The 57671-nt window shown below is 41.5% G+C and carries 58 protein-coding genes (2 of these 58 only partly in view); 43 read left to right on the forward strand and 15 right to left on the reverse strand.

Annotated features, from left to right (window positions below; translation table 11 throughout):
• The 3 genes in view from AABM38_RS11550 to AABM38_RS11560 are tightly spaced (at most 22 nt apart) and all read left to right on the forward strand, a layout consistent with a single transcriptional unit that may run on beyond the window.
• Positions 1-1386, forward strand: partial view of an NCS1 family transporter gene (locus AABM38_RS11550; protein ID WP_423410515.1) — the 3' portion only. The gene continues 90 nt to the left of window position 1, outside the view; the window shows 1386 of its 1476 coding nt (coding positions 91-1476); its start codon lies off the left edge, out of view; the stop codon is at positions 1384-1386.
• Positions 1387-1408: 22 nt separating this feature from the next.
• Positions 1409-1624: a hypothetical protein gene (locus tag AABM38_RS11555; RefSeq protein WP_423410516.1), complete on the forward strand. Its 216-nt coding sequence runs from the start codon at positions 1409-1411 to the stop codon at positions 1622-1624.
• A 21-nt stretch (positions 1625-1645) separates the two neighbouring features.
• The gene (locus AABM38_RS11560; RefSeq protein ID WP_335377588.1) at positions 1646-1876 is read left to right on the forward strand and encodes a hypothetical protein; all 231 of its coding nucleotides are present in this window, start codon (positions 1646-1648) and stop codon (positions 1874-1876) included.
• Between the two features lie 133 nt (positions 1877-2009).
• Here AABM38_RS11560 and AABM38_RS11565 read toward each other — a convergent pair whose 3' ends face one another.
• Positions 2010-2504, reverse strand: a complete 495-nt coding sequence (locus AABM38_RS11565) for a hypothetical protein (protein ID WP_423410517.1) — start codon at positions 2502-2504, stop codon at positions 2010-2012.
• Between the two features lie 832 nt (positions 2505-3336).
• Between AABM38_RS11565 and AABM38_RS11570 the strand changes: the two genes are divergently transcribed.
• The 3 genes from AABM38_RS11570 (at position 3337) to AABM38_RS11580 (ending at position 6674) form a co-directional block, all read left to right on the forward strand.
• Positions 3337-3615, forward strand: a complete 279-nt coding sequence (locus tag AABM38_RS11570) for a stage V sporulation protein S (protein WP_423410518.1) — start codon at positions 3337-3339, stop codon at positions 3613-3615.
• A 291-nt stretch (positions 3616-3906) separates the two neighbouring features.
• Positions 3907-4770 carry an aminoglycoside phosphotransferase family protein gene (locus tag AABM38_RS11575; protein ID WP_423410519.1) on the forward strand — a complete coding sequence of 288 codons (864 nt, stop codon included), beginning with the start codon at positions 3907-3909 and terminating at the stop codon, positions 4768-4770.
• A 284-nt stretch (positions 4771-5054) separates the two neighbouring features.
• Complete coding sequence (locus tag AABM38_RS11580; RefSeq protein WP_423410520.1) at positions 5055-6674, forward strand: PucR family transcriptional regulator; 1620 nt, start codon at positions 5055-5057, stop codon at positions 6672-6674.
• 280 nt (positions 6675-6954) lie between these two features.
• Here AABM38_RS11580 and AABM38_RS11585 read toward each other — a convergent pair whose 3' ends face one another.
• Positions 6955-8022 (reverse strand): multicopper oxidase domain-containing protein, encoded by a 1068-nt coding sequence (locus AABM38_RS11585; protein ID WP_423410521.1) that lies wholly within the window; start codon positions 8020-8022, stop codon positions 6955-6957.
• 654 nt (positions 8023-8676) lie between these two features.
• Between AABM38_RS11585 and AABM38_RS11590 the strand changes: the two genes are divergently transcribed.
• From AABM38_RS11590 to AABM38_RS11620, 7 genes are all read left to right on the forward strand, one after another.
• Positions 8677-10143 carry a CoA-acylating methylmalonate-semialdehyde dehydrogenase gene (locus AABM38_RS11590; RefSeq protein ID WP_423410522.1) on the forward strand — a complete coding sequence of 489 codons (1467 nt, stop codon included), beginning with the start codon at positions 8677-8679 and terminating at the stop codon, positions 10141-10143.
• A 58-nt stretch (positions 10144-10201) separates the two neighbouring features.
• Positions 10202-11557: an aspartate aminotransferase family protein gene (locus tag AABM38_RS11595; protein ID WP_423410523.1), complete on the forward strand. Its 1356-nt coding sequence runs from the start codon at positions 10202-10204 to the stop codon at positions 11555-11557.
• Between the two features lie 114 nt (positions 11558-11671).
• Complete coding sequence (gene ald, locus AABM38_RS11600) at positions 11672-12766, forward strand: alanine dehydrogenase (protein ID WP_423410524.1); 1095 nt, start codon at positions 11672-11674, stop codon at positions 12764-12766.
• A gap of 82 nt (positions 12767-12848) precedes the next feature.
• Positions 12849-14105: a M20 family metallo-hydrolase gene (locus AABM38_RS11605; protein ID WP_423410525.1), complete on the forward strand. Its 1257-nt coding sequence runs from the start codon at positions 12849-12851 to the stop codon at positions 14103-14105.
• A gap of 76 nt (positions 14106-14181) precedes the next feature.
• Complete coding sequence (locus tag AABM38_RS11610; RefSeq protein WP_423410526.1) at positions 14182-14403, forward strand: DUF3311 domain-containing protein; 222 nt, start codon at positions 14182-14184, stop codon at positions 14401-14403.
• The gene (locus tag AABM38_RS11615) at positions 14403-15869 is read left to right on the forward strand and encodes a sodium:solute symporter family protein (RefSeq protein WP_423410527.1); all 1467 of its coding nucleotides are present in this window, start codon (positions 14403-14405) and stop codon (positions 15867-15869) included. Before AABM38_RS11610 ends, AABM38_RS11615 begins: the two co-directional genes overlap by 1 nt.
• Positions 15870-15947: 78 nt before the next feature.
• A complete protein-coding gene (locus tag AABM38_RS11620; RefSeq protein ID WP_423410528.1) occupies positions 15948-17600 on the forward strand; it encodes an amidohydrolase in 1653 nt (550 codons plus the stop codon).
• Positions 17601-17790: 190 nt separating this feature from the next.
• On the opposite strand, the gene AABM38_RS11625 is transcribed toward AABM38_RS11620, so the two are convergent.
• The gene (locus tag AABM38_RS11625) at positions 17791-18477 is read right to left on the reverse strand and encodes an EamA family transporter (protein WP_423410529.1); all 687 of its coding nucleotides are present in this window, start codon (positions 18475-18477) and stop codon (positions 17791-17793) included.
• The gene (locus tag AABM38_RS11630) at positions 18441-18659 is read right to left on the reverse strand and encodes an EamA family transporter (protein ID WP_423410530.1); all 219 of its coding nucleotides are present in this window, start codon (positions 18657-18659) and stop codon (positions 18441-18443) included. The genes AABM38_RS11625 and AABM38_RS11630 overlap by 37 nt, the downstream gene beginning before the upstream one ends.
• A 160-nt stretch (positions 18660-18819) precedes the next feature.
• Here AABM38_RS11630 and AABM38_RS11635 point away from each other — a divergent pair, with 160 nt between their 5' ends.
• Positions 18820-19020, forward strand: coding sequence for a hypothetical protein (locus AABM38_RS11635; RefSeq protein ID WP_423410531.1), 201 nt, complete (start codon positions 18820-18822; stop codon positions 19018-19020).
• A gap of 68 nt (positions 19021-19088) precedes the next feature.
• A complete protein-coding gene (locus AABM38_RS11640) occupies positions 19089-20192 on the forward strand; it encodes a threonine aldolase family protein (RefSeq protein WP_423410532.1) in 1104 nt (367 codons plus the stop codon).
• Positions 20193-20296: 104 nt separating this feature from the next.
• Here the strand turns inward: AABM38_RS11640 and AABM38_RS11645 are convergent, their stop codons facing one another.
• Complete coding sequence (locus AABM38_RS11645) at positions 20297-21022, reverse strand: hypothetical protein (protein ID WP_423410533.1); 726 nt, start codon at positions 21020-21022, stop codon at positions 20297-20299.
• A 249-nt stretch (positions 21023-21271) separates the two neighbouring features.
• Here AABM38_RS11645 and AABM38_RS11650 point away from each other — a divergent pair, with 249 nt between their 5' ends.
• Both AABM38_RS11650 and AABM38_RS11655 read left to right on the forward strand, forming a co-directional pair.
• Positions 21272-21601, forward strand: a complete 330-nt coding sequence (locus tag AABM38_RS11650) for a hypothetical protein (RefSeq protein WP_423410534.1) — start codon at positions 21272-21274, stop codon at positions 21599-21601.
• Positions 21602-22024: 423 nt separating this feature from the next.
• Positions 22025-22645 carry a Crp/Fnr family transcriptional regulator gene (locus tag AABM38_RS11655; protein ID WP_423410535.1) on the forward strand — a complete coding sequence of 207 codons (621 nt, stop codon included), beginning with the start codon at positions 22025-22027 and terminating at the stop codon, positions 22643-22645.
• A 21-nt stretch (positions 22646-22666) separates the two neighbouring features.
• On the opposite strand, the gene AABM38_RS11660 is transcribed toward AABM38_RS11655, so the two are convergent.
• On the reverse strand, positions 22667-23290 hold the full coding sequence (locus AABM38_RS11660) for a Crp/Fnr family transcriptional regulator (protein ID WP_335377565.1): 624 nt from the start codon (positions 23288-23290) through the stop codon (positions 22667-22669).
• Positions 23291-23511: 221 nt separating this feature from the next.
• Here AABM38_RS11660 and AABM38_RS11665 point away from each other — a divergent pair, with 221 nt between their 5' ends.
• The 15 genes from AABM38_RS11665 to AABM38_RS11735 all read left to right on the forward strand — a co-directional run bounded on the left by AABM38_RS11665 (position 23512) and on the right by AABM38_RS11735 (position 37306).
• Positions 23512-24993 carry a 4-hydroxyphenylacetate 3-hydroxylase family protein gene (locus AABM38_RS11665; RefSeq protein WP_423410536.1) on the forward strand — a complete coding sequence of 494 codons (1482 nt, stop codon included), beginning with the start codon at positions 23512-23514 and terminating at the stop codon, positions 24991-24993.
• A 27-nt stretch (positions 24994-25020) separates the two neighbouring features.
• Entirely contained in the window at positions 25021-25557 is a 537-nt protein-coding gene (locus tag AABM38_RS11670) for an FAD synthetase (protein WP_423410537.1), read from the forward strand.
• A gap of 92 nt (positions 25558-25649) precedes the next feature.
• Entirely contained in the window at positions 25650-26207 is a 558-nt protein-coding gene (locus AABM38_RS11675; RefSeq protein WP_423410538.1) for an NADPH-dependent FMN reductase, read from the forward strand.
• A 159-nt stretch (positions 26208-26366) separates the two neighbouring features.
• Entirely contained in the window at positions 26367-26906 is a 540-nt protein-coding gene (locus tag AABM38_RS11680) for a 3-hydroxyanthranilate 3,4-dioxygenase (protein ID WP_423410539.1), read from the forward strand.
• On the forward strand, positions 26891-27901 hold the full coding sequence (locus tag AABM38_RS11685) for an amidohydrolase family protein (protein WP_423410540.1): 1011 nt from the start codon (positions 26891-26893) through the stop codon (positions 27899-27901). Before AABM38_RS11680 ends, AABM38_RS11685 begins: the two co-directional genes overlap by 16 nt.
• A 4-nt stretch (positions 27902-27905) precedes the next feature.
• Complete coding sequence (locus AABM38_RS11690) at positions 27906-28385, forward strand: RidA family protein (RefSeq protein ID WP_423410541.1); 480 nt, start codon at positions 27906-27908, stop codon at positions 28383-28385.
• Complete coding sequence (locus tag AABM38_RS11695) at positions 28382-29842, forward strand: aldehyde dehydrogenase (RefSeq protein ID WP_423410542.1); 1461 nt, start codon at positions 28382-28384, stop codon at positions 29840-29842. The genes AABM38_RS11690 and AABM38_RS11695 overlap by 4 nt, the downstream gene beginning before the upstream one ends.
• Positions 29843-30245: 403 nt before the next feature.
• Entirely contained in the window at positions 30246-31025 is a 780-nt protein-coding gene (locus tag AABM38_RS11700; protein ID WP_423410543.1) for a 2-keto-4-pentenoate hydratase, read from the forward strand.
• A 12-nt stretch (positions 31026-31037) separates the two neighbouring features.
• The gene (locus AABM38_RS11705) at positions 31038-31925 is read left to right on the forward strand and encodes an acetaldehyde dehydrogenase (acetylating) (RefSeq protein WP_423410544.1); all 888 of its coding nucleotides are present in this window, start codon (positions 31038-31040) and stop codon (positions 31923-31925) included.
• A 243-nt stretch (positions 31926-32168) separates the two neighbouring features.
• Complete coding sequence (gene dmpG, locus AABM38_RS11710) at positions 32169-33197, forward strand: 4-hydroxy-2-oxovalerate aldolase (RefSeq protein WP_423410545.1); 1029 nt, start codon at positions 32169-32171, stop codon at positions 33195-33197.
• 3 nt (positions 33198-33200) lie between these two features.
• Positions 33201-33998 (forward strand): 2-keto-4-pentenoate hydratase, encoded by a 798-nt coding sequence (locus tag AABM38_RS11715; protein WP_423410546.1) that lies wholly within the window; start codon positions 33201-33203, stop codon positions 33996-33998.
• Positions 33999-34190: 192 nt separating this feature from the next.
• Positions 34191-35204, forward strand: coding sequence for a TRAP transporter substrate-binding protein (locus AABM38_RS11720; protein WP_423410547.1), 1014 nt, complete (start codon positions 34191-34193; stop codon positions 35202-35204).
• Positions 35205-35218: 14 nt separating this feature from the next.
• Complete coding sequence (locus tag AABM38_RS11725; RefSeq protein WP_423410548.1) at positions 35219-35737, forward strand: TRAP transporter small permease; 519 nt, start codon at positions 35219-35221, stop codon at positions 35735-35737.
• Complete coding sequence (locus tag AABM38_RS11730; RefSeq protein WP_423410718.1) at positions 35737-37014, forward strand: TRAP transporter large permease; 1278 nt, start codon at positions 35737-35739, stop codon at positions 37012-37014. Before AABM38_RS11725 ends, AABM38_RS11730 begins: the two co-directional genes overlap by 1 nt.
• Positions 37015-37117: 103 nt before the next feature.
• Positions 37118-37306, forward strand: a complete 189-nt coding sequence (locus AABM38_RS11735) for a 2-hydroxymuconate tautomerase family protein (RefSeq protein WP_423410549.1) — start codon at positions 37118-37120, stop codon at positions 37304-37306.
• A 509-nt stretch (positions 37307-37815) separates the two neighbouring features.
• Here AABM38_RS11735 and yfkAB read toward each other — a convergent pair.
• The gene (yfkAB, locus tag AABM38_RS11740; protein ID WP_423410550.1) at positions 37816-38943 is read right to left on the reverse strand and encodes a radical SAM/CxCxxxxC motif protein YfkAB; all 1128 of its coding nucleotides are present in this window, start codon (positions 38941-38943) and stop codon (positions 37816-37818) included.
• 294 nt (positions 38944-39237) lie between these two features.
• Here yfkAB and AABM38_RS11745 point away from each other — a divergent pair, with 294 nt between their 5' ends.
• Positions 39238-40128, forward strand: coding sequence for an acyl-ACP desaturase (locus tag AABM38_RS11745; protein WP_423410551.1), 891 nt, complete (start codon positions 39238-39240; stop codon positions 40126-40128).
• A gap of 254 nt (positions 40129-40382) precedes the next feature.
• Here AABM38_RS11745 and AABM38_RS11750 read toward each other — a convergent pair whose 3' ends face one another.
• Together AABM38_RS11750 and AABM38_RS11755 are read right to left on the reverse strand one after the other, a co-directional pair.
• Positions 40383-40874, reverse strand: a complete 492-nt coding sequence (locus tag AABM38_RS11750; RefSeq protein ID WP_423410552.1) for a DnaJ domain-containing protein — start codon at positions 40872-40874, stop codon at positions 40383-40385.
• Between the two features lie 324 nt (positions 40875-41198).
• A complete protein-coding gene (locus tag AABM38_RS11755) occupies positions 41199-41600 on the reverse strand; it encodes a hypothetical protein (protein ID WP_423410553.1) in 402 nt (133 codons plus the stop codon).
• 123 nt (positions 41601-41723) lie between these two features.
• Here AABM38_RS11755 and AABM38_RS11760 point away from each other — a divergent pair, with 123 nt between their 5' ends.
• The 6 genes from AABM38_RS11760 to AABM38_RS11785 all read left to right on the forward strand — a co-directional run bounded on the left by AABM38_RS11760 (position 41724) and on the right by AABM38_RS11785 (position 46495).
• Positions 41724-42248 carry a DinB family protein gene (locus AABM38_RS11760; RefSeq protein ID WP_423410554.1) on the forward strand — a complete coding sequence of 175 codons (525 nt, stop codon included), beginning with the start codon at positions 41724-41726 and terminating at the stop codon, positions 42246-42248.
• A gap of 137 nt (positions 42249-42385) precedes the next feature.
• Positions 42386-42613, forward strand: coding sequence for a hypothetical protein (locus AABM38_RS11765; protein WP_423410555.1), 228 nt, complete (start codon positions 42386-42388; stop codon positions 42611-42613).
• A gap of 196 nt (positions 42614-42809) precedes the next feature.
• Positions 42810-43805, forward strand: a complete 996-nt coding sequence (locus AABM38_RS11770; RefSeq protein WP_423410556.1) for an ABC transporter permease subunit — start codon at positions 42810-42812, stop codon at positions 43803-43805.
• 67 nt (positions 43806-43872) lie between these two features.
• Positions 43873-45435, forward strand: coding sequence for an ABC transporter permease (locus AABM38_RS11775; protein ID WP_423410557.1), 1563 nt, complete (start codon positions 43873-43875; stop codon positions 45433-45435).
• 173 nt (positions 45436-45608) lie between these two features.
• Positions 45609-45779 (forward strand): hypothetical protein, encoded by a 171-nt coding sequence (locus tag AABM38_RS11780; RefSeq protein ID WP_423410558.1) that lies wholly within the window; start codon positions 45609-45611, stop codon positions 45777-45779.
• Between the two features lie 41 nt (positions 45780-45820).
• Positions 45821-46495: an HAD family hydrolase gene (locus AABM38_RS11785; RefSeq protein ID WP_423410719.1), complete on the forward strand. Its 675-nt coding sequence runs from the start codon at positions 45821-45823 to the stop codon at positions 46493-46495.
• A 57-nt stretch (positions 46496-46552) separates the two neighbouring features.
• On the opposite strand, the gene AABM38_RS11790 is transcribed toward AABM38_RS11785, so the two are convergent.
• Together AABM38_RS11790 and AABM38_RS11795 are read right to left on the reverse strand one after the other, a co-directional pair.
• Positions 46553-47488, reverse strand: a complete 936-nt coding sequence (locus AABM38_RS11790) for an acetamidase/formamidase family protein (protein ID WP_423410559.1) — start codon at positions 47486-47488, stop codon at positions 46553-46555.
• Positions 47489-47596: 108 nt separating this feature from the next.
• On the reverse strand, positions 47597-48442 hold the full coding sequence (locus AABM38_RS11795; RefSeq protein WP_423410560.1) for an STAS domain-containing protein: 846 nt from the start codon (positions 48440-48442) through the stop codon (positions 47597-47599).
• Positions 48443-48783: 341 nt separating this feature from the next.
• Here AABM38_RS11795 and AABM38_RS11800 point away from each other — a divergent pair, with 341 nt between their 5' ends.
• A complete protein-coding gene (locus tag AABM38_RS11800; protein WP_423410561.1) occupies positions 48784-49215 on the forward strand; it encodes a hypothetical protein in 432 nt (143 codons plus the stop codon).
• Positions 49216-49321: 106 nt separating this feature from the next.
• On the opposite strand, the gene AABM38_RS11805 is transcribed toward AABM38_RS11800, so the two are convergent.
• The 4 genes from AABM38_RS11805 to AABM38_RS11820 form a co-directional block, all read right to left on the reverse strand.
• On the reverse strand, positions 49322-49540 hold the full coding sequence (locus AABM38_RS11805; RefSeq protein WP_423410562.1) for a hypothetical protein: 219 nt from the start codon (positions 49538-49540) through the stop codon (positions 49322-49324).
• Between the two features lie 253 nt (positions 49541-49793).
• Positions 49794-51257 (reverse strand): M20 family peptidase, encoded by a 1464-nt coding sequence (locus tag AABM38_RS11810; RefSeq protein WP_423410563.1) that lies wholly within the window; start codon positions 51255-51257, stop codon positions 49794-49796.
• Between the two features lie 63 nt (positions 51258-51320).
• Positions 51321-52592, reverse strand: coding sequence for an MFS transporter (locus AABM38_RS11815; protein WP_423410564.1), 1272 nt, complete (start codon positions 52590-52592; stop codon positions 51321-51323).
• A 106-nt stretch (positions 52593-52698) separates the two neighbouring features.
• Positions 52699-54006, reverse strand: a complete 1308-nt coding sequence (locus tag AABM38_RS11820) for an alkaline phosphatase family protein (protein ID WP_423410565.1) — start codon at positions 54004-54006, stop codon at positions 52699-52701.
• Between the two features lie 252 nt (positions 54007-54258).
• Between AABM38_RS11820 and AABM38_RS11825 the strand changes: the two genes are divergently transcribed.
• From AABM38_RS11825 to AABM38_RS11835, 3 genes are all read left to right on the forward strand, one after another.
• The gene (locus tag AABM38_RS11825) at positions 54259-56493 is read left to right on the forward strand and encodes an FUSC family protein (protein ID WP_423410566.1); all 2235 of its coding nucleotides are present in this window, start codon (positions 54259-54261) and stop codon (positions 56491-56493) included.
• Between the two features lie 99 nt (positions 56494-56592).
• The gene (locus tag AABM38_RS11830; RefSeq protein WP_423410567.1) at positions 56593-57135 is read left to right on the forward strand and encodes an HD domain-containing protein; all 543 of its coding nucleotides are present in this window, start codon (positions 56593-56595) and stop codon (positions 57133-57135) included.
• A gap of 49 nt (positions 57136-57184) precedes the next feature.
• A protein-coding gene (locus AABM38_RS11835; protein WP_423410568.1) for an AAA family ATPase crosses the window boundary here: on the forward strand, positions 57185-57671 show its 5' portion. 38 nt of this gene lie beyond the right edge of the window; the window shows 487 of its 525 coding nt (coding positions 1-487); its start codon is at positions 57185-57187; its stop codon lies off the right edge, out of view.

Below are 57671 nucleotides of genomic sequence, written 5' to 3' on the forward strand. Positions count from 1 at the left end.
ATCTGGATTGGAATGGCCATCGTTCTTGCTGCTTTTGCTATTGGCGGAGCCGGGATTCAAACCTTGCCGCTGGGATGGGTGATTGTCGCTACAATTATTGGATCGGTAGCGATCGGGATTTTCATGACAATCATTGGCGATATCGGGGTTGAACATGGACTTTCTTTTCCTGTTTATATGAGAGCGCCGTTCGGCACGATGGGAACTCATATACCATCGCTAGTCCGTGGTGTTGCAGCTTCTTGCTGGTTTGGGATTAATACTTATTTTGGAGCAACAGCTATAAATGGAATTTTAAATTTACTATATGGTTATGATAACTGGTTCATCTGTTTCGTTTTATTTGCGGTCGTACAGCTTGTGAATACAGCACTGGGAATCAAAGCGGTTGAAAGGTTTGCAGACCTGGCTGCCCCGATCATCATTATCATTTCCTGCTGGATGTACGTTTCCCTTTCTGATCAAGCAATGTCTCAAGGCAGGGATATATGGGTGTGGGTGGAAAGTCCGGTAACTGGCGGTGCTGCTTTTACAGCGTTCATGGTTGTTGTTATGGCGAACATGGGCTTTTGGGCGACGCTTGCAGCGGATATGCCGTCTTTGTCTCGATACTTTAAGGCTCCTAAAAATGAGCGGAACTGGTTCAAGCGTAACAAAGCGCAAATTGCAGGCAGTGTGATCACGATGCCGATCGTGAATACATTCATGGTGATTATTGGTGCTGTTTCATACGTGGCAGTATTGAATTACGACCCGATTGTTGGACTTCAGCAGGCTGCGAGCGGATTCATCCTAGGAATTCTTTTATTGATGATTGTACTGGCACAATGGTCAACAAATACATCGGCGAACGTCATTCCGGCAGCTACTATTTTCTCAAATGTCGGCGGTCCTAAGGTGCCATTCTGGGTTGGAGTAGTTATGGCCGGTGTTGTCGGTATCCTTGTCCAGCCATGGAGTTTGTTTGGTATTATCATTCCAGCCTTGCTTGTCATTGGCGGAATTTTATCAGCAATCGTTGGAATTTTGTTCACAGATTATTATGTACTGCGTAAAAGACGCGTGAATGTCCAGGAGCTGTATGAAGAGTATGGACAATTCAGGGGAATGAATGGTTTTAACATGGCGGGGTTGATTGCCTGGGTGATCGGCGGTCTAGCGGCATACTATTTCCCTTCCTATTCCTTTATCGTAGGCTTCGTCGTTGGTGCAATCATTTATTACGTATTGGCAAAACACTGGTGGTTCGTGAAATACAAGCAGGCTGAAATTGAAGACCCAAGTGATGAAAAGTATCTGGGCATTACGGTCGGGCGTGACTGGATTGTAGAAGAGGGATTGGATTCGGTTGTTGTTCCGGAAGCGACTAATCCAATTAACACATAATTTAGGAGGGAGAGTGTAATTCTTGTCTGAGTATCAGGAGTTTTTACAGGAGAGAGACCGTCTTGATTTTATGGTACAGAAGGGGTATCGAATTAAGAATGTTGTAGAGAATTTAAGCGGGGCGTTCGTGGAATTCGAAAATTCCGAGGGAGAGCATGAAACACTGCAAGTTCTCACTCCGGATGCGCGAAAGTATTTTTCAGTGCTTTTAATGAAGCAGCAAAAAGCTGGTGCTTAAAAAATAGGGGAGGGTTGGACAATGGAATATTTTTTGAAGTGTAGAGATAATGTTTTTCCTTGTGAAGTGACGATTGATGATGATAATGGACGATACATGATTAAGAAAGCCGATTCCAGCGGAGAAGTGTTCAACTCTTCCGCTGAGCTGATTGAATGGATTTTCAGCAATTGGCAGAGCGAGGATTTTTTTGACCCAGACCAATTTGAAGGTATGATGAGGGAGATTCTTAGATTTACCCCCGTCCAATAAAACGGATCACGGGGACGGTTCTCTTGTTTCAATTCAAGTGAAAATCTGTAAAAAACTGAAACGGAAGAACCGTCCCCATGTTTCACCCAATAGCTGATCAACCAGACTAAAGGTTGGTTGGCTGTTTTTTTGTTTATTGATAGGAAACTTCTAAAGATTTTCTTTTTACAAAGTGAAAAAACAAAATTAATGCAATGGCAGCGGCTGGATATACGGGAATGGAATATTGTAACTTCCATCCGGTATAGATTAACGCTTTATTCTTTACACAAATCCATTCGTAAAATAAGGAGAAGCCTGTCCAACTAAGTATATACCAAGCTGTTTTTTTTCCGTATAGTTCGAATTTGTCGTAGATATACAGGAAGATTAAAGATGCGCATGGATACATAAATAAATGAAATAAGGCGCCAGACAGCTCATAAGTTGGATTATCACCAAAATAATACATCTTAAATGGTGTTGCGATTAAGAAGTAATCGATCGTTGATACCAATGCGATGTTATAAATCCATACAAGCATGACAATGACAGGTGAAAAGTATTTTCGAATCGGAAAAAACAGCAATAAAACGATAAATGTTGAAATTAGGAAGAACCATTCATTCCAATCATACGTAACATTCATTTACTGTAACCTCCTCGAAATAAAATGATTCGAAATATCTTCATGAATCCAATCAACAATATCATTCCAGCGAACCATATGGCTGGAGACCACCAAAACTGCCAATTTACGTGAATCAATACACCTAAAAAATGATTGAACCATTCTATACTCGTAAAGATCGTCACAAATACTAACATTAAAATGATTTTTTTAACCCAGGTGTTCGTTTTCAGATAATAATCGAGAAATATAACATGTATCAGGGGGTAGAGAACCGTTCGACTCATAAAATGTGAGAACTCATATGATAATTTCTCAGGTATGTGAAGGGTTTTAAAGTTCATATAACACAGTGCTGAAAAGTTTTGAGCAATGTATGAAGCAAGCATCCAATATGTAATGATCTCGAGAATGTGAAGAGTTTTCTGTTTTTTAAGGAAAATAATAAAGACAGTCGCATTCATAAACAAATAAATTAGAAACACCATTTTACTGAATCTCCTCTGAATAACACGGGTTTGTCTTTCTGCTCACCAATTAACTCCGTGTTTGATAACATTGAATGTTATTGTTCCCAAATGCTTATTCTGTATGTTTTTCTGAGGGAAATAATACATAGAAGTATCCGTTTTTTATCCTAATTCTAGTGGTATCCACGCACTTCAAGAAACATGACGGAGAATAATGGATCAAAAATGAGCAGGAGAAGGTCAAAGGTGTTTTTATTACTATAGAATTTATAAATTCAAATGTTCTGATTGCTTATAATTCGAATATGATGAAAGATACCATACTTATATACTTTATAGTGATCGTCTCAAGCGACTAAATAGCAGGGGGAAAAATTCATATGGATAATCTTTTAAAAGTATCATCAAACTCAAATCCGAATTCTGTCGCAGGTTCAATTGCCGGGGCATTAAGGGAAAGAGGGGGTACAGAAATTCAGGTGATTGGAGCTGGAGCTTTAAATCAAGCGATTAAGGCCATTGCGATAGCAAGAGGCTTTGTAGCTCCTAGTGGTGTGAACCTGGTTTTTGTTCCTGCGTTTACCGATGTGTTAATCAATAATGAAAATAGAACGGCTATCAAACTAATTATAGGTCCAAGGAAAAACTCTAGATTTTAAATGAGACGATTAATTAGCAGCCTAAATGCTTTTTGAAATCATGCCGCAGACAATGCGGCTTTTTCTTATTGTGCGTATTAGGTTCGTGTAAAACTTTATTGTATGAGCAATACATTTCAAGGGTGTTCATTAAATGAGCAGAATAAAAAAATCTAAAAAAATCAAAATGTGTAGTGTTAAAATGAAACTTATAAGAAGAATTGCTTTAATTTGGATATTGTCAAGAAAAGTATTCTTCGAAATTCGATGAGTGTTCAAAGGGAGAGCAGTATATTGAGGAGGGTGATTTTGATGTTAAACCGTGTCATTCAACAATTTGGATTGCAGGCACAATCCATTCATAATGTTGAAGATTCTCATAGTTCAACAGTTTATAGATGTATTTTAAATAATGGTGAAAATATTTTTTTGAAAATCCCTTATACCAAATTGAAGTATCAGCGGGAGTTAGAAGCTTATGGAATTTTAAAAGGAAGAGTTTCCATTCCTGAGTTATTGGATTATTGGTCAGGTGATGAGGAGTGCCCTGGCGCATTTTTATTATCTGAATTAAAAGGAAAGCCGTTAACAACTGAGACTTCACCTACTGTAGCGTTTCAAGTTGGGGTTCTTCAAGCCAAGATGCACACGATTCAACCGCCTGCTGGGCAAGTGTTAACCGGCATTCAAAATGAATTTCCGAACTGGTCTACTTTTATAGAACAGCAATTTTATAGTTTTGCAGAAGATGTAAAGGACGTTTTGGACGAACAATTATACAAACAAGCCATTGGAAAATTTGAAGAAATGAAACAACAACTTCCTCCACCAGATGGACCAAGCTTTGTACATATGGATTTTCGTCCAGGAAATATCATTGTTGATGGTAATAACGTTTCAGGCATGATCGATTTTGAAAGCGTACGGTTTGGTTCAACTGAAATCGATTTTACCAAACTGTATCGAGATTTTTTGCGCTTTGATCCGTCCTTCTATAAAGCCTATCAAGAAGGTTATAACAGTATCAGGCCATTAATTGATCTGGAAATTGTATTGCCTTTTTATCGATTTACAGATGCCTTCAATAGTATTGGCTGGTGCAAACGCCGTGGAATTGAAAAAAATGCTTTATTTCTAGAAGAAAATTTAGCGATTTTACAAAAATCGTTACGATAAATTCGTGGGTATTCGGATGTCAAAAGGGAACCATTTTTTATCTCTACATATGCAATTTTATAAGTTGGGTTGTGAAGTGCTTTACTAAAAGATTCAGGAAGGCAAGTTATTTTAAGTCAAAAGGGTATAAGGGTAGATCATCGAAATTTGATGGTCTTTTTTTCTGTCAAATTTTGTATAAGTGAGATATTTTATTAAATATTTTAAAAATACAGAAAACGACATATTCCTCAGCAAGCTTTCGTTATATTAATAGAAAACTACTCATTAAAGGAGATTTTGCTTTGAATTCTTACCTCACTGTAAATGATCTTTTACAAAGAAAGCACTTTGAAAACATTGAAGTTGTTGCTGGACATGTTGGGCTTAACCGAAGGGTGAAGTGGGTCCATGTTGTCGATGTGACAAAAATCAGAAACCTATTGAATGGGAATGAACTGATTTTGTCGACTGGGCTAGCCTGGAAGGAGGACAAGGACTTATTTCTTTCCGTTGTCGAGCAATTGATCGATTCAAATGCGGCAGGGCTTTGCATTGAAATTGGCACTTACACGACCTTGCTGCCACCTGAAATTATCGAGATTGCAAATGAGCACCATTTCCCAATCATTCTCTTTAAGCAAGAGGTTCCGTTCGTAGAAATCACCCAGGATATTCATACTCTCCTAATCAATCACCAATATCAAATGATTTCAGACTTAGAAGGCTATTCACAAGCACTGAATAAGAAACTTTTAACGATTGAAGATCATAATGAAATCCTCACTTTTATCCAACAATACTTAAGAATTCAGGTTATCACCATATTTAGCAATCATGAAATACAATTCACCCCTAAAGTTACCGAAAAAGAGCAAGGCGAAATTTTGAACATTATCGAAAGCCATGCCTTGGGATCACCATCCCCGCTGCTGGCAAGTATTCCTATTCAGCTGCTTGGTGATAATCATGCCGAGCTGATTATCCTGTCTAGGGATCGAGCTTTAACTGATTTTGACCAGCTAATTTTGGACCGGACGGCAACTGCTCTCGCTCAGTTTTTACTAAGGAAGCATTATGTTGAGGAAAAGCGGCGGGCCGAGGAGACAGAATGGCTGATGAGCTGGCTGGAGGGCGAGTATGGCGAGGAGTCGATTCAAGAATATCTAGCTTATCATTCACCGGCAGTTAAGCCGAAGGGGGCGTTTGTCTGCCTATGTAAGCTTAATCCATATGAGCAGTATTCAAATGTCGATTTAACCTATTTTAAGCTATACTTCAGGACGGTATTTGAACAGCAAGGGTTTACGCTGTTTTCGATTGAAAAAAGAGATTCTCTGATCTTTATTTTTCTGAATAAAAGAAACACGGCAACCTGGAAGCAGCGTATGAAGGAAGGAATCCAGAAGGTCGTGCAAAATGATCTTAAGGTTGGCAAGCAAAAGTCCAAGCCCGTGCTTGGAGTTGGCAAATATGTAGATGAATTAAAGAATATACATCTCAGTTATCAAACAGCCATCGAAACGATCCGTATCCAGAATCGCTGCAGCCAGCATGAGGGCAGTTATTTTTACGATGACTTACATATATTCCGTCTCATTTCCCATTTGAACCGTCATTTGGACTTGAATGAAATCGTGCTAGAATACCTGGAGCCGGTGATCAACTATGACAAAAAGTACAATGGCAAGCTGATGGAGACTTTGAAGACGTATTTGACCTGCAATGGGTCGAAGCAGGAGACAGCGAAGCGGCTGTACGTAGTCCGGCAAACACTTTATCACCGGATCGAAAAGCTTGAGAAACTGCTGGGGAACGACTTTATGAACCATGAAAAGCGACTGGCGATAGAATTTATGCTGCATTCATATGAATATTTGCTTTCTTCTAAACCTGTTAGAGCGGTTGAACAGGAAACGTTGTAAAGGAATGAAAGATCGTCTCTAGGTCTCAACATTGTCATATGAAATTCCTTTGCACCTGGGGAGGGATTGCCTAGATTCTTAATTTCAATCATTCGATCATTTTCGGAAAGAGTACCAGCAGGTCTATGGGAAAAGAGCAAATTTCACTTTTACGAAAGTACACATAAAGACGTATTCCATTGTAAACCCAGCCTATGTATTTCATTAAAAAAACTAAAGCAGTTTCCAAATATTAAGGAAACTGCTTTGATCCTTTCAATTTAACGACTACCTAATTTCATTAGTGTCCAGCTATGGCACTTCCGTCATCGTTCCCATCTTTTGTTACTTTAATCATTCCAACCGCGCCCTTGGTCACATGATTAAATTGGTGAGTGACGATCGGATAGTTGCCTTCTTTTGTTACAGTAAACTCTACAACAGCACCGCCACTCGCTGGTAACATGACTGTTTGCAGGCCTTTCATATGATTGAACGGATTTCCATCGATATAGACGTCATCAAAAATCGTACCAACAACATGGAAACTGCTGACTTCATTTGGACCGACATTATTTACATATAAACGAATCCGGTCACCAACTTTTGCTAAAAGAGGTGTATCTACTAAACTGCCTACCACGCCATTTGTGTTTAATTGTCCTTCTTTCATCGCCTTAGCTGAAAAAACAACATTGCTTGGCACTCCATTCGTAAAATCCTCTAAATCGTTATACTTATACCATTCATTTTGGATAATAACGAATTCACGGTCGATTTCCCCGTCATTCGGATAACCATCATTCGGCTTCACTATGATCGTTCCATGCATTCCATTTGCAATATGTGATAAAACCGGTTTGGTACCACAATGATACATAAAAACTCCTGGTTTACTTGCAGGGTAGGTAAAGAAACCGCTTTCATTTGGCATTACATCAATAAAGTCCTTTGATGGAGCTGCATGTACGGCATGAAAGTCCATGCTATGAGGGATAGCAGGATCCATATTGACTAAGTTGAAATTAATGATATCACCTTCATTCACTACAACTACAGGGCCAGGGGCTTCGCCGTTAAATGTCCAGGCTTTATATATATTTCCTTTTGATATCTCAATATCCGTGATTTGTGCTGTCATTTCAACATTCACTTCATTTTCGCTTACTCGTTCAATTTTTAAAGGGGTCGGTGGCTGATTTACGTTTTCGTGTGGTGCAAATATGTTAGGGGCGGCAGCTGAAACGGTTCCTTTTGAATCATTAGTTTGTTGTGGGTTTTCTGAGGATGTAGTTGTATTACAGGCTAGGAGTAAAAGTACCACGGCAGAAAAAAATGTGTTTCTTAATAGCTTTTTATTATACCTCATTGTCCTTCCTCCTACTTAATATCATTATTCTAAAACGTTTTTTCGTTATCATTTTATCCTGTTGATTATTTGGGCATTGTGATTGAAATCACAAATTTAATGGAGCGAAATGAACGGTTTGTGAACTATTTCGTAAACGCTGAGACCTTTATCACTCTGTTGAAGTTTAGATACTATATATACATTAAATAACGTAATTAAAGTTATACCAAGAAAGCATTTGCGGATTGCTTAAGTGAACAAATTTAAACCGTTTAAAATGAGGTCACTTGGTCTGCAACTCAGGACCATTTTTACCCCAAAGGCCCTAAAAACACCGAGGATGCTCACCGTCCAGCCAGGAAGAATTTGCTTATTGAAAAAGACGACAGTAGGGCTTTTTCCTCCTCTTCAGCGGAAAGCGGACATCTGGTGTGGAAATCAGATTATTAAAAGCATTGAAGTATATGAAAAACACCCAAACCCTAAGTGGAAGCGATAACACACAAAAGAATGGTTCATTTTAGAGCAAATTTTGTTTATTCATTATGTGAAAAATTCTTTGGCAGTTATTTTACATAGTGTCTAATGAAAGCTAGTTGCAAATCAAAGATAATTTTACTATAAGGAAAATTTTTTAAAAATTTAGAAAAAGATAAAGGAGGCTTCGTAGTAATGACAGTAATCAAAAATGATACGGCTGTATTGAAGAACTTTATTAATGGTGAATGGGTGGATGCACAGTGCACTGAAACTTTGGATGTGCCTAACCCGGCAACTGGTGAAGTATTGGCGAAGGTCCCGATTTCTTCAAATGCAGATGTGGAATTAGCTGTAAGTTCTGCACATGAAGCGTTCAAAACATGGAAAAACACTCCGGTGCCGAAAAGGGCGAGAATATTATATAAATATCATCATTTATTGAGTGAAAATCATGAAAAACTGGCGAAGCTGATCGTTCAGGAAAATGGCAAGGCTTACAAGGAAGCGCATGGAGAAGTTCAGCGCGGTATCGAGTGTGTGGAGTTTGCAGCAGGGGCGCCGACGCTAATGATGGGTGAAAGTTTATCGAATATTGCTGAGGACATCGACTCTGAAATGTTCCGCTATCCGCTTGGGGTTGTAGGTGGGATTACACCTTTTAATTTCCCGATGATGGTCCCTTTGTGGATGTTCCCGCTCGCGATTGCTTGTGGAAACACATTCGTGCTGAAACCATCTGAGCGGACACCGCTTTTAGCAAATGAATTGGTTGAGCTGTTTTCAGAAGCAGGTGCTCCGAAAGGCGTGTTGAACATCGTGCATGGTGCCCATGATGTCGTGAATGGATTGCTTGACCATGAGGATGTAAAAGCAATCTCGTTCGTTGGCTCACAGCCTGTTGCGAAATATGTATATGAAAGAGCAGCAGCACAAGGGAAGCGAGTCCAGGCATTATCAGGAGCGAAAAACCACCATATTGTTATGCCGGATGCGGACATGGAAAAGGCTGTTACTCATATCGTCAGTTCGGCTTATGGAAGTGCCGGTCAGCGTTGCATGGCGTGCAGTGCGGTTGTCGTAGTTGGCGACGGAGATCAGTTCGTCCAGGCGTTAAAGCAGAAGGCAGACGAGCTTGTCATCGGAAATGGTTTGGATGACGAGGTTCTCCTCACTCCAGTAATCCGTGACTCTCACCGAGAAAAGGTGCTGGGCTATATCGAAAAGGGAGTGGAAGAAGGGGCGACACTGCTGCTTGATGGGCGGAATGAAATGGATGAATTCAAGGATGGAACCTTCTTAGGACCAACAATTTTTGACCATGTTACCCCAGAAATGACGATCGCAAAGGATGAAATTTTTGCGCCGGTATTAAGCTTGCTGAGAGCGGAGGATTTGGATGAAGCACTTGAATATCTTCGAAAATCCCGTTACGGAAATGGTGCGACCATTTATTCAAAGGATGCAAAAGCCATTAGACAGTTTAGAGAAGAAGCAGATGCAGGAATGCTGGGAGTCAATGTTGGTGTTCCGGCAACAATGGCCTTCTTCCCATTCTCAGGATGGAAGGATTCTTTCTACGGAGACCTGCATGTGAATGGCAAGGACGGGGTGAACTTCTTTACGCGTAAAAAGATGATCACTTCTAGATTTGATTATTAATTGATTGGTTAAACGGGGATGTTTTTTATAAAAGCCTGAAAGTAGGAGGAAGGCAGGAATGACTAAGATTAAACAAGGTGAAGATTTTCTAACGAAGGATCGGGATTATGTCTGGCATTCGATGAAGCCGTACAGTCCGGATAGTACCTTGATCGCTGAAAAAGCAGAAGGGTCGTGGGTGACGGATCATAATGGCAAAAGATATTTGGATGGTATGGCCGGCCTTTGGTGTGTGAATGTCGGATATGGGCGGGAGGAGCTTGCGGAGGCAGCCTATGAACAGCTAAAGCAAATGGCGTATTTCCCGCTCAGCCAGAGCCATATTCCGGCTATTAAGCTGGCGGAAAAATTGAATGAAATGCTTGGTGACGAGTATGTGATCTTCTTTTCCAACAGCGGATCTGAAGCGAATGAAACAGCGTTCAAGCTGGTAAGGCAGTACCACCAGCAAAAAGGAGAGGGCAGCCGATATAAGTTCATCTCGCGCTACCGAGCGTACCATGGAAATTCGATGGGCTCATTGGCGGCAACTGGCCAGGCGCAGCGAAAGTATAAGTATGAGCCGCTGGCACCTGGGTTCCTGCATGTGCCGCCGCCGGATCTGTATCGCGGCAAGGATAGGGTGGATGCTCCGCCAAGTGAGCTGGAATCAGTGAAGGATATTGACCGGGTAATGACCTGGGAGCTGAGTGAGACGATTGCTGGTGTGATCATGGAGCCGATCATTACGGGCGGCGGGATTCTCGTTCCGCCAGACCAGTATATGAAGGGTGTAAAAGAGGTTTGCGAAAAGCATGGCGCCTTGCTGATAGTAGATGAAGTCATTTGCGGATTTGGCCGGACTGGCAAGCCTTTTGGCTTCATGAATTATGGTGTTAAGCCAGATATTATCACGATGGCAAAGGGAATAACGAGCGCTTATCTTCCATTGTCGGCAACTGCGGTTCGTAAGGAAATCTATGAGTCTTTTAAAGGCTCAGAGGAATACGATTATTTCCGCCATGTGAATACATTTGGAGGAAATCCGGCTGCCTGTGCGCTAGCTTTGAAGAATCTTGAAATCATGGAAAATGAGCAGCTGTTTGACCGGTCGAGGGAGCTTGGAGATTACTTGAAACAAAGTTTGGCTTCGCAACTGGCTGACCATCCTTTTGTTGGAGATGTACGCGGAAAAGGATTGCTGGTTGGAATCGAACTGGTCAAGAATAAGAAGTCTAAAGAACCTCTTGAAGTGGACCTTGTAAATAAAGTAATTGGCGGCTGTAAGGGAAAGGGCCTCATCATTGGTAAAAATGGGGCGACCGTTGCTGGGTATAACAATGTGCTGACGTTATCTCCGCCATTGAATATTGAAATGGAGGATCTTCAGTTTATCATCAAAACCCTGACTGATGAGTTGAAGGCGATTCAGTAGAATATTTTTACAACCAACTTTGACACTCGTAATCCTTGGTAGTTTATAGGATTACGAGTGTTTTGCACAATGTCCAAGGAGATTCCAGTATATTACCAGAAAGGTAGATGGACAATGAAAATTGGTGTGCCTAAAGAGATTAAAAACAATGAAAACAGAGTCGCGCTTACACCTGCGGGAGTGATGCAGCTCGTTCAGTATCAGCACCAGGTCTTGGTGGAAAAAGGAGCAGGGCTGAATTCAGGTTTTATCGATGAGCTGTACATGGAAGCTGGCGCGTTGATTGTTGAAAGTGCAGAAGAAGTTTGGAAAAGCGAAATGGTTGTGAAGGTGAAGGAGCCTACACCTGATGAGTATCAATATTTTTTTGATGGACTGATTTTGTTCACGTATTTACACCTGGCAGCTGATCGCGCTTTGACAGAGGCTTTGGTGGAAAAAAATGTCGTGGCGATTGCCTATGAGACCGTACAGCTGCCAAATAGAGCGTTACCATTACTGACACCGATGAGTGAAGTTGCTGGAAGGATGGCAACCCAAATCGGGGCATCATTCCTCGAAAAATCCCGTGGAGGCAAGGGTGTCTTGCTTGGCGGTGTGCCAGGTGTGAACAGAGGTAAGGTTACGATCATTGGCGGAGGTGTCGTCGGCACGAATGCCGCAAAGGTTGCAGTTGGTCTAGGTGCACAAGTGTCTATCCTTGATGTGAGTCCGGATCGCCTGCGTGAGCTTGATGACATTTTTGGCAATAGCATCACGACATTGATGTCGAGTCCCTACACGATCGCAGATACTGTCGCGGAATCGGACCTGGTCATTGGGGCAGTATTGATCCCGGGTGCAAAGGCTCCGAAACTGGTAACAGAAGAAATGGTCTGCCTGATGCAGGAAGGGTCAGTCATTGTCGATGTGGCGATTGATCAGGGAGGGATTTTTGAAACAGCCACGCATGTCACTACTCACGCGAATCCGACATATGTAAAACATGGAGTTGTCCATTATGCGGTCGGGAATATGCCTGGAGCAGTGCCTCGGACTTCAACGATGGCGCTGACGAATGTGACAGTTCCATATATTTTACAGATTGCCGATAAAGGGTACCAGCGGGCATTTGACGAGAATGAAGCCTTACATAGAGGGCTGAATGTTTTAGGTGGAAGAATTGTTTATGAGGAAGTAGCGAAGGCACATCAGATGACGATGATTTAGGAAGTTCTTAAGATTAATTGGACTAAAAGAAAAACTGCCAGAAAAAGAGAATGATTTTCTGTTGTATTAAGGAGGGATTTTGATGACGCTGCAGACATTGACAATCAACAAACAACGCCTTGAACAAAGGATCAATGAATTAGCGGAGATTGGGAAGATCGGTGAAACAGGTGTATGCCGTCTTGCCTTGTCCAAGGAGGACCGCCAGGGTGTTGAAAGGGTAAAGTCGTGGATGGAGGAAGCAGGGCTGACAGCGAGGATCGACGATTTCGGAAATCTGATTGGCCGGTTCGAGCGAGAAAATCCTAACGCACCGATTTTGATGCTTGGATCGCACATAGATTCGCAGCCATATGGCGGACGGTTTGATGGCGCAATTGGTGTTCTTGGTGCTTTGGAAGTCGTGCAAACAATGAAGGAACAAAATATTGTTCCTAAGGTGCCAATTGAGGTCGTTGCTTTTTGCGATGAGGAGGGCTGCCGTTTCAATAAAGGATTGTTCGGAGTCAGGGGCATCCTCGGCAAACTGGAAGAGGGGGAACTGGAACGGGCTGACAAGGATGGAGTCACCAGGAAAGAAGCATTGATTGAGTTTGGGTGTAACCCGGATAAGTTCCAGGAATCGCAATATCCAGAGGGAAGCATTGCAGCGTTCCTCGAAATGCACATTGAACAGGGACCAGTGCTTGAAAAAAATAACTTGCCGATTGGCATAGTCACCGGGATTTCGGGTCCATTATGGCTGACAGTCGAATTAGAGGGATTTGCTGGACATGCCGGTTCCGTACCAATGCCGATGAGGCAGGATGCGTTAGTCGGTGCTGCGAAGGTCATTATTGCCCTCAACGAACTGGCAAGTGAAGATCCAGATGCCCCAACCGTTGGTACTGTAGGGAGCTTGAAGGTCTTCCCGGATTCTCGCAACATCATTCCTGAAAAGGTAAGCTTCACTGTGGATTTGCGAGATATCGATATTGATAGAAGACACAGGCTAGAAGAGCGACTCAGGACGAAAATGGACGAGATTTCGGCCCAGCATGGATTAACATGCAAAATCTCAGAAGATACAAACAGCGAGCCGAGGTACTGCTCCCAAGATATAATGGACGTCATGCGTAGTGAGAGCAAAGAGATGGGATTGGATACAATGGAGCTGATGAGCGGCCCATTCCACGATTCCCTCGCTATGTCATATGTCTGCGAATACGGAATGATCTTCGTCCGCTGCAAAGACGGAATCAGCCACAACCCAGCAGAATACTCAACCATTGACGACATATCCTTGGGTACCGAGCTGCTATACCGAACGACAGTGAAAATGGCAGAAAAAAACAAATAACTTTACCCCTTTAAAGCGATGGGGGTCTGACCCCCGGTGCTTTAGAGCGTTAAAGAGGAGAGGGAGATGAGGAAGGTTGAGCAAGGCGAAGTTTAATACTCTTTATATTTTGTTTAGTGTGATACCGTTTTTGTTGCTTGTGTTTCCTTTGTTTGAAATTGGGAACCGTGCGACTCCGATCGTATTTGGGTTACCGTTTTCGTTTTTCTGGGTTATTCTTTGGATTTTGATTACTTTCATTGCTCTGGTAGTTCTTTATCGTTTCGATCCAGCTAAGGATGAGGAGGAGGATGTCTAATGCCAAGCTGGCAAATCGCTCTCATAATGATGATTATGTACCTGGCCATTGCACTTATTGTTGGAGTTATGGCTGGACGAGGAAGAGATGGCAATTCTCTTGATGAATTTGCTGTTGCAGAAGGGAAAATCAGTTTATTCGTCATGTGGTTCCTTATGGGCGGATCGGTATTCAGTGCATTTTCTTTCCTGGGTGCGCCAGGCTGGGCATACTCAAAGGGAGCTCCTGCATTGTATATCATTACCTATACAGCGTTTGCGATTTTACCATGGTATATCATTGGACCAAAAATCGGGAAAATAGGAAAAAAACATCGTTTGTACACACTTGCTGGATTTTTGAAGGGTAGATTTAATAGCCCTGCAATCGCAGTAATTGTTGGTTTAATTGCTTTGTTTGCTTCGATTCAATATTTAGCTACACAAATGTCTGGAATGGCTATAATATTTAATATCATGACTGAAGGACGAATCCCTTTCTGGTTAGGAGCACTTGTATCATATGGGATTGTGGTTATTTATGTAGCAACTGGCGGCCTGCGGGCTGCTGCCTGGTCAGACGTGTTCCAAGGATTGTTAATGATCATCGTATCATGGGTTGTTGGTTTGGCGATTGTCTATCAGCTGCATGGCGGAACGACAGAAATGTTTGCAAGTATGGCACGTGAAACGCCTGAGCTGCTTCAAATTGGTAAAGAAGGCTCAGCAATGGGAACGGTTGCCTACACTACAACAATTTTAGTATCAGTTATCGGTTTCTTGATGTGGCCTCATTTGTTCTCAAAATCTTATGCTTCCAACTCTCGCACAATTAAAAAGACTGTTCTTGCTTATCCGATTTTCGCATTGTTTTTAATTCCGCTGCTACTAGTTGGGTTTGCTGCTAGAGGAGTTGTTGATGCTGCGGATCTTCAAAGTGCTGACCAAGTCTTGCCTTACTTAATTACCACTGTAATGAACTTGCCTGGGTGGTTATATGGTCTAGTTGGAGCAGGGGCTCTTGCAGCAGCGATGTCAACAGCCGATGCAATCACACATAGTGCATCATTGGAAGTGACGGACGGGGTAATCAAACAAATCTGGAAGAATATTTCCGAGAAAAAGACGTTGTTGATTATGCGGATTGGTGTCTTTGTAATTGGCGCACTGGCTTATTATATTACTGTTTTTGGCGGGCAAGGGTTGATTGCGTTACTTTTAGGGGCATATGGTTCGATTGTGCAATTCGCGCCAGGTGTTTATAGTGCTCTGTTCTGGAGACGTGCAACGACTAAAGGGGTTATTTCTGGATTGGTTGTCGGAACATTTGTGAACTATTACTTCCAGCTTGTGGCGACCTCAACACCTTTTGAAATTCACGCAGGAATTCTTGGGTTGATTTTCAACATTATCATAATGGTAACAGTAAGCTTTATGACAAAGCCACAGACCGAAGAGGACGTCAAACGTTATGTTGATGTAGCTTAATGTAAAAATAAAAAAATCGTCAGGCTGCTCATTTTTAAATGGGTCTGACGATTTTTTCTTACAAGAAAGGGGATTGAAATGAAAGCAGATACCGTCTTCTTAAATGGGGAAGTAATTACAGTCGATAAACAGGACAGGGTTGCGCAGGCTGTTGCTGTAAAAGGAAATCGCATCCTCGCCGTGGGCTCGAACGAAGAAATCCAAAAATATGCCGCGAATGAAACAAAGGTAATCGATCTGCAAGGGAGATCTCTGCTCCCGGGATTAATAGACTCACATATTCATCTGACCATTTATGGAACCAACCTTTTAGGAGTAAGCTGTATTGAGCCGCATGTACAGTCTTTAGATGATCTTTTTGTCGACCTTCGTAAAAAGGCTGCTGAAACTCCACAAGGACAATGGGTCAGGGCCTGGGGTTTTAACGAACAAAAACTAAGAGAAAAGCGTTATCCGACAAGAGCTGAGCTTGATGAAATATCCACAGAGCATCCAATTGTCATCATTCGGACATGTAATCATACTTCTGTTGTAAACAGCAAGGCCCTTGAAATAGCTAAAATTAGCGAAAATACCCCGAATCCAGAAGGGGGAATAATAGAAAGGAATCAAGATGGTACCCTTACAGGTCGCATGATCGAAAACGCGCATATGCAGGTGTTTGAATATGCGAGTTATACGAATGAAGAAATTCGAAAAGGGATTCAGTTAGCCTCAGAGGAATTCATTAAGGCGGGAATCACAAGTATCCATGATGCCGGTGCATATGGAGATGGAGCAGAAACCATCCGGATTATGCAGCAGGCCATCAAAGCGGATGAAGTGAAGGTTCGTGTATACGCGATGATTGGCTCATTAACCAATTCTCACGATTTTGTAAAAAAAATGACCGATGCTGGCCCGATTACCGGGCTTGGTGATGACCGTTTCAAAATTGGTCCAGCAAAGCTTTTTACCGATGGAAGCAGTGTTGGTCCAACAATTGCTACTCGCGAAGGCTATACGCATGACCCTTCGGATAATGGAATTATTTATTACAGCCAAGAAGAGTTAAATAGAATACTAGGATTAGCTCATGAAAAAGGATTCCAGCTGACGGCACATGCACAAGGAGATCGAGCGATCGAAATGCTGCTGAACTGTTATGAAACGGCATTGGCCAAGCATCCCCAGTCTAATCACCGACACCGGATCGAGCACGCTGGGATTTCCTCGCCAGATTTGCAAAAGAGGATGAAAAAGCTGGGAGTAGTAGTAACTCCAAATCCAGTCTTCATGTACGTCAACGGTGATAAGTATCTCGAATACTATGGTGATCGGGTGGATGTGATGTATCCTGCCCGAGATTTTATTGAAAAAGGAATTATAGCGGCATTTGGATCTGATGCACCTGTTACCTTCCTGGATCCGCTTTTGGGTATTCATGCTGCGGTAAACAGGAAGTCCATCGGAGGAAAATCAGTAGGAGAGAACCAGCGCATCGAAATTATGGAAGCGATCCGGGCTTACACCTGGAATGGTGCATATGCAAGCTTTGAGGAAAATATAAAGGGAAGCATAGAGGCAGGAAAGTTAGCTGATTTCGCTGTTCTGGATTCCAGTATATTGACTCAAGATAAAGGTTTAATAAAAGAAATGAAGGTTGAGCTGACGATGATTGATGGGGAAGTTTTATATGATTCTCAGAATCTTTGTGCAGAGGCAGTTTGTGATGTGAAATCAAGAAAATAAGTTAAGAATTATTTCTCGGGAAAGCGCAGGATTTGACTTTATTTTTGCGGTATGTCGTACTTTGGGTAATGATGGCGAATGATGCCGCGAAAAATTATTAATAAAGCTTATGTCTGTTCAATCTGCAAGAGATCAGTAAAAAAGGACAGCAATGTCCTTTTTTGTATGCGAAATTTAGGAACAACAAAATTTAAATAATAAGCAACCCTGTTCCCATCGTAATAAATACAGCCCCAGCAATCGTATACTTCGTTGGTTTCTCTTTTAGAATTACAAAGCTTAAGATCATGGTAAGCACTACACTAAATTTGTCGATCGGATTTACGACACTTACCTTGCCAAGTGCCAATGCGCCGAAATAACATAGCCACGAGAACCCTGTTGCAGCTCCCGACAAAATAAGGAAAATATATGCTTTCTTTGTGATCATCCGGAGATTTTTGAAAGTTCCTTGAAAGAAAACAATACCCCAGGCGAAAAGAAGGATCACTACAGTACGAACAAATGTAGCAACATTTGAATCCACGTCTTCAATCCCAATTTTGGCTAAAATATTTGTAAGCGCCGCAAAAATTGCGGAGAGGATCGCGAGAAAAATATAAGATTTGGTGTTAAAGACCTTCTTCTCCTTATTTTTTTTATCAGTCTTACCTATTAACATAAAGGTTCCAATTGAAATCACGATACCACCCGTTACGACTGTAGCTGTTGCAGGTTCCTTGAGAATCAGAAAGGATAATACAATGGTGAGAACTACACTTGCTTTATCGATTGGTACAACTTTTGAAACATCACCAATTTGTATTGCCTTAAAAAAACATATCCAGGATAAACCTGTCGTCAAGCCTGACAAGACAAGGTAAATGAATGCATGCATCGAAACGGTTTAATGCTGCCGGTTTGTCCAGTTATGATGACCATCAGGAAGGCCATGATCAAGACGACCACTGTCCTGACAGCAGTAGCTAAATTAGAATCGACATTTTCTATTCCAAACTTAGCGAGTATTGCTGTAAAGGATGCAAATAATGCAGCCAACAGTGCTAATATAATGCTCATCTTTTGGTTAACTCCATTTCTGAGTGAGACTAGATTCTTTTTTTTAGTTTGTAAAAGAGTTCCAGGAATATTCTTTTTAATGAAAGAAGCAGGTAATAAAATTCAACTGTGTAATATATTTAAGAATATAAATTTGTTGCTCTAAAAAAGGAGTGATTTCATGTCCAAATTTGTTAGTATTTTCCTCTTAAGTATATTAGTAAGTGTAATCGTCTTTTTTATAGTTGGTTCTATTGTAAGTGGCGGTGGTGATCCTGCAGAAGACGCTGTATTTATGGTAGGGATAATCATTGTGCTTCTTCTTTCATTTTTGATTTCCCAAATCTACTATTTAATCGATTTAATTAAGAAGAAGTTGTGAATTTTCATTTTAACTTACTATAATGAAAAGTGATAAATTTAAAATTTATAATAAGTAGGTGTACCAATATGGCTGACGTTATCACATTACAAGATTCATATAAACAAACAATTCACCAATTAGCCGGACATGGCAATAGGGATGTCCAGGTATTAAAAGAAGCTTTCCAAAATATTGATGGGAGTTTGCTTAGTGATATTTATGGAAGTGGGAAAGTCATTGAAGATTTTCAGGATAAAATGGCTGCCTTGTTAGGGAAGGAAAAGGCGGTCTTTTTTCCAAGCGGAACGATGGCCCAGCAGATTGCTTTGCGAATTTGGTGTGATGAAAAAGGCTTCCCAAAGGTTGCATACCACCCTTTAAGTCATCTCGAGATTCACGAGGAAGATGGGTTAAAGGAATTACATAAAATTGAAACGGTTTTACTTGCTGACAAGACACGTGTGATAGAGCTTGAGGATGTAAAGACAATGGGAGAGGGGATTTCCTGTCTCTTGCTTGAGCTGCCTCAACGTGAAATTGGCGGGCAATTGCCTAGCTTTGAGACTCTTGTTCAAATCTCTGAGCATTGCCGTAACAATGGAATTAACCTTCACCTAGATGGAGCTCGTTTATTGGAAGTCCTCCCATATTATAAAAAATCCGCAGCTGAAGTTTGTGCCCTTTTTGACAGTGTCTACATGTCCTTCTATAAGGGAATTGGCGGCATTGCAGGAGCAATTTTGGCGGGAGACAAAGAGTTTATCAAGAAATCAAAAGTTTGGAAAAGAAGATACGGCGGGGATTTGATCAGCCTGTATCCTTATATCCTTTCAGCGGACTATTATTTTGAAAAGAGATCCGGAAAAATGGGGCAGTATTACGAAGATGCTAAGGAGCTCGCGTATCTGTACAATTCATGTTATGATTTTTCAACTCTTCCGGAAGTTCCTGTTTCAAATATGTTCCATGTCCATATTCCGCATTCAAAAGAGGAAATGGAAGCTATTATTATAGAAGTTCAGCAACAAACTGGTGTTGGCATCACCAATCATTTAAGAGAAACTGGAGAAAATTCCTGTTATTTTGAAGTGAGTTTGGGGGATCGTTATGCGGAGATTCCAAAGGACATTTTGAAGGAAGTATTTAAGCTTCTTGATGACAAGATGAAGCAGAGGTTCCATATTAAATAACCGCATTAGTTACTTTGAAAAAATAAAACGAGCACCAATAAAACTTTATCAAATTTCATAAGGTTATAAAATAAGCAATCCTGCTGAAGCAGAATTGCTTATTTTTATTCTATAAATTCAGTTTTAAATAGTGCTGTATTCGCTTGAATGTTCAAGCTCTGAGTGGATGCCCACAGATTTGAAAGGAATCTCGGCATCATTTGCTGTGATGGCATGATGCCATATCTTGAAAAATAGATAAACAGTTTCAGGTAAGTGCGTGCATTACCAGGAAGGTGAATCTTTTTTGCGTAAAATTCATTCTCCGTTACGGTAGCAAAAGAGCGTGTTTCAAAGCCAGAGATGAACCGGGTTTTTTCACTTTTATATTCATTTTCAATGAAATGAATCTTTTTAATGATCGTTGGGTCGTCTGTTCCATCGTAGTTTGCAAGCCTTGCCTGGTGAAAAGCAGGGACGGAAGCCAAATCATCAACAAGCGATAAAACATGACCATATGCTTTGTCATGGCCTTCGTATAAAGGAGTAAGTTTCAAATCTTCTAGCAGATCCACCAATTCCAGTGTTTCATCTTTTAAATATGGCGGCCTGAAAATTTGCCTCGAAAGTTTCAGCTCATCCAATGATTCACAAACAAATGATGTAAAAAAGTACCATTGTCCGTTGTTATCAAGGCTCAAATCATATGCGATTCCGTCATTCTCCAACAGATAATCCTTAAAACGATCCCCTTTGTCAAAAGTGAAATCTCGCTCGGAGTCCTTGCCCGGTTTAAAGCCAAAAGGAGGTTCAATAGGGACTGCTATTTCTGAAAATAATTTATTCTTCAAGTTGTGACACACCTTTTTATGTATTTAGAATCGTCATAGTAACAGATTTCCCGTTAGTGAGGGTAATGAAAACATGTCATCAAACTTTTATTGGCGTTTTCATATTTATATTGTCGAATTTCACAATGGTTTAAAATAATGAAAGTCCTTGGCATGATAAATCACTATGATGCAAAGATTGTTAAATACGTTTAATCTATTAATTTTTTTAGGACTATTTTATAATATGATGAAGGGGAGGTGAAAAACATGTTGGAAGAAAGATTCGACCGAGTTGAGGGCATGCTTACTCAAATGCTTACAATAGTTGGGAATATCCAAACTCTTCAACAGGAACACGGCAAGAGGCTGGATTCTATCGAAAAGAGATTGGATAACTTAGAAGCAAGAATGGACTCATTGGAAACAAGAATAGACTCATTGGAAGCAAAAATGGATGCCTCTGATGCTAAAAATGATGGGCGCCATAGTGAAATTATGGATCGATTCAATAGATTAGAAATGGATCAGGACTTTATCTGGGAAAAAGCTGCACGTAATGAGAGAGAACTAGAGCTGATAAAAAGAAGGCTGAGCTGAAGATTATTGCAGTCCTGCTTTGTAAAATTAATCTTACTAATTCATTTTATTATCACTATGTTCCTCTTAAAGAGTAATTCTTCCGCATGTTCCTTCCACATAATAATCCTCAAATGAAAAAACAAAACCAAGATAAAAATAAATATGGTCGTGTTGCTGGCAAGTCAATCAGATGGCATAAACCATCATAATCCAGGACAGATTTAATAGAAATTTGTTTTTTTGTGATGCATACGATATTTGAATACCAAACTGGAAAACGTTCAGAGCTATTATTCCTGAACGTTTTTTATAATTAGAATAAGTTGTTTTTGCATAGCAAACTGAGGGATGGAGCTCTATTTTAGTAAATACGTCTATGAAAAAATTTGATATAATTGTCTTAATAATTAAAAAACGTGCAAAAGATAGAAGGGTGATCACATGCATAACCTTCGCTATTTATGGGAGCCTTTTTTGGCATATGGCCAGTTGTTCGAGGTGGAGAGGAATAAAGTGGTTTATCACCAGGGAGAGGCTGGCCGCGGGATCTATTATTTGAAGACGGGGGAGGTTAAGGTAACGCTTCTTTCGGATCATGGGGACGAGCGGATCATTAATATCGTTCCGCCTGGGATGCTGTTTGGTGAGCATGGTGTTCATGGGGAGCCCTATTTAACCAGCGGTACGACGACTTGTGCGTCAAGAATTTATTTTTTTTCAGATGAAGTGATTGCGAAGATCTGCAAGGAACATCCCGATGCAGCAATGATTTATACAGATTCACTCATCTATAAGTTTAGGACGCTCGCAGAAATCATCGCTCACCTGGATAGCCCTGTTGAACAGCAAATGGCTTTTTATTTGCTAAAACTTGTTCAGGAGAACGGGAACGCCTCGATGAATCAGACTGCTTTTTCGAAGTACATTGGCACTTCCCGGATTACCGTGAACAAGATTATTCAGAAATGGAAGCAAAGAGATTACATAGAGCTTAAAAAGCGTGAGATCATCATAAAAGATTTTGATAAAATCAGGGCCATTGCCAGCAATGCACAACAGTAATACAATCATGTAATTTCATGCTCAGCCAACCAGGTTTCTTAAGAAATCTGGTTTTTTTATGTAGTATTTTCGTTTTTGGATGTCAACAACTCCGGCTTCCTGCCATTGTTTGAGGACTTTATATACGGTAATGCGTGTGAGTCCTGTACAGCAGGCGAGGTCTTGCTGACTGATTGGAATTTCGTAATTTTTGAATTCATCACAGATGTTGTGGAGCAGAACAGCTAGTTTTTGTTCTGATGTAAGCGCATTCAAATTAATCCGATCTAAAAGGATTTTCATTTTATGAATAACGCTTTTTGAAAAGAGTTTGAAGAGTTCTGGATGGGCGATCATCAGTTTCCTGAATTCGTCTGAAGAGAAGTGATAGACAACGGAATCTTTGACGGCTATAGCGGTAGTGAAATGTGTGTTTTGATCAAGTGACTGAACGCCCAACAGCTGGTTGGGGATGACGATGTTCAGCATATTTTCTTTTCCAGTGGCTGTTTCAGTGATGATCCGTACTAGCCCTTTATGCAGGTAGTAAAAGCCTTCGCCGTTTTTTCCTTGCTGATAAATGTATTCCTTTTTCCTAAAAAACTGGCGAGTTCCGTATTTTAGATAGGCCTCCCAGTGAAATACATCCTCATAAACCGTAACCATACCATTACCTCCCAAAATCAATTTTGGATTTGAAGCTTTGCCATGATTGCTAATTACTATAATCATAGGTGAAATAAGGCTTAATTTCTATAATAAGTTAGATAATTTAGACTTTTAAGAAAACTAATTCTGAAAAAATGTTAAATAGGCTACAGTTACGTTCAAAATTTAGTATTACAATTCAAATTGAATTTTCAATTAATTTTATCAGGAGGGTGTATATGGGAATAAGGACTGGGGCTCAATATATCGAAGCAGTTAAAGCACGTAAACCTGAGGTATGGCTTTCTGGCAAGAAGGTGGAAAATTTGTTTGAGGAGCCGGTGTTCAAGCAGCCAATTCTTGAAATCGCAAGGCTGTATGATATGCAGCATGATCCGGAATTCCAGGATAAAATCACTCATGTATGTGAAGAGACAGGGGAGAGAGTCAACAACTCGTTCCTTGTTCCTAAGAGCTATGAGGATTTGGTAAAACGCCGTAACGTATTCGAAGCGTATGCAAAGGCAACCTTCGGACTGATGGGAAGAACACCCGATTTCTTGAACGTTGTTGTGACTTCCATGTACTACAATTCCTGGTTCTTTGAAAAATACAATCAAAACTGGGCTGAAAATGTCCGCAACTATTATAAACATCTTCGCGATAACGATATCTTCTTAACACACGCAATCATTAACCCGCAAAACGACCGCAGCAAGACTTCTCACGAACAGAAGGATGAGTTCACACATCTTGGCGCAGTAAAGGAAACACCGGATGGTTTGGTGGTAAGAGGAGCAAAAATGCTTGCGACACTTGCCCCAATCACTGATGAAGTCATCATTTATTCATTCCCTGGCTTTGCACCTGGAGATGAGAAGTATGCTTTAGCATTTGCCATTCCAATTGAAACACCAGGTCTGCGCATCATCTGCCGTGAACCGATGCAGGATGGAACTCGTTCTTTCTTTGATCATCCGCTTGCTTCAAGATTCGAAGAAATGGATGCCTTGCTTGTTTTTGATGATGTAGTCGTTCCTTGGGACCGCGTTTTCTTATATAACAACGTTGAAGCAGCCAACAGGCTATACCCAATGACAGGTGCAGGACAGCAGCCAGCACATCAATCAGGTGTCAGGGGTCTTGTAAAATTGGAGTTCGCTACACAAGTTGCCATGAAGGTAGCTGACACAATTGGTGTTGATGGATACCTAAATGTTCAGGACCAGCTTGGAGAACTTGCACAGTCGCTTGAGTCGATCAGAGCGCTGTTGAAGGTTGCCGAATATGAGCACACCATTACGGAGCACGGAGAAGCGATGCCAGATTATGTAGCTCTTGAAACGATTCGCGGCCTGCTGCCAAAAATGTATCCACGCGCGATTGAAGTCATGCAAATTGTAGGAGCTGGCGGATTATTGATGTCACCAACAGGCGCTGATTTTGACGCTGTTGAATTACGCGAGTCGATTGATAATTACTATGTTGGACGCGAAGGTGTATCTTCACTGGAGCGCGTCGGCATTTTCAAACTTGCATGGGATTTGTGCGGGGAGGCGTTTGGACAGCGTTTGCTGCAGTATGAGCGCTATTACACAGGAGACCCGATTCGCAAGAGAGGTATTTTCTATAACAACTATAAGCGTCAGGCAAAACTCGATATGGTTGAGGAAGCGTTAAAGGGATGTCAGCTGGATAATAAGGAAGCGCTTACAAAATAAGTGCGAATCACAGGAGGAGAAGGTCAAATGAAAGCACATGTATACACTACTTTGGAATTGCCGCAATCGATTGTGGCAATTGGCGCCTTTGATGGTGTCCATCGTGGCCATCAGGCTGTCATCAGGCAGGCGGTGCAAAGAGGCCGAAAGCTGATGGTGCCGAGTGTTGTGTACACATTTGATCCTCCGCCAAGAGTGTTTTTTCAAGGAGTAAGGATGCTGACGACTGTGGAAGAAAAACTATTTAAAATGGAAAAGCTTGGAGCTCACCATTCAGTGGTTGCAAGGTTTGATGAGATGTATGCAAGAAGAAGTGCATATGAGTTCATTGAGACTTTAGCGAAGCTTAACCCGCTTGAAGTCATGGTTGGCGGTGATTTCAGATTTGGGAAGGACCGTCTTGGGGATATTGCTCTGCTGGAAAAGTACTTCCAGGTACGGGTGACAAAGCCAGTGTGCTGCTCAAAGGGAAGTCCGATCTCTTCCACAAGAATCAGGCAGCTGCTATCTGAAGGAGAGGTTCACCTGTCGAATACCTTATTGGGATGGACGGCAGGAAAGTAGGATTCTTGGCGGAAAGCAGGATACCCTGCAGGTGCGAATCTTTTGTACCGGCAGGCTCTAGTATCAATTTTACAAGAATAGGAGGGTACGAGATGAAATTATTGGGGATCTCCGGCACGATCATTGGTGCCAAAACAGGCATTGTCGTTCGTAAAGTGCTTGATGATGTGAAAAAGAAGTATCCGGAAATCGAGGTTGAAATGCTCGATATGATGGATTACGACGTCCAGTTCTGTGATGGACGAGATCCATCGACGTATTCAGATGATACGAGGACAGTGATTGAAAAGGTTTCAAATGCGGATTTCTATATTATCGGAACACCAATTTTTCAAGGGTCGATTCCGGGTGTGCTGAAGAATTTGTTTGACTTGATCCATCCTGATGCGTTCCGTAACAAAGTGATGGGGTTTGTAGCCAATGGGGGCACTTACCAGCATTTCCTCGTGATTGAAAATCAGCTGAAGCCGATTGCCGGCTACTTCCGCGCGTTTGTGGCACCGAGCTATGTTTACGCAAACTATGATCATTTTAACCGGGAGAACGAGATAGTGGATACGGATTTGCTTCAGCGAATTTCGCTTTTAGCGGATGAAGTGGTGCATATGCAAAAATCGCTTAAGGGAAGCTGTGCTGAGGTAGCGGAGTAAATATAAAGTAACCGCAGTGAACCTTTTTGTTTTTAATTACCAATAATAAAGTTATGTAAACAATGGTAAAAACCTATCATGTTTTCTAAATTTATGTTCTTTAAAAAGTAGACAACGCATGCACTCAGTTTTACAAGATTCGAAGGGAGACGAGGAAATATGAAAAGCCAATTTGTTCCGATCAATCTTTTGAAGTTTATTGAGGAAAATAGAGACCAGCTTAAGCCACCGGTGAACAATAAAGTCATCTGGAAGGATGCCGAGCTGATGGTGATGCTGTTGGGCGGCCCGAACAAGAGACGGGATTTCCACGTTGACCCGTCCGAGGAAATTTTTTATCAAATCCAGGGCAGCTGCTATGTAGAGGTCATCAATGGTGAAGGCAAGCGTGAAGTTGTTGAGGTAAAAGAAGGGGAAATGTTCCACCTGCCTGCGAATGTGCCGCACTCACCTCACCGAGTGCCGAATACAATCGGTCTTGTCATTGAACGCAATCGTGCTGCAGGCGAGCTTGAAGATTTTGTCTGGTTCTGCGACAAGTGTGACCACGAGATGCACCGCGCAACCATTCAGCTAACGAATATCGAAGTTCAGGTGAAAGAAGCGATTGCCAGCTTTAACGGAAATGAAGAGCTACGAAAGTGCAAGAACTGCGGTTATGAAATGCCACCAGAAGCGAGTGAATGGAAATGCGAGTAGACTTCCATACGCATATCATTCCGGAAAATTTCACTGAACTCACGAAGCGCTTCAGCGGGGAGAAATGGCCGACGCTAGAGCGAACATGCGCATGCGGTGCCAACATCATGCTGGCAGGCAAGGTGTTCCGCGAGGTGACTGACCAGGTGTGGAGTGCCGAGAAGCGTATAAAGGATATGGAACGTGAAGGGGTCGACATGCAGGTACTGTCACCGATTCCTGTGACATTTTCCTACTGGGCACCTGCTGAGGAAGCAGAAATTTTAGCAAGGGTCCAGAATGATTTCATTGCCGACATTTGCAACCAGTTTCCATCGAAGTTCATAGGGCTTGGTGCGGTGCCGCTGCAGAATGTCGAAGTGGCGATCCGTGAAATGGACCGCTGTAAACATGAGCTGCGCTTGAGCGGAATTGAAATTGGCACGAATGTGAATGGTGTTAACCTTGATGACCCTCAGTTCATTGAGTTTTTTGAAATGGCGGAGCAATGGGATGTTCCTTTGTTTATTCATCCGTGGGAGACACTTGGCAAGGAGCGAATGCCGCGTCACAACTTGATGTACACGGTGGGAATGCCGAGTGAAACGGCACTTGCAGGAGCGAGCCTGATTTTAGGGGGCATCATGGATAAGTTCCCTAAGCTTAAAATCTGTTTGGCTCATGGCGGAGGGGCGCTGCCTTACCTGCTGCCCCGTTTGGATCAAGGCTGGAAGGTTTGGCCGCATCTGCGTTTACTTGATAAGCCGCCGAGCCATTACGCGAAGCAATTTTACTATGACTCATTGGTGAATGAGCCTGTGAATTTGAATTACTTATTGCAGAATTTCGGACATGAGCGAATCATCATGGGTTCGGATTATCCGTTCCTGCTGAGAGAAGTGCCTCCAGGTAAGGTGATTGACGACACGCTTGGTCTTTCAAAGGCACAAAGTGATGCGATGCTCGGTAAAAACGCTTTGAAATTCTTGAACATACCTGTAAAAGTGGGGAGTTGATTTTATGGAGAAGGCATTAGTTACACCTGAAGAACGGCTGATGGAATTAGGCTTCAATTTGCCGGCTGCCCGCCCTGCTGCAGGGAATTATGTGAGCTGCGTGAGGACGGGAAATCTCATTTTCACATCGGGCCAGGGTACGAATGAATACCGCGGCCGTCTTGGCGAGGATGTATCGGTTGAGGTCGGTTATGATGCTGCTAGGCAGTGCATGCTTAATTTGCTGACGGTTGTGAAGCAGGAGATTGGTGAACTGAGCAAAGTGAAACGAATCGTGAAGGTGCTTGGCTTTGTGAATAGCTCGCCTGATTTTACCGACCAGCCAAAAGTGATGAACGGTGCTTCCGACTTGCTTGTCCAGGTGTTTGGTGAAAGAGGCAAGCATGGAAGGTCAGCGGTGGGCATGGCTCAGCTGCCGCTTAATAACGCAGTAGAGGTTGAAATGGTCGTGGAAGTAGAGGATGAGGAGGCTGGTTTGGGATGAATCTGACTCAACCACAGGTAATAAAAGACGCAAAGCTGTTTATCAATGGTGAATACAGGGATGCGATCTCGGGTGAGAGCTTTGATACGATTGATCCTTCGTCGAATAAAAAACTTGCTTCCGTGGCGATGGCCGGTGTAGAGGATGCTAAACATGCAATCGACGTGGCGCAGCGCACATTTGACAGTGGTGTGTGGAGCGAGATGCCGGTTGCGGAGAGGTCGAAGATTTTGTGCAAAATGTCTGATTTGGTTATGGAAAAGGTGGATGAACTGGCACTCGTCGAGACGCTTGATGTTGGGAAGCCGATTAAAGAGAGCCGCGGTTTTGACATTCCACGTGCAGCCGCAAATCTTCGCTTTTTTGCCGAGATGGCGAACTATATCAATCATGAACACTATGACCAGGCGCGGTATATGTCTTACTCGAAATACGCCCCGGCTGGTGTTACAAGTTTGATCATTCCTTGGAATCTGCCATTTATGCAAATGACATGGAAAGCTTCTGCAGCGATGGCAGCCGGGAATACGGTTGTTGTGAAGCCGGCATCATACACGCCTTTGAGTGCCGTGATGCTTGGTGAGATTGCTAATGAAGCTGGTCTTCCACCAGGAGTATTAAATATTATTACAGGTCCTGGAGGCTCAGTTGGCACTGAGATGACGCGAAATCCATCTGTACGCAGGATTTCATTTGTTGGGGACAGCACGACTGGCCGTACTGTCATGCAGAACGCCGCATCCCAACTGATTCCAGTATCGCTTGAGCTAGGCGGAAAGTCTGCAAACATCGTGTTTGAAGATGCTGATTTGGATGAAGCAGTGGCTGGATCAATTGAAGCGATTTTTCGGAATCAGGGTGAAATTTGCCTTGCTGGCTCCCGCTTGCTTGTACAGGAGAGCATTTATGATGTGTTCATGGAGAAGTTTGTTGCTGGTGCCAGGACAATTAAGGTTGGCAATCCGCTGGATGAGTCAACTGATATGGGCGCGCTAGTTTCTAAAGGTCATTTGGAGACGGTCGATGAGTATGTGCAGATTGGGTTAGCGGAAGGCGCAAAGCTTGCGATTGGCGGTAAAAGAGTGACTGGCCTTGGCGAAGGTAATTTCTATGAACCTACTGTTTTATATGATGTCGACAATAAGATGCGCGTCGCTCAAGAGGAAATTTTCGGGCCGGTATTGGTTGTCATTCCTTTTAAAACAGAAGACGATGCAGTGCGAATCGCGAATGACTCGATGTACGGTTTGGCTGGCGTTGTTTGGACAAATGACCTGCGCCGCGCCCACCGAGTTGCTGCCAGAGTAAACGCTGGATTGCTGTGGATCAATTGCTGGTATTATCGTGACCTGCGCACACCATTTGGAGGCTCCAAAGCAAGCGGAATCGGACGTGAAGGCGGAAGGCATAGCTTTGAATTTTATACTGAGGCTAAGACGATTACGATGAAGCTTTGAAAATTTGTTGGCTTATATTGGTAATTTTAGTCGGGTCAAAACCTAAAATTGGTCGTACTGGTGATAAATCGATTCTAACTGGTAATAAAGCCGGGCCTACTAGTAATAAGCGATTTCAAGTAAAAATTAGCAGGAGTAAGTGTTGAAATAAGCACCCTATAAGTATCGATTTGGGTCCAACTGGTGAATTATTGCTCCCAACTGGTGAAAAAACGGCTGCAACTGGTGAATAATTCATTTCAACTGGTGAAAAAACGACTTCAACTGGTGAATTAAGATTTTTCACCAATTTAATTCGACTAATAAATTAAGATACTAATCAAATTAGCTTTAAAAGGGTTGAATTTTAGCTAGGGCTAGCTCATTTTTTCATAACTTTATAGATAAAAAGGAGGGTAAGCAAATGAACAACGTGATAGATCAAATCGCGGATACACTTATGGAGGCGGAGCGCAGCAAGCAGGCTGTCCCGCCGCTGACTCAGCAATATACGGAGCTGAATGTGACGGATGCGTATAACGTCCAGCTGGAGGTTTTAAAGAGAAAGCTGAGCGAGGGGCGCACCGTAATTGGCAAAAAGGTGGGTCTCACTAGTGTAGCGATGCAGAAAATGTTAGGAGTGGATGAGCCGGATTATGGCCATTTACTTGATGATATGAAGGTGGAAAATGGCGCAAAGGTGAAAGTAAGAGATCTTCTCAGCCCGAAAATAGAAGCAGAGATTGGATTTGTTTTAGCTGAAGATTTAAAAGGTCCTAATGTCACTTTCCTCGATGTTCTGATGGCGACAAAGTATGTCGTGCCGACGCTGGAAATCATCGACAGCAGAATAGCCGATTGGAAGATTGGCCTGGTTGATACAGTCGCTGATAATGGATCCTCTGCCATGGTTGTGGTAGGAGATGAAATGGCAGAAATCGATGGATTGGATCTCCGTAGTGTGGGGATGATTTTATCTAAAAATGGCGAGATGGTAGCGACTGGTTCAGGAGCGGCGGCTTTAGGGCATCCTGCTCACGCTATAGCATGGCTTGCTAACAAGCTTCATGAATTCGGAATCTCCCTTAAAGCGGGTGAGTTAATCCTGCCTGGTGCGCTTTCAGCGGCGATTGCCGTTGAAAAAGGCGACACTATTACGGCACAGTTCGGTCAGGTTGGTTCAGTATCTGTCACATTTGAGTAGGAGGTGTGAAGTTTGGCAAAAATCAAGGCAGCAATCATTGGGTCTGGAAACATCGGGACCGATCTCATGTATAAGCTTGAGAGAAGCAAAGTCATCGAGCTGACGGCGATGATCGGCATTGACCCTGAATCAGATGGATTAAAGAGAGCCAAAGAAAAAGGGTATTTAGTCTTCCATAATGGAATTGATGCGTTAAAGGAAAACCCTGATATAGCTGATATTGTTTTCGACGCAACTTCGGCGAAAACGCATGTAAGGCATGCAAAAGTGCTAGCGGAATTAGGCAAGCTGGCGATTGACCTGACACCTGCAGCCAGAGGACCATTCGTCAGTCCGGCTGTTAAAACGGATACTTATCTGGATGAGAAGAATGTAAACATGATTACGTGCGGCGGGCAGGCAACGATTCCAATCGTATACGCCATCAACTCTGTAGCAGATGTGAGCTACGCAGAGATTGTTGCAACCATTTCGAGCAAGAGTGCTGGTCCTGGAACACGTGCAAATATTGATGAATTCACAATCACAACGCGTCGAGGCATAGAGGAAGTTGGCGGTGCAGATAAAGGCAAGGCACTGATTATCCTGAATCCAGCTGAGCCTCCAATCCTGATGCGTGATACGATTTATTGTGAAGTGAAAAATATGGACGAAGCTGCAATCACAAGATCAATCGAGCAAATGATCGAAACAGTGAAGCAATATGTGCCAGGTTACCGCATGAAGCAGGAGCCAATGTTTGATGGTAACCGAGTAACCGTTTTCCTTGAGGTTGAAGGAGCTGGAGATTATTTTCCTGTGTACGCCGGTAACCTTGACATCATGACAGCTGCTGCAACTCGGGTGGCTGAGGATTTTGCTTGCCATATGCTGGAGAAGCAGAATGTAAAAAGCGTCTAGCTTGTAAGATTAAACATGCCAAGACTGTAGTGACAAGCGTCTAGATTATTAGACTAAACATACCAAGACAGTAGTGACAAGCATCTAGATTACTAGATTAGACATACCAAGACAGTAGTGACAAGCGTCCGGATTGGTAGATTAAACATACCTAGACAGTAAAAAGCGTCTAGCTCTATAGAGTTATTTTTACTTAAAGTTGTGTATCAAAAAGTGTCTTACCGAAAGGCTGGGTGAATTTTTTTGAAGAGAAAAAGTGACAAGCCGATTAAGATTACAGAGGTTTGCCTGCGTGACGGCAGTCATGTGATGCAGCATCAATATACGGAGGATCAGGTGCGCCGTGTGGCTCGTGAGCTGGATGATGCCGGAATGCATTATATCGAAGTGAGCCATGGTGACGGTTTGGGTGGTTCGACGCTGCAATATGGGAAATCGCTTGTTGATGAGATGAAGCTGATTGAAGCGGCTGTTAATGAGTGCAAGCAATCAAAGGTGGCGGTGCTGCTGATCCCGGGTATTGGGACGGTCCATGAGCTGAAACAGGCGCGTTCCCTCGGAGCCGAGCTTGTCCGTGTGGCTACACATGTGACCGAGGCGGATGTTTCAGCCCAGCATATCAGCATGGCAAGGGAGCTTGGCATGGAATCATTGGGATTCCTGATGATGGCGCATATGGCTCCGGTTGAAAAGTTGGTGGAGCAGGCGAAATTGATGGAAAGCTATGGCGCGCAGGCTGTGTATGTGACTGATTCTGCGGGAGCGCTTTTACCAGATGAAGTTCGTGAAAGGATTTCTGCTTTGAGAAATTCATTGTCGATTGAACTTGGCTTCCATGCGCACAATAATTTGTCGCTTGCTGTTGCTAATACCCTTGTCGCGATTGAAGAGGGTGCGACTCGGATTGACGGCAGTATCCGCTGCCTTGGAGCTGGAGCAGGTAATGCACAGACAGAAGTGCTTTTATCCGTATTGGACCGAATGGGGGTCAATCTTGGCATTGATATTTATAAAATGATGGATGTTGCTGAGAATACGGTTGGTCCAATGATTCCTAGGCCACAGGAAATTAATAGAGGCAGCCTGGTGTTAGGTTATGCAGGCGTGTACTCTAGCTTTCTGCTTCATGCTGAACGTGCGGGGCAGAGATTTGGCATTGATTCAAGGGATATTTTAATAGAGCTGGGTAAAAGGAAAGCGGTCGGCGGCCAGGAAGATCTGATTCTTGATGTGGCTGCGGAATTGGCAAAAACTCAGAAACTGGAGGTGTAGGGAATGACGATTACAAAGGGAGTCGATCTTGAAATAGTAGAATATCTTTACTCGGCTGAAAAAGAATGCAGAGAAGTCGTGAAGGTAACGGACCGGTACCCGGATATGAGTTTTAGCGATGCTTATTCCATCCAGGAAAAATTGATCGAGAGGCGCGAAAAGGATGGAGCTCGTAAAATTGGTCTGAAGCTTGGATTGACTAGCAAGGCTAAGCAGGACATGATGGGCGTTCATGAAGCAATATATGGTTATTTGACTGACGATATGCTTGCGCTTGAGTGGGAGCCTTTAGATTACTCAGAATTCATTCATCCAAAGGCAGAACCGGAGATTGCCTTTTTTATCGGTGAGGATCTGCAAGGGACGGAGGTGACGGCAGAAGATGTGCTCCGTGTTACTAAGTTTGTTGCACCCGCAATTGAAATCATCGACAGCCGCTACCTTAACTTTAAGTTCACACTCGCTGATGTCATTGCAGATAATTGCTCTTCTTCAAAATTTCTGATCGGCAGCAAGTGGAAGTCTACAGAGGAATTAAACTTGGGCCAGCTAGGAATGGTAATGTCGAAAAACGGACAGGTTGTGCAAACAGGTTCGAGTGCTGCGGTGCTGGGGCATCCGGCTACATCGGTAGCCTGGGCAGTCAATAAACTCGGAGAAGTCGGCAAGGGAATTAAAAAGGGAGATGTGATTCTGAGCGGTGCGGTATCCGAAGCGATTTCGTTTGAGCCACAGGATACGGTTATAGTTCAATTTGCCGAGCTTGGCAGCGTTTCTTTTTCCTGTAAATCTAGCACTTAGTTTTGATAACTAAGTGCTTTCTTTTAAGTTTAAAATATTCAGAATATAATGATAAAATTTACATTTCTATGTTAACCAGTTTACACTTTTACTAAAAAGAAGTGACTATAATCACAGTAGAGACAGCACAGAATATTTGTTTTTTAACAGAATGATAGCGTTTACAATTATATTTTTAAAGGGGTGCGAGAAATGAGATTAAGGAGTTTTGGGCTTACACTTTTAATTTTTGTGCTGATTTTAACGTCGGCTGCGTGTAGCAGCGGTAAAACGGACGCAAAGCCTGCTGCAGGATCTGGTGAGAAATATACCTTCAAGCTTGCGCATATTACCCCAACTGATCATATGTGGCATAAGGCTGCAGAGAAATTCAAGGAAGAGCTTGATAAGCGTTCAGGCGGAAGGATGCAGCTAGAGATTTACCCTGCGAGCCAGCTGGGTACCGAAGCAGATATGGTTCAACAGATCTCATCTGGATCTGTTGATTTTGGATTCATTACTGCTGCTTACATGAGTTCCCGTGCTCCGGCGTTCACTGCATGGTTTGCGCCATATGCTTTTAAAGATTTGGAAGAAACAAACGCTGCTCGTGATACTGAAATAGCAAAGAAGATTCTTGGTACTTTGGATAGCCAGGGTATAAAAGGTCTTGATTACGTTTTTGCCGGAAACCGTGTCATGCTTTTCAAGGATAAGGAAGTAAAGAAGCCAGAAGACATGAAGGGATTAGCTTTCCGTGTAACACCAAGCCCTCCGCTTCAGGATTTTTACAAATCAATGGGTGCATCTCCTGAATCATTACCGCTTCCTGAAGTATACGCTGCCATCCAGACAGGCGTAATCGATGGAATGGACATGGATTTAGATGCAACCATTACGAACAAGTATTATGAAGTTGCTAAATATGGCGCTGTAACGAACCACATGGTTTGGCCTGCGGTTGCGATGATGAATAAAGCGAAGTATGACAAAATGTCGGATGCTGACAAAAAGATTATTGATGAGTCAATCAAAGCGGCAGCAGATTATTCTGCAAAAACTCGAGCTTCTCAAGAAGAAGAGTTTAAGAAGACGTTGAGCGACAAGGGAATGAAAATTTACGAAATCGACCAAAAGTTATTTGAGCCATACATTAAGCAATTTGATGAAAAGTACAGCTCAACAGATCCACTCATCAAAGAATTCATGGACACATTCCGCAAGTAATTGGAGGGAAATACGTGACCTACCTTAGCAATTTGGTAGCCAGTTTCGAAAAGAAACTGGCTATTCTCCTCATGTTTGCAATGGCGGTAATCGTGACAGCTGCTGTTGTATTCCGCTACGTATTTAAAGTTCCTTTGTTTTGGGCAGGGGAAGTTTCTATATTTCTTTTGATTTACATAACGTTTATCGGCGGCAGTCTTGGCTTGAAATATAAAACACAGGCATCTGTCACACTCGTTACCGATTTGCTGCCAAGGAACATCCAAAAGGTCGTAGCCATCATCGCTCATATTTTTATGCTGCTTTTTATGGGTCTCTTGCTGTTTTATTGCTTTAAATGGATCAGTGCACCGACCGTAGCGATCCAAAGGTCGAGTGCGATCCTGCTTCCGATGTGGATTCCGTATGCGATTTTACCGATTGGACTCCTTTTTGCGGCGATTCATTTAATCAGCAATATGTTGGAGATTGCAAGTGATCATAACATGAACAATCAAGTGTCCGAGCTAGTGAAGGACGGTGAAGCCCTATGATGTTACTGGTTGTAGCAGCCTTTATCTTATTTTTAATAATGGGTATTCCGATTTCGTTGGTACTTGGTATGACGACGATTGTATATTTTTTAGTAACAGGTAATACGATGCTTCTGGATTCGACGCCACAGCGGCTTTATTCCGGTATGGAGAACTTTGGTTTGCTCGCGATTCCGCTTTTCATGCTTACTGGTGAGTTAATGAACAGTGGCGGGATTACTAATCGCCTTGTGGTATTTGCCAGGATGCTCGTCGGTCACGTTCGCGGCGGACTTGCATATGTGACGGTCATCGCGAATATGTTTCTGGCTTCCATATTGGGGTCAGCGAATGCCCAGGCTGCGATGATGAGCAAGGTCATGGTTCCTGAAATGGAGAAGGAAGGGTATGATCGGGAATTTGCGTCCGCTATTACTCTAGCTTCTTCGATTGTTGCGCCGATTATCCCGCCGAGCATGATTTTTATCATTTATGGGACACTTTCGGGAACATCCATTGGCGGTTTATTTATGGCAGGGATCGTTCCTGGAATCATTTTTGGTCTTGGGTTTATTGCATTGATTGCCTATCTAGGATACAAGAATAATTTTCCGCGCAGTGAGAGAGCGAGCTTTCCGGAGATTTGGGCTTCTTTTATCAAGGTTATGCCAGCTCTGTTAGTGCCTATCGTAATTACAGTCGGGATTTTAAGTGGAGCATTTACGGCAACGGAATCCGCAGCTGTAGCAAGTTTCATTGCTTTTATCGTAGGGCTGTTTTTCTATAAAGAGTTGAAGTGGAAACACCTTGGGAAGATACTTGTTAACACGGTGATTGGCACAGCTACAGTGACATTTCTGATTGCTATGGCCAATTTATTTGGCTGGCTGATCGCGTTTGAGCAGATTCCGCAACTGATTGCTAATTCGATGTTGTCCATATCGGACAATCCATTTGTGTTCCTGCTCTTGGTGAACTTGTTCCTATTGTTGGTAGGTACACTGCTTGACGGAATTGCAGCGTTGATCATCCTTGTTCCGGTGTTCATGCCGCTCGTGACAGGGTTCCAAATCGACCCGATTCACTTCGGCGTCATCATCTGTATCAACCTGACAATCGGCTTGCTGACACCGCCAGTCGGAACAGGACTATTTATCGTATCATCCATAGCAGAAGTAAAATTCGAAAGACTAGTAAAAGCCGTCATGCCAATGCTGATTTTAGGCATTGCCATGCTATTCGTCATCACCTACTGGGAACAAACCACACTATTCATCCCACGCTTACTAGGATTTTAACACTTCACCGCACTGGGGGTCAGACCCCCGGTGAAGCAACGCGGTGAAGCGGCGGGGGTCTGACCCCCAGTGGTGTAATGCGGTGAAGGGATGGGGTGATGGAATGCCGATTATTCAGGTTCAGGTGCTTGAAGGCCGTAGTGATGAGAAGATCAGGGAGCTGATTGCTGGAATTACGGATAGTGCTGTTCGGACTCTTGATGTTAAGCCTGAGCAGGTTAGGGTGATAGTTCAGCCAGTGTCGAAGAAGTATTGGGGCGTTGGGGGGGTTACGAAGGATATGGATACTTGAAAACTAGGTTTTAATAAATCCCAACTCTTTTAATAGAGTTGGGATTTTTTTATAGAATTTAAAGTTCACCTTGAGCAGGAAATAAAGGACATGAAATTTTCAATAGAGTGGTGTTCAGGTAGGAAACGCTCTTTGGATAAACCGTTGCTGTGTTTTGGGAAGAAATAGGATATTCCTCTTGATTTTGTTGAGTATCCTGCATGAACACTTTTAGACTCTGCAGCTATTTAACGAATTCCCGCAGTCCCCGTTGGATTCCGCAGCTCTTTTACGAAAAATAGTAAGGAACTCATTCGTTTCAAAGATTTTTTTTCGAAATCCCGCAATTACCTGTTTGGATTCCGCGACTTTTTGTCGAAATCCCGCAAGTGATCCCCTCGATTCCGCAAATTCCCCCTGTGATTCCGCAAATCGTTTTCGAAATCCCGCGAACTGGAAAAAACCCGTGTTTTTTTCCAATTTCAAAGGAGAAGCATCACGCCCCTCCTCTACAAATCAAAACTAAAGCCTCAAGTTCCAACTCTGCTGATATTATTTTGAAGTGTGCTGAAATCATAATCTTTATAGTAACTGTTTTTAACAAGAATATTTGGCCCTAAGCAAGATACAGCCGGGCAATGACAGCTCAGTTCTTTGGATAGCGCGGATTCCTGCCACTTATCAAAGGCCTCTTGAAGGTTTGTCGTTTGAATATTTCCAAGCGGGGGTGTATCTCCAAAGTCTGTGACGATTACATCGCCATTAAATATATTTACATTTAACCGTGAGCGGCCATCAGGGTCATTGCGTAATGTTACATTTTTACTGTTATAGAGGCGTTCCAGAAGAAATAAATCTTCACGATTATGACTGCAAGCATAGAATGGGAGTGTCCCGAATAACATCCATACATTTTCATCACGGACATCGAGCAGCTGATGGATGGCTGACCTGATTTCCTCAAGTGATAAGACTTCCAGATCGCTTGCAAAATCACTTGGGTACATAGGGTGAACCTCATGCCTTTGACAGAGCATTTCTTTAACGATTTGATTATGTATTTTTTCCAAATAAGGCAATGTGCGTTTGTTTAACATTGTTTCAGCCGAGACCATAACTCCTGCTTTGACTAGTTCTCTGCTGTTTTCTATCATTCTTTCAAAATATTTTTGCCGCTGCTTATAATCCGGTTTTTTGTCCATTCTTGCGAAACCGCCCTCGACGAAGTCATCGACCGTTCCCCAATTATGTGAAATATGTAAGACATCCAGATAGGGAATGATTAACTCATATCGAGCTAAATCCACAGTTAGATTTGAATTTATTTGAGTACGTACTCCCCGTTCATGGGCATACTTTAAAATCGGGACGACATAATCTTTTACTGATGTAAGTGAGAGCATCGGTTCTCCACCGGTAATACTCAAGGATCTTAATTTTGGAATTTCATCCAGCCTTTGCAGAAGCAATGGTAAAGGAAGGGCAGCAGGGTCCTTCGGTTGAAGCGTGTAGCCTACCGCACAATGCTCACAACGCATATTGCACAGAGTCGTGGTCGTAAATTCAATATTAGTAAGCTGAGGTTTGCCATATAGCACAATATCCATGTAGGCTTCCCAGGGGTCATATTGAGGGGTGATCTTTTTAATGGAAGACATGATTTACTCCTTAGGATCTGTATTAGAAAAACCATTCTATTATAGCCGGTTTTCGGTAATCTTCGCTATTCTCTATAAGGTATTTTAATTCAAGTTTCAATTCATAATTCAATGGTCCCATTTATTAAATAATAGGATTTCATTCAGGTAAAATTCAGAAAAATATGTTAAACTAAAATTAGTAACAGGTCATAATACCAACTTATTAATCAGTGGAATAACGCTTTAACGCATCACCTCGCCGGGGGTCTGACCCCCAGTGAGTTAATGCGTTAAATTGATGGAGGGACTATTTTGTTAACGAATCATTTGGATTTTCGACTGGAACCTAGGATTATGGAGCTTTATGAGGAGCATAAGCTGCGGGCTGAGAAGATTGATTGGGGTTATCATGAGTTTTTGCCGTGGGATAAGGGAATGGATTTTAGGAGAGTGCCATGGGATGAAAGTCAGGTCACATTGCCTGCGCCAGTGATCACAGCGATCGAAACTGCGCTTTTAACTGAGGTGAACCTTCCTTGGTTTACTTCGTACTTAGATCAGACCTTTAAGGGTTCTTTGACTGTCATCAAGGATTTTGTCCATACGTGGACAGCGGAGGAGGACCAGCATTCAAACCTGTTGGAAACCTATTTATTACTAACTAGAAATGTCGATCCTAATAGACTTCATCAATTACATAAAATGACGCTTGAAGGTGGCTGGGATCCTAACTTCCACACACCATTTGAAACGATGGTTTATACCTCGATGCAGGAGCTTGCGACAATGGTGTTTTACTATAATGTCGCCAAGGTTGCTGGTCCGCATGATAAGGATCTTTCTTCCCTTTTGAGGCGCCTTGCGAAAGATGAAACGTTGCATTATGCATTCTATCGAGATGTGATTAAATACCACCTTGAGTTAGAGCCGAATTATTGCTACTACCTGGGCAATGTTATCATGAATTTCCAAATGCCAGGAGCTGTAATGCCAGACTTCGACAATCGTATGGCGATCATTGCAAAAGAGGCAAACTACGGACCCCTTGAATATTTTGATCAGGTGCTTGATGTGATCATTGATTACTGGGATATTGCAAATTTAAGGCCAATCGCTCCAGAAGCGGAAAAAGCGAGATTGGATATCCTTAATTATCATGCAAGATTGAAGAGGGTTAGGGACAGGTTTTATAAGAATAAGTAAAAAAAAGAATCAGCGGGGAACTGCTGATTCTTTTTCTTGAGAAGAATTGATATGGTATAATAAGGTAAAATAAGAAGAAAAAACGAATAAGGGTTTGATCTTTTTTAACGGGCTAACTATTGAATATACCTTTAAACGAGTTGGCCATTAGCAGGTTCATTGATTGGTGTACTAGGTGGATTAATGCTTGGATTAAGCACTTATTTTTTCTCAGTAAAAATTAACAAAAAACAAATAGCATACTCAACAAAGAGTTATTTCAAATTCTCATAGTGCTCATTAAAAACCCTAAAAAGCCTTTCATCGCCACCGCGGTCGGGATGCAGCGCTTTAAGCAGTTTCTTGAACTCTTTTTTAAGAGCCTGCCCGCTAGAATCGGGCTTTAACCCTAACATTTCTTCATAATGAAAAGAGTTTGTACCTGATGCTTCTATCTGCGCGTTCAGCATTTTTTTCAGTGTGCGAACCTTTGATTGTTCAATATGTATACGGGTTTTTGTAAGTTCTAGTTCATCTGCTAGCTTCCGGTTTTCATATTTGGATTTCTCAAGTTGTTCATTAAGACTCTCGGTATGCTGCTGGATAATGAAATCTGTAAGATCCTTAGAAGTAATATTGTATGCTGCGTTCCGTCTTTGAGGTATTTCTGCCTTTATTTTTCCCTCTTCAATCCATCGCATGATCTCTTCTTCGCTGGCTGAAATGCCAGATAGGTTCAGTTGTTCAACAGCCATTTTTATATTCATAGATTTCACTCTCTTTTTATAAAATAAATCAGATAAATCTATCATATCATTTAATTTTTTCAGAAAAAGAACAGCCGTGTGACATTGTATTACAGCTTTAAGCCATCTCATATGGAATAGCTGAAAGCTAATTCTTTTTTCATTGCGTTTGCAATTATTTACGATGTATTGAGTGGTATATATAAAAATGGTAGGAAACAGGCTGAATTAACAGAGCATGTTATTAACTTCTATATGACAAGCAAGACGCATATAAATCTTGATTAAATGAAAAGATACTTCAATAAAATAAAGAACGCGGGATTCTCTCGCGTTCGTAATCTATCATTTTAAATTTATATTAAAAATATTCATGAGTTTTTCAGAATTCTCTTTGGACAGTTCTACATACCATCCACCATGACCCATTACTGCTATATTGCCTGGCAGGATCCATAAACGATATAATATAGATTTTGCATAAGGGTTATCAAAATAAAAAGTATAATCTGCTTCTGAGGATGGAAGTTCAACCATTTTTTCATGATAATCTTCTTTGGTAATTTTTTTGACAAAAGAAATATCTTGTCTCTTTTTTACTGTTCTGTGGTACTGCGAAACGCTTTTTCCGCTTGTTGACTCTATTTTATGAACAACAATTGGATGATAATCTTCAGACCCGTCGAAAGTATTACATCCAGCTAAGAACAGCGTAAACAAGAGAAGGAAAGAAATTGTCTTTTTCATTTTTAACCACCCGAATGTGAGATGATTCATTTTACCATATATTTGGAATTTGAAGTGATTTTATCACTAATGAGTTTCTTATTAATTTTCCTTCAGCTTCATCATAAGAAAGGAGTCGAAAAAATGAACATAAATATAAAAGAAGCTATTGAGGTGCTGGAAACAACGCCTAAAACCTTGGAGATATTTTTAACTGGTCTTTCTGCTGGATGGCTGGAATGCAACGAAGGAGAAGGCAGCTGGAATGCAACTCAAGTAATTGATCATCTCATTGTGGGAGAGAAAACGAACTGGATTCCAAGGCTAAAGTCTATTTTACAAGAAGGGGAAGAACAATTATTTCCTCCGTTTGATCGTTTTGCACATTTAACTGAAAGTTCATCAAAAACGTTGGAAGTTAAGTTCCTGGAATTTAAATCATTGAGAAGTGAAAATGTATCAACATTAAAAAATCTAATTGTGGATGACCAGCAGCTGGCAATGACAGGGTTACACCCTGAATTCGGAAAAGTAACAGCAAAGGAATTGATCTCAACCTGGGTTGTACATGATTTAACCCATATATCTCAGATTATTCGGATTATGGCTCATAGATACAGGGCAGACGTAGGACCTTGGGAAGCTTATTTAGGAGTTTTGAAGAAGTAAGCTGTTAGAAAATCGATATGGTTGTTTTGTTCGTTTCATTTAAATAAACAGATATACATCTTTATTAAATTGCATCCACTTAAAAATGTATAAACAAAACTCTACGGTCAAACCTAAAAATAAAAAGGAGATTTACCGTGAAACCATATGAAATAAAGAATCTGATTATCGATGATGAATCGAATGGTGATGAACATATTACAGCTGATTTTTCACATCAAAGCCTAAATTATAGTATCACATTTAATAAGTCCGACCTTGAATTGGTGAATGCCTGGGTCTTCAACGAAGGAAAGTCCCTTCCGGCAAATTTATCTGAAGAATTGATTGAGATGATAAGAGAAGATATAAGTGGAAAAATCTAGTCGCTGACTAGATTTTTTTTTGAGCTTAACTTGGGAAAGATTCTCAATCATAAAATTTTGCCTCAGCGTAAGACTTTTTACTCACTGTTCCTCTTCTAGTATGTAATTAAATGGCATAAATTCAAGCTGTATTCATAACTTTATTGTTACAAGTATTAAAATTTTCCCAAGTACAGTGTTGGCTGGAGGGGTGTAAATGCTCAAAAGGGTGGATTTCCGCAGAGACCTATCGACGATTGTTTACTTTGTCTTGCTCTTTGCCGGAATTGGAATGTTTTTTGGGAATGGAAGTCTTACATATTTTATTGGAATACTGCACGATTTATATCCCTTGGATGATTTCTTCGTAAAGTTGAAGGAATTAATCATGTTAGCTATTTCAGAGGGCAGCCTTGGGACAACTCGTAACTTTGAAAACTTTGAGAGTGTCGTTCAGGATTTTTTTAAAAGAAGCGTACCGATCATTGTTACTGCCTTTGTTGCTGCTATTCCTTTGGGAATGGCAAAAGGAATCTTTGATTTTCGCAATAAAAAGGGTGCCCTTGCACCAATTGGTAATGGCCTGACATCTTTGATTACTTCATTGCCAGATTTTTTCGTGATTATTGCCTTGCAATGGATTACCCTGTATAACTTCCGCTTTATTGACTGGTTTGGGAATGATCAATGGTACAACTTTATGCTTCCATCCATTTTGGTCTCCTTATATCCATTAATGTATTTTGCCAGGATCACATCTGCTGCACTTTCTAATGAAGAGGGAGAAATGTACATTCAGACGGCAAGGGCCATGGGGCTTACGGAAAAACTCGTTATAAAAAAGCATATTTTGAAAAAATGCCTTGTTTCTATCTTTCAACATATCCCTGTTGTCATGACATATGTTCTATCGAATCTGTTGATGGTTGAATGGCTGCTTGACTATAAAGGGGCTGCCTGGAGGTTTCTGTATGCGATACAGCGAATCCAAGTTCCAAAAAATAATGAATTAGGGCTGGCGGTTGAATTCTCTATGTGCTTTATGCTGATTCTTTTTGTATCTCAAGTACTCAGTACATTATGGCAGCACAAATATCAGGTTGAAAAGAAAAACCCCCTGGTCCAAATACTCACAATTTTCATTAGGTACTGTTTCATATCGGTATGTATCGTGTTCATTTTAATATGTGTTAGCATGGCTCCTCCAGAATAATCCTTTATATCATCATAAAAGAGGATATGTTTCTATAAAAAAGAGATAGGCAGGGAGGGGGAAGATTTTGAGGAGAAATCAGTCTTTGTGGTTAGGAATAAGTATGTTTAGTGTCCTATTATTTTTTGCAATTTTTGGTGATCAGCTGAGCTTTGTCGATTCTAATCCTGCTGACAGCCGTATGCGGTTTTATGAAGATGGATCTATGGCCAGAGCACCCTTTCCTCCGTCGTTGGAAGATCCTCTTGGGACCGACAATGATGGCCGTGATCTATTGAGTTTGTTGATTATTGGTACAAAGGACACATTGAGGTATATATTTTTGATTGCGATCATCCGCTATATCATCGCCATTCCGCTAGCTTTCCTGGCAGCGTCTAAAAGGGGTCTCGCCTATACCATAGTGAATGCCTGGAATTCATTATTCAGCAGTGTTCCGACAGTTTTCGCTGCGATTCTATTATTGATGCTGCCAGAACCTGTTTGGGAATTTGATGTGGACACTACATATTCTATGTATTGGGCCATTCTCCTTCTTGCTCTTATGGAGGTAGGCAGGGTAAGTATGCTTGTTTCGCATGAAATCAATGAGATTTCTGAAAAGGAATATGTAAAGGCAGGAATCATAATCGGCGTTAAACCGCTTAAAATGTTTACCTATTATTACTTCCCAAACATCATACAGAATCTGATCATAAATTTTTGCAATGATTTAGGAAGGATTACACTTTTGATTGGCCAGCTGGCTTTATTCAGCATATTCATCGCTTCCAAAATTCTCATTCTCGAGGGAGGGATGGTTGATATTTCGTCGGCTACATATGATTGGCAGGCACTTCTTGAAAAATCTCGGAGCGATGTCATCAAGGCCATATGGATTCCACTTGTACCAGCTATTGCAATAACGTACACGATTTTTACGTTTAACCTGTTGGGAGAAGGGCTTCGCAAACTATTTAATGTGTATAAAATTTCCAATGATCAAACCTATAAAGATAGATTGATACATTTAATTACGATTGGCATCTCGCCTATTAAAAAACGTAGGGCTGTGCGCTCGGGTCTTGTCAGTATTTTATTGGTTGCAGGAGGAATCGTTATATGGAGCCAATTTAATAAAAAGGAGACAGTGAAGGAAGTACCAATGGATGATCCTGCCATTAGCGAGGAAAAGCCAGTAGAATTAAGTGACACTTATGAAAAGAAGGGTGAGATCCTCGTTCCAATCACAAAATCCACAACAAAAATGGGCGGCTTATATGATGATATCAATTTTATCAAAACCACCATACCGTTAAAAAAATTCACACCTTCCCCTGTATTTGAGACAGATCAAATAAAACTAGTTTGCATGAATAGTGATACTAAATGCCGAGAGCCAGTTTTCTACTTTCCTTCCCCTATAAAAACGGAGGGTGAAGCGATGAAGGCAATAAAGGATCACCTTCCTGTCGATACCAAGGTACAATCAACCCTTGAACAAAATGGAGATAAAATTTACAACGTGTCTAGCGAGATTTTCAGCAGCAGCTATCCATTAGAATACATAGAGGGCATGAGCATAATTTTTAAATTTGATGAAAACAAATGGATTTTTGCGGCCGCAGTGAGGATAGGGCAAAAGAAGTAAGAGTAAAAGTTTAGTTTACTAAACAAACAAGCTGCTGGATAAGGATTCGGCAGCTTCATTTTGTTTTTACCAGCACTATTTTCGCAAAGCTTTTAGTTATCATGATAAAATAGACTAATTAAAGGTAAAAATAACTATTCTTGTAATTTGCTCAAATATATAGGGGGCTTTAAATGGTATGGATTATAGGAATACTATTTGTTTTGTATGTGATTTCCAGTCTATCTACCATTAAACATCAATTAAAATTGATTGCAAAACATCTTGACGTCAAAGAAAAAGAGAACGTTAAGCTGAGCAATGCAGAAATTGAAAACGAATTAGATGACGAATTTAAGAAGTGAAAACCAACTTATCAAAGTTGAGAAAGGGGAAAAGAACGTTGATAAAAGCAATTATATTTGATTTTGACGGATTAATAATCGACACAGAGACAGCCTGGTATGAGGCGTTTAAGGAATCTTTGAATTTTTATCAGGCAGAGCTGCCACTTGAGGAATTTGCCAAATGCATCGGTACAGATGACACTGTTCTGTATGAGTATTTTAGGAAGCAGCTTGGCGAAAGCTGCAATACTGAAGAAATCAAGTCAAGGGCTTATAAGATACATAAGGAGAAAATGGCTGCAGTGCAGGCGCGTGAGGGAGTTAAAGAATACCTTCAGGAGGCAAAAAGGTCTGGTTATAAAATTGCTCTTGCTTCCAGTTCCTCTCGTGAATGGGTCACCCATTTTCTAGGAGAGCTAAGCCTATTAAGCTACTTTGAAGTAATTGTCACCCGTGATGATGTTGAAAAAGTAAAGCCGGCACCGGATTTATATTTAAAAGCTTTGAATGATTTAAACATAATGGCTGGTGAAGCAATCGTTTTTGAGGATTCTTTGAATGGGCTTAATGCTGCTGTAGCTGCCGGATTAAAGTGCGTCATTGTGCCAAATCAAGTAACGGAAACCTTAAACTTTGAAAAACATGCACTTCGCTTGAAATCAATGGCAGAAAAAAGTCTGGTTGATGTCATTAGGCATATAGAGGAACAGGATAACAGCACGCTCAACAATTAAATTAATAAAAACGGCCCCTGTTCTTTCACAATTCCAGTGACTGAACAGGGGCTTATTTTATCTAATTGAACCATGCGGTAAAACGGCATGAACTCCTTTTACCCCATTAACCACTTGTGTGATTCTTAGATCAACTGCCACACTCGCAAGGGCCAAGGCTTCTGTTTTTTCAATTTGGTAGGTTTCACGTATAAATTCTGTCATTTCATTTAGGGCTTGTGCAGCTGCAAGGTTTAAGTCCTCATTGAAACCAAAGGTCACCCAGCCAGATGGAGTAAGAGCTCTCGGCATAGTGAGTTGCAGGTCATCTCTTAAGATTAAGGTAATATCGACTAAATCCATTGGGCATTCGATTGCAGTGCCGGATACTTCTCCATCTCCCTGGGCAGCATGTCCATCACCAATGGAAAAGAGTGCACCATCCACAGCGATTGGCAGAAAGAGGGTGCTTCCTCTGCCGAGTTCTTTGCAATCAATATTTCCTCCACAATAGCGGGGAGGAGAGGTAACATGGACACCTGCTTCTGCAGGAGCGACCCCCATTAATCCGATGAAAGGGTTGAGGACAACACGGAATGGCTGGTCACCAATAATAGTAGTACCAGTCATTCTGTTCGAATTTAACTCCCAGTCCAAACGTATTCTCTCCGAATCAGTTAAGCCGAGGTGGTCATTTTGCCAGCTTGACTTCCCGCCTGCCCAATTCGTTCCGTACCAGCCAGGGACAAGATCATTCAGTTTCACTTCGAGTACCATTCCCGGTTTTGCCCCATCGATTTTAATAGGACCGATCATTGGATGGCGTGGGTCTGCCTCATTTACATTAGATTTGAAAAAATCTCTCTCTTCTTCTTTGGTTTTGGAATAACCCCATTCGATATCAGGAGTTTGCATTCTGATCGTATCACCGGATTTAACGGTAATAATCGGTTCATATTCATTACTAAATGAGCCATGCAGATTTTCATTTTTTATTTCAATCTTATGTATCATCACTCTAGCTCCTTATTAATTTAGTTATAAGAATATTGTAGCACCTTTTTCGAAAGGCGAAATATAGTTTTTGTGCAGTTATTTTTGATGAAAAAAACATCCTTAATTTTAAGGATGCATGGCAAGCTGCATATTTTTTTGGATGAATCTAATCGCGTGATGCAGACTTGAGAAGGTAGAGATTCCATCCAGCCTAATTCCCAGGTTGACGATGGTTTGCGCGATTTCGGGGCGGATTCCCGTTAAAATAACACTTATTCCAACTAATTTAAGTGCTTCGATGACCTTTAACAGGTGGTTTGCCACCATTGTGTCAATGATCGGCACTCCTGACAAATCAATAACGATATGCTGTAAGTCCAGGTCCGTACCATATTGCAGTGCTTTATCCATTAGTTCCTGGGATCTTTTCGTATCGATATCACCAACAAGCGGCAGGACGCCAATTTCTTCAGTTACACGGACGATCGGTATGGAAAGTTCTAAAGCAGTTGCTTCTGCGGCATAAATTCTAGAGGCATAAGTGTTAGAATAAGATAGACTGAGCCAATATACGGCGCGGTCAACGACTGAATCAAAGCGGGAGATGATTTCATAAAAGTCAGAAAGGGAGAAGTTATAGTTAATTGCTTCATCTTTTATAATTTCACCAATTGTATTGCGATAAAACCGGACTTCTTCAATTGCCAGATCCAAAGGCAACTCCATATTTACCAGGAGATTTACCCCGTTTAATCCCCACAATCTCAGGTTTTCATAAGTTTTATCTAAATCTTCGTTGATGGAACTCGCGAATATGATTATAAGATTCTCTCGCCAATTACGCAGAGAGTCATCTATTTTAGTTGAATAACGGTTTTCGTCAGCAATAAATCTCTGGTTCGCAAGAGCTTCTTTTAAGCTATTCAATTTTGCAGATATTTCTCTAAGTGGAATTTTGATAGATGTATTCAAAATCTACCTCCTAAAAAAAGGTTTTTTATTACATATTATAATTGGAGAATATTTAAAAATAAATATTTTTAGTTAGAATTGAAAAAATTAACAAATTTTGAAATAAAGGATTGGGAAAGTTAGAGATTCTCAATGATAAAAAAGTCAGCGAGAATCCTTATTATTAGGGACAACGATAGGGATCGTTTTCTAGCATCAGTAGAAATAACATTCATACTCACTTTCTGTAAGGTTTTAAAGAGATGATGGAGGGGAGCCCAGAGTGGTTCCGTTAGTATGTAATAGTCTATTAAAAATAGGTGAATTAGAAGCGTGGATGCTTTCGAGAGGAGGGTTTTGATTTGAATTTAGAACAAATATTTAAGGCAGGGGTGGCAGGGATCATTTCGGGAGTGATCTTGGGTCTCATTCTAAAATTAGTAGAATACATGACAAACCTAAAAGTATATACATTGCTGCTGAATGTAGATTATTTCCCTGTGCTAAAAAAATTTGAGATCCCAGAGGCAGGGGAATTTGGAATTCATCTTTTTATTTCTATTATATTAGCGATTTTAGTCCAAAATTATATGCGGAAAAAAGCTTGGGGGACCAAAAGGACGAAGCATTTCACAGTCATACTAAGCATCGCAGTCGGGGTGCTCCTATACCCAACCACCATGTTATCCGAAAGAACCCCGGAAATCACCAGCACATACGCATTCCTTTTTTGGATATGCGCCCACGCCCTATACGGATGGGTCCTTGCGACGATGCTAAAGAAAACAACTTAACAAATTAAAGCATTAACGCACTGAGGGTCAGACCCCCAGTGCGTTAATGCTTTAAACCGCCGGGGGTCTGACCCCCGGCGGTTTAAAGTGGTAAAGCTGAGTTGTATTATCGTTTTTTCTTGTTTGCGAGGTCAAGTGGTTGTTTGGTTTTTACGATGGCTTCTAGGGCTACTTGTACGTGGATATTTTTTTCGTCTACGGTTGTGACGCTAGTTACTTTTGCTTTGCGGCCTTTGATTTTTAAATCCTGGCCTTCGGTTGGAATGGTTTTTAGGAGCTGTGTTAATAACTGGTTTTTGTTTTCGAAGAAATGGACTGCGAACATAGTTTTCTCCCCTATATCATTATTTTTAAAAGACAAGTAGTCTCTTTGTAATAGAATATTGATTCAGAGAGAGTTTTAGACCAAAGTTCTGAAAAAAATAGTTTGAAAAAGCGTTCATTCTATTATAGTATTTTCGGCAGTTTTCTAGTTTTAAAAGGAATGAAGAGTGTTCCTAGCGAACACAACTATTTATATATATAGCAAGCAGGAGAGCCATAAAAGCTCAGTAAAAGCTTTCACTGAGCTTATAGTGCTATTCCAGATTACTTTCCTTCATCATCTCCATATAAAATTTAATAGCGTTAAGATAGTTCTCAATGCTAATATGCTCATTCGTGCCATGCATCCTGCTCAGGTCTTCGGATGTTAGCTGTACCGGTAAAAAACGATAGGTATTTTCTGCAATCGTGTCATAATGTCTGGCATCAGAGCCTGCGAACATAAGGTAAGGTGCGATGACTGCGTCGGGATATACATTCTTGGCGCTTTGCTGAATGGATTTGAAGTGCCAGCTTTTTACGGAAGAAACGCCAGAAGCTTCATTTCCGGTGACTGTCACCTTGATATCCTGATCATCTATCGTCTTTACAATAAAATTTTTCACATCGTCTAATGAATCTCCCGGCAGGAGACGAAGATTGATGATCGCTGTTGCTTTTTCTGGGAGTGCATTGTATTGCTCTCCAGCCTGGAAAATCGTTGGGGCGATTGTTGTCCTGATTAAAGCGGCTGAAGCGGGCTGCTGTAAAAGTATTTTTTCAATGACTGGTTCAAAAATCATCTTATTGGCAAACACGTATTTCATTCCAAAGCTCATTTCTGGTGCTACAAAATCAAATAACTTCTCTCCTGCGCCTTTAAGGTCTGCAGGGAACTGTGTTTCCTCAAGCCTTGCAATCGCTCTGGCAATACTCCCGATATTCGTCTCATTTTTCGGCTGTGAAGAGTGGCCGCCGCTGCCTTCAATGGACAATTCTGCAGTTGCTGAACCTTTCTCTGATATGCCGACAACCCCGACAGGCTGGCTGACACCTGGCACCATTTTTTCTACAATTGCGCCGCCTTCATCGAGAACGTACTCGAATTTCACACCTCTTGATTCTAGCCCACTGACAATCTTGCTTGCACCTTCGTCTCCGCCAATTTCTTCATCAAAACCGAACATGAAATAAAGATCCCGTTCAGGTTTATAGTTTTCTTTCAGCAAGTTTTCTGCAGCTTCAAGAATGCCGATTACGCCAACTTTGTCATCCAGCGTGCCACGGCCCCAAATCTTCTCTTCGGCAACCCGGCCTGAAAATGGGCCATGCTCCCATTTTTTCTCGGTGCCTTCCAAAATGGGCACGACGTCATAATGGCTTGTCAGCCCAATGGGAAGCTTATTGGAATCTGTTCCTCTCCATTTAAAAACAAGGGCATACTTGTTTACCATTTCCAATTGGAGCTCTTCATGAACAAGAGGGTAGCTTTCTTTTAAAAAAGAAATGAACCGTTCAAATTCAGCATAGTCAAATTTACTTCGATCCTGGTAAGAGATCGTTTTAAAGGTAATCGCTTTGGAGAGATTTTGAATCGCATTGTCTTCATTTATTGAAGAGAGATGAGTGTTGGGAGCTGGCTGAAGGGTTTTTAACGTTAACGTGTTAAACAAAGTGATGATTAGAAATAACACAAAGAGACCACCAATTATTGAGAGGACCAACTTGACCTTTTTCATGAATGGAACACCTCTTAAACTTGAAATTTATAAAAAAACCTCTGGAATCCCAGAGGCTGCTCACTATACGATTTCAGGTGCCTGATTTTCTGCTTCTGGTTCCGGAACGAAGGCAAGGATCACCATGCCGATCACGAACAGGATCACAAGGCTGAAAACACCCATGCTCGAATTGCCTGTCAGCTGCGCCGTCAAGCCGACCATTAGCGGGCCCATGATGGAAGCAAACTTACCAAAAATGTTGTAAAAACCGAAGAACTCATTTGCGTTCGCTTTTGGAACAAGCTTTGCGAAGTAGGAGCGGCTCAATGCCTGAATGCCACCCTGTGATGTTGCGACCAGCATTGCCAGAATCCAGAAGTCGGTTGTTGTTTCTAGGAAGTAAGCATAAATACAAACGACGATGTAAATGAAAATGCCAACATAAAGCATTTTTTTGCCGGTATATTTCTCAGATAACTTTCCGAATAGAAGCGCGAACGGCCAGGCGACAACTTGTGTAGCAAATAGAATGATTAATAGATTGGTAGAGCTGATTCCTAAATCGGTGCCGTATGCAGTGGACATCGTGATAATCGTACCAACACCATCAATATAGAAGAAATAAGCTAATAAGAATAAAAATAATGCCTTGTACTTCCTGATTTCTTTGAATGTTTTTGCCAGGCGTTTAAAGCTCTGTAAAACTAATTGTGGCTCGCGCTCGATATAATGCTTCTGGTGGACATTTTTAAACATAGGGATCGAATACAGTCCCCACCAAAGTGCAGTGATGATAAATGCTGTTTGGCTTGCCAATGTCACCGAGATAGGAAGAACCTTTGTTTGAGCTAAAATAATGATAGCGATACTAATGATAAAAGGGATCGTGCTTCCGATATAGCCCATGCCATATCCGCGTGCTGATACTCTGTCCATGCGTTCATCTGTCGTAACATCGACGATAAATGCATCATAGAAAACATTGGAACCGGTCGAGCCCAGGACGGCGAGTGTATAAATGACCAGCATCATCAGCCAGTTATCGCTTGGGACAAAGGCCAGCATTGCTGTAAAGGTGACACCGAGTGTGAAAAAGATGGTAAAAAAACGTTTTTTCATTCCTTTGTAGTCGGCGATGGTACCGAGTATTGGACCAATCATCGCTAAAATGAGGGTCGCAATCGCAATCGTGTAGCCGAGATAAGCAGTCGAGTTAGACAGGTTGACACCAGCATTCGTGGCTGTTGCTTTGTAGAAGAGAGGGAATACAGCTGTCGAAATGATGATCGAATAAGCGGAACTAGCCCAGTCATAGCGGATCCAGCTGCTCTCCTCTTTCGTAAAACCTTTCATACTTTGGCCCCCAGTGAAAAATATTTTTATCAATTTACTAATCTCAAAGTTCTAGTCCGAATGACCAATTTCCTTCTTGACCTTTCGAATAACCTGGTGAAACAAACTATATATCCAAAATTCCATCAACAATGCGTCCGTCTGTATTTCCAAGGTCAAGACCTAGCAGCCGCGCAAATGTTGGGCCTTCGTCTACCAAATGCATGGAACGGACTGCAATCCCTGGACGAATTCCTTTTCCTGCTGCGAAGAAAACGGTGTGGTACCCTTCCTTGTCAGGGGAGTATCCATGGCAGGCGTACGTATATTTCTTCGTTTTTGCATCGTGTTTAGTAACTTCTTCGATGTAATTACCGTCAATTGCTTCGCTAAAATAATATCCCCGGGCAGCTTCAAGCATTCTGAATGCATTGCCATCAGCACCTTTGGCATTCGCTTCCTGGCCAGTAATGATTGTTTCTATTCCATTGCTGCTATCTTTCATCAGTTCTCCTAAAAGCTCTGTAACAGCATTTTTCACTGCATGGTCGTTTTCATTCTTCAAATAAATATAGGCCGAACCATCGCAGCTTTTACAATAAGCTTTCCAATCGGTTACCTTGCCGGCTGCACTCGTTTGGATAAGTCCTCGTTCTCTAAATAATACGTTCAATTTGATTACTTTAGACTCATCAAGTGCGCTGTGATCTCCAAGAATTGCAATGGTTGTCTGATCATAGATACCAGCCACTTTTAGTGTATCGATAATCCGGCCTAACCGTTTGTCATGACGGCGTAGTGCAGCTTTAGCTTCATATGATGAAAAACCATGCATATGCCGTTGTGAATCAAGATCAACAAAGTGAATCAGCATCAAACCTGGCTTCTTTGTCTTGATTGTTTCAACTGATGATTCAAGAACGAAATCATCAAGCTCAGGCTGTCTGAGCCCCTTGCGGAGGTGCCCAAACTTAGAATTCATTTCAAGCTGATATAATGGAGTTCCGTTAAAAAGTGAAACCGGAATCTGATGATGCCAAGGCCTATTCGCAAAAATCTCTGGCATATTGTAGTCGATATCCGCTTTCGCAGTAACTGGCCATAACAGGGCAGCTGTTTTTATTCCTGCCTTTTTGGCCTCATCGTAGAGAGTAGTCCCTTTTACATGCTTGCGGTGCCAATACCAGTCTGGGGAAGTTCTGTCTGGCTGGACGAAGGTATTGTTCACGATGCCATGCCGGTTTGGCAGATTGCCAGTAACAATTGTTGCATGGCACGGATAAGTTACTGAAGGATATATCGTATCAACTTTCGTACAATATGAACTTTTGTCGATAAAAGCCTTGAAATTCGGCAGTTTCTGAAGCGAAGGAACATCATGCTCAGAAAGGCAATCGAAAGAGATTACGATCAAATGGTCTGTAAGTTGATTCATAGCAGCCTCCAAAAAGTCGTTCTATAGTATTAATATAGCAGAAGATTCTGGAGAAATAGAGAGAATTATGAATAAATACTCATCTGAGTTGATTGATAAACTTTTATATATGACCGCCATTTATAATTAGCTGTTCAGTTTTCACCTATTGCATTTCTGGGTAAAAATAAAAGGGTACAACCTTAAGTTTGGATAGAAAATAAATGAATGGTAGAATGAAAAACTAGTTCATTAGAAAAGTGTGGTGGCAGAATGAAGGACTTACATAGAAAACATCACTGGCTAGGGAGAATTTTAGCTTCTGACCCAGGAAAAATTCGATTGCATAAAGCTGCCCGAGCAACAATCAGTCTGATTGCTTCAGTGTTTACAACCCTATTTATTTTGCGAACAGCTGGGCTTGCGCTTTTTACTCCGGCCATTGTCTCCGGTGTAGTGGGAATGCTTGGCATCATGGTTGTATTGGACGATACATATACTAAAAAGAAACTAACCACGTTACTTCTCGGAATTTCTGCCATGATCGGTATTACGTTAGGTTCTTTCTTTGCAGGGAACTCAATATACATAGATGTTCTGTTAATCCTATCTATATTTAGCAGCTTTTATTTAACCCGGTTCGGTGTCCGGTATTTTTCACTGTTCATGATTGGATTCATAACGGTCTATTTTTCATCCGTTTTGAAGTTAACAGCTGATCAGATTCCATGGTTTTTTATGGGGATTTGGATCGGTGTCGGATATGCATTTTTGATTAATTTTATCCTTTTTCAGGCAACAGCAAAAAATTTAAAAAGGGGCATTCTTTCATTTCACATCCAAAGTAATCTTACCTTTAACATTTTAATAAAAGGTATTCAGGAAAATGGCTTGAGCGAAAAAGAAAGAGAGAATCTCAGGAAGCATGTCCTCAAACTGAGGGAATATGCGATCGTCGTTTCTGGTTATATAAAAGATGAGGATATTCATGAACTCTGGCCCGGCCTGAGATCTGCAGAGCTGCGTCTATATGTATTTGACACTGGCATGCTGATTGAGACACTGGCAGATTCGATACAAAGATTGAAAAATGCAGAAGCACTTGAAATTGACGAATTAAGACGCTTGCTCGTTTGGGTGATGGAAACTCTTCGTGATGCAGAGGTCCTTGCACATGATTATCAAAATCAGAATCTGCAAGAGGCTGAACTGGCTGTACAGTCACTCAGACTGTTAATTATCGATTTATTTAATAGCGAAGAAAAGCCGGAGGGATGGCTTTTCTTAATTCGCAGGATTGAATCGATCGCTAACCATGTAATCGAAGGGGCCTTAACAATCCAACAATCGCTTCTTGGCAAAAAGGATCTTGAATTTGAAAATGAATTATCTGTAGGTTCAGTTGAAACGGAAGAAAATAATTATGAGAAGATAGATGAGGCAGCAGATCATGTGGCAGGGAAAGAATCAGATGAAAGTGTTGATAATAAAGATCAAGGCCTTAAACCGTCAACCAAAAAAGCTTATCAGGCGTTGGTTGCAAGTATATTATCGATCATTGCTGGGCAATTCCTTTCACCCGGGCAGCCTTATTGGGTCTTGCTGACAGCGTATATTGTCCTGCTTGGTACAGAATCGATTGGCCGGATTTACACAAAGGGAGTCAGGCGCTCTCTTGGTACCGTTGCTGGAGCTGTGATAGGTTTTGTCATGGCAAAAATGCTTTCTGGTCAATCCGTTCTTGAAGTCTTCATGATTTTCGTTGTAGTATTCTTAGCATTTTATTTTATTGAAACATCCTACACTTTGATGAGCGTGTTTATTACGATGATGATTGCTTTTATGTACGACCTTTTGCTTGGAGGAATCACTTTCACTCTGATGAATGCTCGAATACTGGATACTGTTGCAGGTGCTGCAATTGCCTTTGCTGTTTCGATGGTTATTTTTCCGAAGAAAACAACAACAAAAGTATCAGAAACAATCAATGATTATTTTGAAGACCTGAACCTATATGTGGCAGAGTATGTAAGGAGTTTTACAGAAGAAGTAAACGTGAAGGAACTATCTGAACGCGGCATAAATTTGGATAATAAATTAAAAACGATTATGGATGAGGCTGAAACACTTTTGCACCGTCCCGGTTCACCGAGCGATACTACTATTACCCGGTGGATAACAGTGATGTCGGCCATCAATTATTATGCAAAACATCTTGTCGCATCCTCCTATCGAAAAGGATTTGACTACCCTGAACATTTACTAGCTATTTTTAAGCAAATTGAAGAAAAACTGGAGCATAATATCGAGTTAATTATTTCACTTCTTAAAGGTGAAGAAAAGGATGATCCGATTCTTGGATTGGAAAATGAACGAGAGCAGATTGAACGGCTTGCTCCAACCAGAACACAGTCACAGCAGGACTTGATCCATCATCTTTACTATGTTTGGCGGATAAATAAATCGCTTGTGGAGTTAGGAATGGAATTAAATGAAGGGAAGAAGTAAAAATGCTTCTTCCTTTTCTTGTGCTTATACGTTAGGAGGGAATTTCCTGATAGAAAGCGAATATATTTCTCTAATAGTCTGGAATAGGAGGAAGCTTGATTGATTTTAAGTGATAAAGCATTGCAAATGGCTGCAATGGCCCATGAAGGCCAGTACCGTAAAAATACGAAAATCCCTTACATCGCGCATCCCGCTGCAGTGGGGTTGATTTTACAAAAGGCCGGTTATAAGGAGGAACTTGTCGCTGCAGGAATTTTACATGATACCGTTGAGGATACAGAGATCACGTTAGAAGATATTAAACGTGAATTTGGAAATGAAATTGCTGAAATCGTTGCAGGATGCTCAGAACCAGATAAATCATTATCATGGGAGGAGCGGAAAGAGCACACCATTGAGTATTTAAAAACAGCCCCTGAAGATATTCGAGTAGTTGCATGCGCTGATAAGCTCCATAACGTCAGATCGATTTCCCAGGATGTCGACCGAGATGGGGAGGAAGTATGGACCAGGTTCAAGCGCGGACTGGAGCAGCAGGCATGGTATTACAGGAATGTTATTGAGAGCCTCGGCGCGGAATCCACTTTTCCGCTGCTGGAGGAATTGAAGATGGAAGTGGAGCGTTTATTTCCTGAAATGTAAGAATCATTTTTGTTTCAAGCTTTATATGTAGAGAAGAGAGGAATTCACAGTGTTTTTTGTCCAAATGTCTGGATTTCCCGGTTCAGGTAAATCCACTCTTGCAAGAAATATATCCAAATTAACAGGAGCTTTGATCATTGATCACGATATCGTAAAGTCTGCCTTAGTACATACACTCAATGAAGCACCGATTGACCCAAAACTAGCGGGGAAAATTTCATACAATATAGATTGGTCCTTAATCGATTTCCATTTGGCACAAGGACAAAGTGTTATATTCGATAGTCCTTGTCTATATGAGGAAATGGTTGAAAAAGGCACCCAGTTAGCTGAAAAGTATGGTGCCAGTTACAAATATGTTGAATGCTATCTAGATGATATGGAGGAAATCAATTTAAGGTTGAAAAATAGGGAAAGAATGATCAGCCAAATCGAGGAAATCCAGTCGGAAGAAGCGTTCAAATTCACGATAGAAAATAGCAAAAAGCCAGCGGGTTATCCGTATCTTGTGGTTAATACTGGACGGCAGATGGAGG

The sequence above is a fragment of the Heyndrickxia sp. MSNUG genome, from assembly GCF_049532715.1.
GTDB lineage: Bacteria > Bacillota > Bacilli > Bacillales > Cytobacillaceae > Mesobacillus.

Excerpts from the sequence above, each read along its gene's own strand:
- AABM38_RS11560 (WP_335377588.1), top strand. The coding sequence starts at position 1,646 with ATGGAATATTTTTTGAAGTGTAGAGATAATGTTTTTCCTTGTGAAGTG.
- AABM38_RS11565 (WP_423410517.1), bottom strand. The coding sequence starts at position 2,504 with ATGAATGTTACGTATGATTGGAATGAATGGTTCTTCCTAATTTCAACA.
- AABM38_RS11570 (WP_423410518.1), top strand. The coding sequence starts at position 3,337 with ATGGATAATCTTTTAAAAGTATCATCAAACTCAAATCCGAATTCTGTC.
- AABM38_RS11575 (WP_423410519.1), top strand. The coding sequence starts at position 3,907 with ATGTTAAACCGTGTCATTCAACAATTTGGATTGCAGGCACAATCCATT.
- AABM38_RS11585 (WP_423410521.1), bottom strand. The coding sequence starts at position 8,022 with ATGAGGTATAATAAAAAGCTATTAAGAAACACATTTTTTTCTGCCGTG.
- AABM38_RS11590 (WP_423410522.1), top strand. The coding sequence starts at position 8,677 with ATGACAGTAATCAAAAATGATACGGCTGTATTGAAGAACTTTATTAAT.
- AABM38_RS11595 (WP_423410523.1), top strand. The coding sequence starts at position 10,202 with ATGACTAAGATTAAACAAGGTGAAGATTTTCTAACGAAGGATCGGGAT.
- ald (WP_423410524.1), top strand. The coding sequence starts at position 11,672 with ATGAAAATTGGTGTGCCTAAAGAGATTAAAAACAATGAAAACAGAGTC.
- AABM38_RS11605 (WP_423410525.1), top strand. The coding sequence starts at position 12,849 with ATGACGCTGCAGACATTGACAATCAACAAACAACGCCTTGAACAAAGG.
- AABM38_RS11615 (WP_423410527.1), top strand. The coding sequence starts at position 14,403 with ATGCCAAGCTGGCAAATCGCTCTCATAATGATGATTATGTACCTGGCC.
- AABM38_RS11620 (WP_423410528.1), top strand. The coding sequence starts at position 15,948 with ATGAAAGCAGATACCGTCTTCTTAAATGGGGAAGTAATTACAGTCGAT.
- AABM38_RS11625 (WP_423410529.1), bottom strand. The coding sequence starts at position 18,477 with ATGCATGCATTCATTTACCTTGTCTTGTCAGGCTTGACGACAGGTTTA.
- AABM38_RS11630 (WP_423410530.1), bottom strand. The coding sequence starts at position 18,659 with ATGAGCATTATATTAGCACTGTTGGCTGCATTATTTGCATCCTTTACA.
- AABM38_RS11635 (WP_423410531.1), top strand. The coding sequence starts at position 18,820 with ATGTCCAAATTTGTTAGTATTTTCCTCTTAAGTATATTAGTAAGTGTA.
- AABM38_RS11640 (WP_423410532.1), top strand. The coding sequence starts at position 19,089 with ATGGCTGACGTTATCACATTACAAGATTCATATAAACAAACAATTCAC.
- AABM38_RS11650 (WP_423410534.1), top strand. The coding sequence starts at position 21,272 with ATGTTGGAAGAAAGATTCGACCGAGTTGAGGGCATGCTTACTCAAATG.
- AABM38_RS11655 (WP_423410535.1), top strand. The coding sequence starts at position 22,025 with ATGCATAACCTTCGCTATTTATGGGAGCCTTTTTTGGCATATGGCCAG.
- AABM38_RS11660 (WP_335377565.1), bottom strand. The coding sequence starts at position 23,290 with ATGGTTACGGTTTATGAGGATGTATTTCACTGGGAGGCCTATCTAAAA.
- AABM38_RS11665 (WP_423410536.1), top strand. The coding sequence starts at position 23,512 with ATGGGAATAAGGACTGGGGCTCAATATATCGAAGCAGTTAAAGCACGT.
- AABM38_RS11670 (WP_423410537.1), top strand. The coding sequence starts at position 25,021 with ATGAAAGCACATGTATACACTACTTTGGAATTGCCGCAATCGATTGTG.
- AABM38_RS11675 (WP_423410538.1), top strand. The coding sequence starts at position 25,650 with ATGAAATTATTGGGGATCTCCGGCACGATCATTGGTGCCAAAACAGGC.
- AABM38_RS11680 (WP_423410539.1), top strand. The coding sequence starts at position 26,367 with ATGAAAAGCCAATTTGTTCCGATCAATCTTTTGAAGTTTATTGAGGAA.
- AABM38_RS11685 (WP_423410540.1), top strand. The coding sequence starts at position 26,891 with ATGGAAATGCGAGTAGACTTCCATACGCATATCATTCCGGAAAATTTC.
- AABM38_RS11690 (WP_423410541.1), top strand. The coding sequence starts at position 27,906 with ATGGAGAAGGCATTAGTTACACCTGAAGAACGGCTGATGGAATTAGGC.
- AABM38_RS11695 (WP_423410542.1), top strand. The coding sequence starts at position 28,382 with ATGAATCTGACTCAACCACAGGTAATAAAAGACGCAAAGCTGTTTATC.
- AABM38_RS11700 (WP_423410543.1), top strand. The coding sequence starts at position 30,246 with ATGAACAACGTGATAGATCAAATCGCGGATACACTTATGGAGGCGGAG.
- AABM38_RS11715 (WP_423410546.1), top strand. The coding sequence starts at position 33,201 with ATGACGATTACAAAGGGAGTCGATCTTGAAATAGTAGAATATCTTTAC.
- AABM38_RS11720 (WP_423410547.1), top strand. The coding sequence starts at position 34,191 with ATGAGATTAAGGAGTTTTGGGCTTACACTTTTAATTTTTGTGCTGATT.
- AABM38_RS11730 (WP_423410718.1), top strand. The coding sequence starts at position 35,737 with ATGTTACTGGTTGTAGCAGCCTTTATCTTATTTTTAATAATGGGTATT.
- AABM38_RS11735 (WP_423410549.1), top strand. The coding sequence starts at position 37,118 with ATGCCGATTATTCAGGTTCAGGTGCTTGAAGGCCGTAGTGATGAGAAG.
- yfkAB (WP_423410550.1), bottom strand. The coding sequence starts at position 38,943 with ATGTCTTCCATTAAAAAGATCACCCCTCAATATGACCCCTGGGAAGCC.
- AABM38_RS11750 (WP_423410552.1), bottom strand. The coding sequence starts at position 40,874 with ATGAATATAAAAATGGCTGTTGAACAACTGAACCTATCTGGCATTTCA.
- AABM38_RS11755 (WP_423410553.1), bottom strand. The coding sequence starts at position 41,600 with ATGAAAAAGACAATTTCTTTCCTTCTCTTGTTTACGCTGTTCTTAGCT.
- AABM38_RS11760 (WP_423410554.1), top strand. The coding sequence starts at position 41,724 with ATGAACATAAATATAAAAGAAGCTATTGAGGTGCTGGAAACAACGCCT.
- AABM38_RS11770 (WP_423410556.1), top strand. The coding sequence starts at position 42,810 with ATGCTCAAAAGGGTGGATTTCCGCAGAGACCTATCGACGATTGTTTAC.
- AABM38_RS11780 (WP_423410558.1), top strand. The coding sequence starts at position 45,609 with ATGGTATGGATTATAGGAATACTATTTGTTTTGTATGTGATTTCCAGT.
- AABM38_RS11790 (WP_423410559.1), bottom strand. The coding sequence starts at position 47,488 with ATGATACATAAGATTGAAATAAAAAATGAAAATCTGCATGGCTCATTT.
- AABM38_RS11805 (WP_423410562.1), bottom strand. The coding sequence starts at position 49,540 with ATGTTCGCAGTCCATTTCTTCGAAAACAAAAACCAGTTATTAACACAG.
- AABM38_RS11810 (WP_423410563.1), bottom strand. The coding sequence starts at position 51,257 with ATGAAAAAGGTCAAGTTGGTCCTCTCAATAATTGGTGGTCTCTTTGTG.
- AABM38_RS11815 (WP_423410564.1), bottom strand. The coding sequence starts at position 52,592 with ATGAAAGGTTTTACGAAAGAGGAGAGCAGCTGGATCCGCTATGACTGG.
- AABM38_RS11820 (WP_423410565.1), bottom strand. The coding sequence starts at position 54,006 with ATGAATCAACTTACAGACCATTTGATCGTAATCTCTTTCGATTGCCTT.
- AABM38_RS11825 (WP_423410566.1), top strand. The coding sequence starts at position 54,259 with ATGAAGGACTTACATAGAAAACATCACTGGCTAGGGAGAATTTTAGCT.